We start from the raw sequence: 51,020 nt of genomic DNA, 5'->3' as shown, positions 1-51,020 counted from the left end.
GACGAGGTCCGCGTCGCGGTGCCGCGGTCCGGGCCGGTCGGCACGGGCGAGGGCGCTCGCCCGCTCCAGCAGGGGACCCACCCGGGCGCGCCACCCGGCCACGTCCACCTCCCGCAGCGCCGACTGGTCGGCGTCGGCCACCACCGACAGTGCGTCGCGCACGCTGGCCAGGTCCTCGTAGACCGGCGCCGCCGCGGGCAGGGCCAGCGCCTCGGTGAGGTACCAGAGCAGCTCGTGGAGGTGGCGCATCACGGGGAAGGCGGCGAACATCTGGCGCGCGAGGGTCCGGTCCTCCCGCCAGCTGCGTCCGGCGAACGTGCCCTGCGTGATGTGCTGCCCGGCACCGAAGCACTCGTACGCGGTGCAGCCGGGCATGCCGTTCTCCCGCAGGGTCGCGTGGATGCCGCACCGGAAGTCGTCGGCCAGGTGGCGGCACGGGTCGGCGGCCGGCTTGTCGAACGCGAAGTCCGAGGACCGTGCGAACGGCAGCGCCACGCAGCACAGGCCCACGCAGCGGGCGCAGTCGGCGCGCAGCTCCAGCCGGGTTCCGGGCACCCGTCGAGGCTAGCCGTCACTCCACCGCGTCGATCAGCCGCCGCACCGCCGCGACATGGTCGCGCAGCGCCTGCCTGCCGACATCGGTCAGCCCCACCCACGTCGTCCGGCGCCCGGCGTGCGAGCTCTTGCGGCTGCGCAGGTACCCCGCGTCCACCAGCGCCGAGACGTGCTTCGACAGCACCGAGTCGCTGACGTCGAGCGCGGCGCGCAGCGTCGCGAACTCCGCCTCGGACACCGCGGACAACGTGGTGACGAGCTGCAACCGCGTCGGGGCGTGGATCAGCGGGTCGAGCCCGACCATCAGCCGACCGCCAGGAGCACCGCGAAGCCGACGCACGCGATCACGGCGAGCGTGGCGAGCACCCGGGGGGAGGCTCCCCGCGCATGGGCGGCAGGGTCGTGCCGGTAGGTCCGCCACCAGTGGCGGGTGCCGAGCGCACAGCCGATCCCTCCGACCGCGGCCGCGAGCGCGACGAGCCACCACTGCGACTCGAACGCGGCCCAGGTCCCGCCGGCGAACGCACCGAGGTAGACGAGCGACGCGCCTGCCCCGGACGCGAGGACGACCTGGCTGGCCAGACCGTCGACGCGAACCCCGTTGACCCGGCTGAACCGGTGCAGCAGGAGCGCCGCAGCACCTAGGAAGACCGCCAGCCCGGCCAGCACGACGGCGAGCCCGGACACGGTCTGCGCGGCGATGCCGTAGGCGGCGGTGCCCAGCTGGACCGCGACCGCGGCCGCGAGCACCGGGAGGAAGCCGGTGGGCAGCCGCAGACCGGCGGTCAGTCGTCGGCGCGCGTCGTCGGCCACCCCCAGCGCCGCGCGCGGGTCGTCGGGTCCGGCCGGGGGCGGGTTGCTTTCCATGTCGGAAAGTATGGATCCAACTTTCCAAGTTGGCAAGTAGCCGATGTCTGCCGTCGGCAGATCCGCCCACGGCAGACCGGGGGCCCGCCGGCGTCGGCGCCGTGCCACGGTCGAAGAACCAGCCACACCCCACGGAGGCACCCATGGCCACGGCACCACCGCTCGCCCGCCCGTTCGACGACGACCTGTCTACGCGGCTGCTGCACCAGCGCATCGTGGTGCTCGGCCAGGAGGTCGACGACACGATCGCCAACCGCGTCTGCGCCCAGCTGCTCCTGCTCTCCGCGGAGGACCCGCGCCGCGACATCGCCCTCTACATCAACTCCCCAGGTGGCTCCGTGAGCGCGGCGCTGGCCATGTACGACACCATGCGGCTCATCCCCAACGACGTCGCCACGCTCGCGATGGGGCTGGCGGCGAGCGCGGCCCAGTTCCTGCTCAGCGCGGGCACACCGGGAAAGCGGTACGCGCTGCGGCACTCGCGCGTCCTCATGCACCAGCCGTCCGGTGGCATCGGCGGGACCGCGATCGACATCGCGATCCAGGCGCAGAACATGGCGCACGTGAAGCGCACCATGCAGGCGTTGACCGCGGAGCACACGGGACAGTCGGTCGAGACGATCGAGCGGGACGCCGACCGCGACGCGTGGTTCACCGCCGAGGAGGCGCTGGCGTACGGGTTCATCGACCGCGTGGTCGAGCACCTGGACGACGTGCGGCCGGACGCGAACCTGCGACGGGCGGGCCTGTGATGACCGGCCAGTACACGATCCCCGTGGTGATCGAGCAGCGGCCGACCGGGGAGCGCGCGTCCGACGTCTACTCGCGGCTGCTCACCGACCGGATCATCTTCCTGGGCACCGAGATCGACGACGGCGTGGCCAACGTGGTGATCGCGCAGCTGCTGCACCTGCAGTCGGAGAGCCAGGACTCGCCCATCCACCTGTACATCAACTCGCCGGGCGGCTCGATCACCGCGCTGCTGGCCGTCTACGACACGATCCAGTACATCAAGCCGACCGTGGCCACCTTCTGCCTCGGTCAGGCGGCGTCGGCGGCGGCCGTCCTGCTCGCCGCCGGGACGCCCGGCAACCGGCACGTCCTCGAGCACGCCCGCGTCCTGCTGCACCAGCCGTCCGGCGGGGGAGAGGGGACCGCGGCGGACCTGGAGATCCAGGCCCGGGAGATCGCCCGGCTGCGCGAGCAGGTGGACGAGATCCTGCACCGGCACACGGGCCAGCCGCTGGCCAAGCTGCGCACGGACACCGAACGCGACCTGATCCTCACCGCGCAGCAGGCGGTCGACTACGGGCTGGCGGACCGGGTGGTGACGACGCTGAAGGCGATCGGCTGACGCGTCAGGCCGCGAGGAGGAGCACCGCGCCGACCTGACCGGTCGGCGTCGGTGCGGCCGCGCGAGCGGTGAGCGTGGTGACGCTCGCGAGCTCGTGCCGCTCGGACGCGGCGAGGGCGCGGTCCGCGGGTGCCGTCAGGTCCACGACGACGCGCCCCTCGGTGAGCGCAAGCCGGGCGTGCGCGGTGCCCACCAGGTCGACGAGGCGCAGCCCGAGCGCGCGGCAGACGGCGGCGAGCACCTCGGACGACGCCTCCTTGCGACCGCGCTCCACCTCGGACAGGTAGGCGACCGAGACGCGGGCGTCGCCTGCCACGTCCCGCAGCGTCCGGTGCTGGCGCTCCCGCTGCTCACGCAGCACGGCGCCGACGAGCCGGCGGAGCAGCGGCTCGGGCCGGTGCTCGAGGTGGGTCGTCATCGCGTCCTCCGGTGTGTGTCGGGTGCTCCCGCCACGCTAGCCCGCGAACCTCCTCGGTCGGCGTCGGGCCGCTTCTGCCCTGAGCGGACGAGGGTCAGCCGAGCTCGACCTGCTCGCCGCTGGCAGCGTCCCGACCGATCAGCGTCCGGCCGAGCGCGCCGACCTCGATCACCCCGTCCGGGTACGGCGCCCGGAGCACCTCGGTGCCGCTCGCCGGGTCGTAGGCGACGACGGCCGGGACGGCGTCGGCGTTGGTGCGCTCCAGCGCGACGAGGACGTGCTCACCGTCGGTGAGCAGGGTCGAGGGGGTGAGCCCGGGCGCCCCCGCACTGCGCCAGAGCACCCGTCCGGACCGCCCGTCGAGCGCGACCAGCTCACGGGCCGTCGTGACGAACACCCGTCCGCGCAGCACGAGCGCCGTGGTCGTCGACCACACGTCGGTCGTCCACCGCGCGGCACCCGTGCCGGCGTCCCACGCGTGCACGGCGACGTCGCCGGTGAGCAAGAGACCGGGCGCGCTCCCGTCGTCCACGACAGGACGCAGGAGGTCCCCGTCGAACGTCACGTCGGCGTCGGGGTCGCCGTCGCGTGCCACGAGGGTCGTCCGCCAGGTGCTCTCGGGCGGTTGGCCGCGCAGGATGAGGGCTCCGTCGCGGGGGTCCGACTCCCAGCCCCATCCCGAGATGCCGTCCCGGACGACGACGCCGTCGGGGGACAGGAGCGTCAGCTCCCCGGTCGGCCCCGCCATCCCGACGAGGTCGCCCGCGCGGAACAGGTCCAGGTCGCCGATCCCGTCCGCCCACGGCTCCTCATACGTCCAGAGCTCGTGCCCGGTGAGCGCGTCGTAGGCGGTGACGACGAGCGACGTGAAGCGGACGGCGAGCCCGACGACCGCGACGTCTCCGGGGAGGGTGGTGAGCTCGGTCCCGCGCTCCAGCGGCCACCGGGCCAGGACCGACCCGTCGGCGGTGTCGAGGACGACCACCTCGGTGGTGATCGTGCGCAGCTCGTCGGAGCCCGTCCACCCGCCGTCCCTGACCAGGCATACGACGCGGCGTGGCTTGCCCCGCAGCGCGTCCGGCACGCAGCGCGTACCGGCCAGCGGATCCACCGGGTCCACTGCCCGGGCGGGGTCACCGACCAGGGGTGCTGTCCAGCCGGGACCCTCGTCGGCGGGCTCGTACCAGCGGTAGCTCTGCGCACCGTCCTCGCCGCGGAGCAGCACCCCGTACGCCTCGCCGGTGAGCGTGGCCGTGTCCTGCGGCGTCAGGGTGCCGACGACCTCGAGCACGTCGTCGACCGGCGCGAGGACTCCGGGTACCTGGGCGAGGCGAGCCACCGCGGCGTTCTCACGGGCGTCCACCACCCACTGCGTGACGACGAGCGCCGACGCGACCGCCGTGACGCCGACGACCAGCCACCACCGCCGTCGATGCTGTCGCGGGGTGGGCCGGTCGGGATCGGACGGGTCCTCCAGCTCGACCTCGAGCAGGTCACCCGGTCGTCCCATGGCCGGACACTACGTCAGCTCGACACGTCCGCGGTGGTGAACCGGCTCCACGCCAGCGCCCCGAAGATCACCACCCACGCGCCCTGCAGGGCGAGGCCCTGACCGAGCACCCCCCAGTCGGGCTCGAGCCGCAGGAACTCCGCGAAGTCCAGCCAGTGGTGGGTGAGCAGCGCGGGGGCGATCGTCGCGAGCTGCGGCAGCTGGTCGAGGACGCCGCAGACGATCGCGGTGACCACGGTGGCGGCCATCGCGCCGACGGGTACCTCGGTGAGCGTCGAGAAGAACAGCCCGACGGCCACCAGGCCGGTCATCGAGAGCCCGACGTAGACGACGACCGCGGCGATGCGCAGGACGCCGTCGCCCAGGGGCACGGTGGTGCCGGACAGGAGCGTGATCTCCCGCAGCCCGAAGAACGCCGCCCCGGCGACGATCCCGACCACCGCGATGGCCGTCACCGCCGACGCGGCGAACGCGAGCGCGCCGACGGCCTTGACCGCGAGCAGCCGGCCGCGTGCGACCGGGACGGTGAGCAGGTAGCGCAGGGTGCCGGCCGACGCCTCGCCGGCGATGGCGTCCCCGGACGCGATCCCGATGGTCAGCGGCAGCAGGAACGGCAGGCACAGGAACAGCGACGCGACGACGAGGAACAGCCCGTTGCCGGTGACCCGGCCGACGAACCCGGGCCCCTGCCCGTCGAGTGCGGTGTCCTGGGAGAGGAAGAGCACGGTGCCCAGCAGCAGCGGGACGAGCGCGAGGCCGGTCAGCAGGACCAGGTTGCGGCGGCGGCCCAGCACGAGGCGCAGCTCGCTGCGGACGAGCCGGAGCAGCGAGCCTCGTCGTGGCACGGGCGGGGCCAGCTCAGCGAGCGACATCGAAGCCCTCCCCGGTCAGCTCGACGAAGATCTGTTCGAGGTTCGGCCGGCGGACCTCGAGGCCCAGCAGGTCGATGCCGGCGTGCACCAGCGCCGCGGACACCTTCTCCGGCGGGACCCCGCCCAGCAGCGCGGAGACCGTGACGCCCTCCGCCCGGACGTCGGTCAGTCCCAGACCGGTCAGCACCTCCGCAGCGGCTCCGACGTGGTCCACGGACGTCTGCACGGACAACCGGGGCAGGCCGCGCGCGGTCAGCTCTGCGCGGTCGCCCTGCAGCAGCAGGTGGCCGCCGCTCATGATCCCGACGTGCGAGCAGACCTGCTCAATCTCCGCCAGCAGGTGCGACGAGACCAGCACGGTGGCGCCCTGGTCGGCCAGCTCGCGCACCAGGTGGCGCACCTCGCGGGTGCCCTGCGGGTCGAGCCCGTTGGTCGGCTCGTCGAGCACCAGCAGCTCGCGGGGTCGCAGCAGCGCCGCGGCCAGTCCGAGGCGCTGCTTCATGCCGAGCGAGTACTGCCGGTACGGCTTGCCCGCTGCCGCGCCGAGTCCCACGCGTTCGAGCGCCTCGTCGGCGCGCTGCCGGGCCGTGCGCGGGTCCGCGGTGGCATCGCTGGCGTCGAGCCGGCCGAGGTTCGCGCGACCGGTGAGGTACGGGTGGAACGCGGGGCCCTCCACGAGGGCGCCCACGCGCGGGAGCACGTCCGCGCCGGCCTCCGGCATCGCGCCGCCCAGCAGGTGCGCGCGACCGCTGGTCGGCCGCACCAGCCCCAGCAGCATCCGGATGGTCGTCGTCTTGCCGGAGCCGTTGGGCCCGATGAACCCGTACACCGCTCCGCGCGGGACGCGCAGGTCGATGCCGGCGACGGCCACCTGCCCGGACCGGAACCGCTTGGTCAGCTGCTCGGTCCGGATCGCCAGGTCGTCGGACGCGGCCGAAGCCGCACCTGAGGGCGCGGCTCCGGTCGTCCGGTCCGCCACGGTCACTGAGCGGCCAGGGCCTGCAGCGTGGCGCCGGGCACCGCGCCGGCCAGCACGCGGCCGTCGTCGGTGATCAGCACGGACAGCAGCGCGGAGGACAGCAGCCGCCCCTCGGGCACCGGCGTGGTCAGCGTGTCGTACAGCGCGGTGGTGTCGAGGTCGCCCATCGGGGAGCCCGAGCCCTCCTCGGGGACGAACTCGGAGTACAGGTCCGCCGCACCCTGCGAGCCGAACGTCTTGTCGACGCCGGGCAGGTTGGCGGCCGCCGTGGGGTCGCCTGCCACGAGCGCCGCGACGTCCAGGCCCGACGCCTGCACGACGGTGTCCCAGCCGGTGCCGGTGACGGTCACGCCCTCGGGCAGCTCGGTGCCGTCCGCGGTCGCGGGAGCCTGGGTCGGCGCCTCGGGCAGCGGCACCACGACGTCACGCGTCGACGAGCCGGCCGGGGCCGAGAACGCGAGCACGGAGTCGGCGGGCGTCGCGAACGTCACGTCGGTGAACCCGAGCTCGAGCGCGGGGGTCTGGGTGTCGGCCTTGCTCCACACCTGCACGCGCAGCGGGGTGGAGGTCTCGGCGTCCACGGCCACCACGATCCTGCCGACCAGGGTGGTGGTGCTCGTCGGCGTCACCACCAGCTGGTACGCCGCGCGCCCGGCCACCTCGGTCTGCGAGTCGAGCGTCACGGTCGAGGAAGTCCGGGCCAGTCCCACCGCCTGACGGCCGGCCTCCTCGGGCGTCGGCAGGTCGCTCTGCACGGGCAGCTCGCCCGCCTCGGCCTGCTCCTGCAGCTGCGCGAACCGGGCCTCGTCCGCCTCGCTCAGGCGGTAGTGCACGACCGCGTCGTCGCTGCTCGAGTACGTCCACGCCTCGGGCCCGTCCTGCACCACCGAGTACTCCGAGGTCGGACCGAGCAGGGCCACGCGGGAGCGCTCGTCGCCGTCCGACCACACGCGCAGCGTCGAGCTGCCGCCCAGCAGGTTGATCGGGTCCGCGCCGCCGACCGCCCCGAACGGGATCTCCGGCAGGCCCAGCCGCGCCGTGTAGACCACCGTGCCGGACAGCGGGGCCGGCTCGGCGGCGACCACCTGGGCGGCCAGCTCCTCGGGGGTGATGGTCGGCAGGCCGGCGTCGTCGGCCGAGGCGAACAGCGGCGGCGCGACGAAGGCCAGGCCGACGGCCACGGCGGCGACGACCGGCACGGCCCAGCGGGTACGGGGAGACATGGCACGGGACTCGTTCATGGCTCCACTGTGCATCGTCCCTGCTGAGGGCACGCTGAGAGCACGGGAGGCCGACCGTCGCCGGCGGGTGCGATGCTCAGGACATGCGGGTCCTGGTGGTCGACGACGAGCGCGGGCTGGTGCGCGCCCTGCACCGCGGGCTGACCGCGGAGGGCTTCGCGGTCGACGTCGCCTACGACGGCGAGAGCGGCCTGCAGATGGCCGCCGAGGACGGGTACGACGCGATCGTGCTCGACGTCATGCTCCCGCGGCGCAACGGCTACGACGTCGTCACCGAGCTGCGCGCGCGGGACGTGTGGACGCCGGTGCTCATGCTCAGCGCCAAGGACGGCGAGTACGACGTGGCCGACGGCCTGGACGTGGGGGCCGACGACTACCTGACCAAGCCCTTCGCGTTCGTCGTGCTGGTGTCCCGGCTGCGTGCCCTGCTCCGGCGCCAGGGGCAGGTGCGCCCGCCGGTCCTCACGGTCGGCGACCTCGCGCTCGACCCCGCCACCCGCCGGGTCACCCGGGCGGGGGAGACGGTCGCCCTGACCACCCGCGAGCTCGCGCTGCTCGAGTACCTCATGCACCACGCCGACCGGGTGGTGGCCAAGGTCGAGCTGCGCGACCACGTGTGGGACGGCACGGGCGAGGACGTCAACGTCGTCGAGGTGTATGTGGGCTACCTGCGCCGCAAGCTGGGCCGGGACGTGGTCGAGACGGTCCGGGGCGCCGGGTACCGCGTGGCCGGCTGACGGTGGCGGAGCGGGTGCGGGGTGGCTCGCTGCGGCTGCGGCTGACGCTGCTGGCCTCCGGGGCGGTCTGCGTGGCGCTGGTCGTGGGGGCGATCCTGCTCACGGTCGTGCTGCGGGACACCCGGGTCGACGCCCTCGACCAGGTGGTGCGCGACCGCGTCGCCACCGTGGCCGCCCTCGCGGCCGACGACCGCCTCCCGGAGACCCTGCCCGTGGCCGAGCCGGGCGAGATCGTGCAGCTCCTCGACGCCGACGGCGCCGTGCTCGCCACCTCACCGACCGCCAGCCGGACCCTGCCGGTCCTGCCGGCCGACGTCGTGCGGGAGCTGGTCGGTGCCACCAGGACCCAGGAGACGGCGTACGACGACGTGGCCCGGGTCGCGGTGCGGACGACGACGTTCCGCGACGAGCCGGCGACTGTCGTCGCGAGCGTGCCGCTCACCGAGGTGCAGGGCGTGCTGGACGCGCTCCGGGTCGCGCTCGTGGTCGTCGTCCCGCTCCTCACGCTCGCGCTGGGTCTGGGGGTCTGGCTGATCCTCGGCCGCGCGCTGCGGCCGGTCGAGGAGCTGCGCCGGGGAGCCGCACGGGTGGCGTCGTCGGGCGGACCCGGCTCGTTGCCCGTCCCCCCGCGCGACGACGAGCTCGGGGCGCTGGCCCGCACCCTCAACTCGATGCTGGACCGGCTCGAGGCGGGCGCCGCGCGGCAGAGGACGTTCGTGGCCGACGCCGCCCACGAGCTGCGCTCGCCGCTCGCCGCCCTGCGGACCAGCATCGAGGTGGCACGCGCGCACCCGACCACCTACCGGCAGGACGAGCTGGCGGCGGACCTCGAGGGTGAGGTGCTGCGCATGCAGGCGCTGGTGGACGACCTGCTGCTGCTGGCACGCGTCGGGTCGACGCCGTCGGTCGTCGACGATCTCGACCTCGCAGTGATCGCCCGGGACGTCGTGCGGCCGGGAGGTCCGGTACCCGTCGTCGTCACCGGTGCCGGGCACGCCCGGGGCGACCGGGCGGGGGTCGGCCGGGTGGTGCGCAACCTCGTCGACAACGCCGTGCGGCACGCAGCCGACCGGGTGGAGGTCGTCGTGTCGGACGGGCGGGTCCGGGTGGACGACGACGGTGCCGGCCTGGCCGCAGCCGACCGCGAGCGCGTGTTCGAGCGCTTCGTGCGGCTGGACGACGCACGGGAGAGGGACGCGGGCGGCAGCGGGCTGGGGCTGGCGATCGCCCGGGAGATCGCGCGCGAGCAGGGCGGCGACGTGGTGCTCGGCGAGGCCGACCTCGGCGGGCTGCGGGCCGAGCTCCGGCTGCCCCGCTGACGACGCGCGCGGCACGTCGTACCGTGGTGACGACGACCCCCCGGAGGTGACGATGCCCGAGCACGACCCGGTGCGCGACGCCGCCCGGTACCGCGTGGAGCGGGACCGCCGGCCTGACGAGGCGGAGCCGGACCGCCCGCCCGGGCGGATGGAGAACCGGCATCTGTGGGTCGACGTGGTCGTCGACCAGGCGATCGCCCGCGGGGAGTTCGACGACCTGCCGCTGGCCGGCAAGCCGATCCCCGGCATCGGAGCCGGGCACGACCCGGACTGGTGGCTCAAGGCGCTGATCGAGCGGGAGCAGATCACGGGAGTCCTGCCCGAGGCGATCCAGCTGCGCAAGGACGACCCCGTGCTGCAGGAGCGGCTGGACCGGCTGCACCACGAGGCCGACGTGCGAGCGGCGCTCGACGAGTTCAACGCGCGGATCGTCTCGGCGCGTCGTCAGCTGCTCGGCGGACCGCCCGTGGTCACGCCCCTGCGGGACGTCGAGTCGGAGGTGCGGCAGTGGCACGCGCGGCGCCGGCCGCCGCAGAGCACGCCCCCGGCACCCGTCCGGGAGCGCCGCAGGTGGTGGCGTCGGTCGGAGGGCTGATCCTCAGGCGCGGTCCTCGAGGGCCGGCAGGATGGTGGTGGGGATGGCGAAGGCCAGCGTGATCGCGAGGATCGCGCCGCCGAACGCCCAGGCACCCCACTCGCCGACGTTGAACGCCACCGCGAACAGGGCCATGCCCAGCACGAACAGGAGCGCGGGGAAGACGACGCTGAGCATGCGCGCGGGGGTCGCCTTGCCGTCGTCCTCGCGAGGCTCGATCACCGGGTAGCTCATGGACGGCCTCCTGAGGGGCTGCGGGTGGCCCCCGGCGTGGTCCGGCCGGGGGCCTCCAGCGTACTCAGTGGGCGAGGACCTCCGCCGCGTCGTCGGTCCCGGCCCCGTGCCCGGACGGGGCGGCCCGCACGAAGAACGCGGCCGGGATCGCCGCGAGGGAGATCCCTGCTCCGACCAGGAACGCGGCGTGGATCCCGCCCGCCGTGGCGCTCACCGTGCCGGCGCCGCCGGCCAGCAGGGTGGCGCTCTGCGCGGTGAGCACGGTGACGAACAGCGCGGTGCCGGCCGCACCCGCCACCTGCTGCACCGTGCCGACCATGGCGCTGCCGTGCGAGTACAGGTGCGGCGGCAGCGAGCCCAGCGCCGAGGTGAACAGCGGCGTGAACATCAGGGCCAGGCCCGCGCTGAGAGTGACGTGGCACGCGAGCATGAGCCAGGGCGAGCTGGCGGCGGTGAGCAGGGTGAACCCCCACGCGCTCGCGCTCACCACGACCGCGCCGGGGACCAGGAGGGGACGCGGGCCGAACCGGTCGTAGGCGCGTCCCACGCTCGGCGCCAGCAGGCCCATGAGCAGACCGCCGGGCAGGAGCAGCAGGCCGGTCTGCAGCGCCTCGAGCCCGAGCACCGTCTGCGCGTACAGGGGCACCAGGATCAGGGTCCCGAACAGCGACATCATGCTGATCGCCATCACGCCCACCGAGATGGTGAACGTGGACGAGGAGAACGTGCGCAGGTCCAGCAGGGCGTCGTCGATCCTCTGCAGGCGCAGCTGGCGCAGGACGAAGACCACCAGCGCGACCGCACCCGCCCCGAGCGAGAGCCAGGTCGTCGTCGAGATGCCGGTGGTCGCCGCCGCGCCGAGCCCGCTGAGGCCGTAGACGATCCCGCCGAACGCGACGGCCGACAGGATGACCGAGGCGATGTCCACCCGCGCGCTGCGGGTCTCGGTCAGGTTGGGCAGCCGGACCGCGCCGAGCGCCAGCGAGCCGAGCGCGATCGGCAGGACGAGGGCGAACAGCCACCGCCAGTCCAGCACGCTCAGGACCAGGCCCGACAGGGTCGGACCGAGCGCCGGGGCGACGGAGATGACGATGGAGATGTTGCCCATCGTGCGCCCGCGGCTCTCCGGCGGCGTCACTGTCATGACCGTCGTCATGAGCAGCGGCAGCATGATGGCCGTCCCGGTGGCCTGCACGACGCGACCGACGATCAGGGCGTCGAAGCCGGGCGCCAGCGCGCAGATCGCGGTGCCCAGGCTGAACAGGGTCATCGCGGCGAGGAACGTGGTCCGGGTGGTGAACCGCTGGATCACGAAGCCGGTCACCGGGATGACGATCGCCATGGTGAGCATGAACGCCGTGGTCACCCACTGCGCGGTGCTGGCGGGGATCGCCAGGTCCGACATCAGACGCGGCAGGGCGACGCCCATCACCGTCTCGTTGAGGATGACGACGAACGTCGAGATCAGCAGGAGCCGGACGGCCAGGCGGTCCCGCGCACGGGTCGCGTCCGCCTCGTCCGAGGGAGGGCGGGTGGTGGTCAGGGTCTCGTCGGTCACAGCGGTGCACCTCGGGATGGGAGGGAAGGGTGTGTGGCGCGGCCGACGAGGTCGGCGCGGACGGTCTGCACAGTGTGTGCGGTGCGACCCGGCGGGGTCGACACCTTTCGCTGCCAGGAGACGGCGCCCTCAGAGCTCGAGGGGCCAGAACGGGCGGACCTCGATGCGGCCGAAGCGGGCCATCGGGTGCGCCGCCGCCCGCTCGAGCGCCTCGTCCAGGTCGGCGCACTCGAGCACGTCGAACCCGGCGATGGTCTCCTGCGTCTCCGCGAACGGGCCGTCCGTCACCAGCAGCTGCCCGGAGCGCACCCGCACCGTGCGGGCATCCTCCACCGGTCGCAGCCTGTCGCCGATCACGCCGAGCCCGCGGCGGTCGTTCTCCGCCACCCAGTCGGCGATGTTGTCGTCCGCGGGACGGTAGGTCTCGGCCGTCGGGTCGTCGCAGACGAGCAGCAGGAAACGCATGGGTCCTCCAGGTGGGTGGTCGAACGGTCCGTCATCTGGTGGACGATCCTGCGAGGCGCAGATCGACACGATCCGCCGAGCAGTCTGTCAGCGCAGGGGTCGGGCGCGTGGCATGCGCGGTCCGAAGCGGGGTGCGCGGGCCGCCTGGGTGAGCTCGATGAGGCGGATCACCCGCTGCCGGTGCCCGGCCCACGGCTCGAGCAGCCGCAGCATGCCGTCGTCGTCGGTACGCCGGCCCGTCAGGGCCCAGCCGACCAGGTGCGCCAGGTGGTAGTCGCCGACGGAGACCGCGTCGGCGTCGCCGAGCGCCCGGGACGCGATCTCGGCGATCGTCCACGGGCCGATGCCCCGGACGGTGAGCAGGCGTCGACGCGCCTCGTCGAGCGGCAGGTCGGCGCCCTCCTGCAACCGGTGGGCCACCACGGCAGCCCGCTGGACCGTGCTCGCCCGCGTCTCCTCCACGCCGGCGTGTCGCCAGTCCCACACCGGCACGGCGCGCCAGCCCGCGGCCGTCGGCGGTACCCGCATGCCCGCGGGGGCCGGTCCCGGAGCAGGCGCGCCGTGCTGCAGGACGAGCCGACGCCAGGCGGCCTTCGCGTCCAGCCCGACCACCTTCTGCTCGAGCACAGCCGGGACCAGCGCCTCCAGCACGTTGCCCGACCGCGGGATGCGCAGGGCCGTCCGTGCGCGGTGCGCCTCACGGACGACCGGGTGCCGCGAGGCGTCGAAACCGGTGGGGTCGTCGCGGGCGCCGAGGAGGTCCGGCACACCCGCCAGCGCACGGTCCGCGCCCGGTCCCCAGGCGGTCGCGTGGATGCCGTCGTTGCGGAGCACCAGGTGCAGGGTGGCGGGACCGTCCGGGGTCGACGTCGCCTGCCAGACCGAGCCGTCGGCCGCGAAGACCCAGGCCGGGTCGCCGCCGCCCCGCCGCAGCGGTGCGAGCGTGAGCCGGACATCGACCCGCTCGCGCGGACGGTAGACGGACGTCAGCCGTCCCTCGTCGCCGGTGCTCACCTCACCACTATGCGTCGTCGCCGACAGACTGGGTGCATGACCATCCGCACCGGCATCTCCGGCTGGCGCTACACGCCGTGGCGCTCGGTGTTCTACCCCAAGGGGCTCGCGCAGCGCCGGGAGCTGGAGTACGCCTCACGCCGGCTGACGTCGATCGAGGTCAACGGCTCGTTCTACTCGCTGCAGCGACCGGAGAGCTACGTGAGCTGGGCGGCGCAGACTCCGGACGACTTCCTCTTCTCGGTCAAGGGCCCGCGGTTCGTCACGCACATGAAGAAGCTGGCCGACGTGCGGGTGCCGGTCGCCAACTTCTTCGCCAGCGGCGTGCTTGCCCTCGGCCCCAAGCTGGGCCCGATCCTGTGGCAGCTGCCCCCGAACCTCGGGTTCCACGCGGACCGGCTCGCCGAGTTCTTCGACCTCCTGCCCCGCACCACCGCCGCCGCCGCGCAGCTGGCCACCGAGCACGACGAGCGCCTGGACGACCGCGCCTGGACCACGACCGACGCCGACCGCCCGCTGCGGCACGTGCTCGAAGTCCGGCACGCCAGCTTCGAGGTGCCCGAGTTCCCCGCGCTGCTGCGGGCGCACGGCATCGGGTCGGTCGTCGCCGACGCCGCCGGCAGGTGGCCGGTGATCGAGGACGTCACGGCCGACGTGGTCTACCTGCGGCTGCACGGGGAGACCGAGCTGTACGCCAGCGGCTACGACGACGACGCCCTCGACCGCTGGGCCGTCAAGGTGCGCGCCTGGGCCGCCGGGGGAGAGCCCGCCGGTGCGCGGCGGCTGGCCGGTCCCGCCGAGCCGGCCGAGGCGCGCGACGTGTTCGTGTACTTCGACAACGACATCAAGGTGCGCGCGCCCTTCGACGCCATGGCGCTCGCGGCGAAGCTGGGGATCAGCCCCCCGCCGCCCGCCCCCTGACACCCCGGCCCTCCGACCCCGGCGACGTCAACCACCGACGCACCCACCCCTCAAACCGCCGACCGACCCGCGAGCCACACCGCCCGCCTCGAGATCGTGACTTCGCGCCGAGATCGTGACTTCGAACGCACGATCTCGGCGCGAAGTGACGATCTCGCGGTGGGCCGTCAGCCGTGGGCGGGGGCGGTGGGCCGTGGGCTGTCGGTGGCGAGCAGCCGGGCAGCAGGGCTCGGCGCCGAGCGGACGCCGCCGGCCGTACCCCGCCGGCCGTACCCCGCCGGGCTGAAGCGTCAGCGGCCCTTGAGGCGCTGGATGAGGCGGCGGTCGCGCTTGGTCGGGCGGCCTGCGCCGCGGTCGCGCTCGCCGGGCACCACGTGCTCCTTGGGCAGCGGCGCGGGGGAGCGGTCCAGGTAGCACGCCACGGCCACCGGGGCGCCGACGCGCTTGATCACCGTGCGCTGCACGACGACGATCCGCTCGCGCTCTCCGCCACGGACGTGCACCTCGTCGCCGGGGACCACCATGGTCGCGGGCTTGGCACGGTCGCCGTTGACGCGCACGTGACCGGCACGGCACGCGGCCGCGGCGGCCGACCGCGTCGGGTACAGCCGCACCGCCCAGGTCCACGCGTCCACGCGCGCCCGCGTCACCTCACCCACCGCCCGAGCCTCTCACGGGCGATCGGCCCGGCGGCGCGCGTCGGACGACGACGCCCGTGGACCCGTCGACGGCCCGTCGACCCGGCGACGGTCCGCCGGACGGCGGCGCCCGCCGACCCGGCGACGCCGGCGGACCCGGCGACGGTCCGCCGACGCGGAGACGGCCCGCTGATCCGGCACTGCCCGGCCGGGCTACAGCCTGCCGGCCCGCGGTTGGACGACGCGGCGAGTACGCAGACTCTGGTGCGGGGTCCGCCGACGTGTCGAAGCGGTTCCGCGGCGAAACGATTCGCCGCGCTCCGCGGGAGACCGCCGACCAGCACCCTGCGAGATGGCGGGCGCGTGCCCGTCCCGGACCGGCTCATCCGCGGTGCGGTTGCGGACGGAGGACCCCGATGACGACCACGCTCGCACGCCGACTGGCCGGCGCCGTCGCCGCGCTGGCCCTGCTGCTGACGGGTGCGCTGGCCCTCGCCGGCCCGACCGTCGCGGCGGATCCCGTACGGATCATGGCGCTCGGCGACTCGATCACCGGGTCACCCGGCTGCTGGCGCGCGCTCCTGTGGCAGAAGCTGCAGCAGAACGGCTACACCGACATCGACATGGTCGGCACCCTGCCGGCGCAGGGCTGCGGGGTGACGCACGACGGCGACAACGAGGGGCACGGCGGCCTCCTGGTGACGAACGTCGCGGCGCAGAACCAGCTGGTCGGATGGTTGGCGTCGACGCACCCCGACGTCGTCGTCATGCACTTCGGCACCAACGACGTGTGGAGCAACCGCAGCACGCAGGACATCCTCGCGGCGTACACGACGCTCGTGCAGCAGATGCGCGCCAGCAAGCCGACCATGAAGATCCTGGTCGCGCAGATCATCCCGGTGGCGCCGCCCACCTGCGCCGAGTGCCCGCAGCGCACCGCCGCACTGAACGCGGCGATCCCCGCGTGGGCGGCCGGTCTGACCACGGCGGCGTCGCCCATCACGGTCGTCGACCAGTGGACGGGATGGAACGCCGCGACCGACACGAGTGACGGCGTGCACCCGAACGACGCAGGCATCGCCAAGCTGGCCGACCGCTGGTACCCGCCGCTCGCGGCCGCACTCTCGGGCACGACGCCGACGAGCACCCCGACGCCGACGAGCACTCCGACGAGCACCCCGACCGTCTCCCCGTCGCCGAGCCCGACCTTCACGATGCCCCCGGCGGGCGGCTGCACGGCGACGTACACCGTCGCGAGCCAGTGGCCCGGCGGTTTCGTCGCCAACGTCCGGGTCAGCGCCCGCCTGCTGCCGATCACCGGCTGGCACGTCACACTGCAGCTGCCGAACGGCACCGTGGCGAACGCGTGGAGCTCGCAGCCGACGACCACCGGCACCAGCACGACGTTCGCCGCGGCGCCCTGGAACGGCTCGATCCCAGCCGGTGGCTACACGGAGTTCGGCTTCCAGGGCACGGGCAACGCGACCCCCGCGGTGATCAGCTGCTGGTAGGCCACCTTCACCGGCTGTCGACGGTGCTCGCGTGAAGACTTCGTCCTGCCTGGTGCGACGAAGTCTTCACGCAAGCCGTTCGGGCTGCGGGCGGGGCGTGTCAGGCGCGGAGCTCCAGGTAGCGGCTGATCAGCGCGCGGGTGGAGGGGTCCTGGGCGTCGAGCGCGGCGGTGTCGCCCTGGACGGCCGGGGCGATCTCGAGCGCCAGCTTCTTGCCCAGCTCGACGCCCCACTGGTCGAACGAGTCGATGCCCCACACGACGCCCTGCACGAAGGTGATGTGCTCGTACAGCGCGATGAGCTGGCCCAGGACGCCCGGGGTGAGGGCCGGTGCGAGGATCGAGGTGGTGGGGCGGTTCCCGGAGAACACCCGGGCGGCCACGATGTCCTCGGCCGTGCCCTCGGCGCGGACCTCGTCGGCGGTCTTGCCGAACGCGAGCGCCTTGGTCTGCGCGAAGAAGTTGGCCAGGAACAGCCCGTGCACGTCGACGCCGCCGTCGGTCAGGGGGTGCGCCGGGTTGGCGACCGCGATGAAGTCGGCCGGGATGAGCCGCGTGCCCTGGTGGATGAGCTGGTAGAACGCGTGCTGGCCGTTGGTGCCGGGCTCGCCCCAGAACACCTCACCGGTCTGCGTGGTGACGGGGGTGCCGTCCCAGCGGACCGACTTGCCGTTGGACTCCATGGTCAGCTGCTGCAGGTACGCGGCGAACCGGTGCAGGTGCTGGGCGTACGGGAGCACCGCGTGGGTGTGCGCGCCGAGGAAGTTGACGTACCAGACGTTGAGCAGGCCCATGAGGACGGGCACGTTCTGCGCGAACGGCGTCGTCGCCACGTGCACGTCCACGGCGTGGAAGCCGGCGAGGAGCTCCCGGAACGCGTTGGGCCCGACGGCGATGGCCAGCGAGGTGCCGATGGTCGAGTCGACCGAGTAGCGGCCGCCCACCCAGTCCCAGAAACCGAACGCGTTGGTGGGGTCGATGCCGAACGCGGCGACCTTGTCCAGGGCGGTGGAGACCGCGACGAAGTGCCGGGCGACGGCGGCGTTGCGGGACTCGTCGTCGTCGGCGGTGCCCAGCTGCTCCCAGAGCCACGCCCGGGCCAGCCGCGCGTTGGTGAGCGTCTCCAGCGTGCCGAACGTCTTGGACGCGACGATGAACAGCGTGGTGGTCGGGTCCAGGCCCGTGACGGTCTCGGCCAGGTCGCTGGGGTCGATGTTCGAGACGAACCGCACCTCGAGCCCGTCCTGCACGTACGGCTTGAGTGCCTCGTAGGCCATGACCGGTCCGAGGTCGGAGCCGCCGATGCCGATGTTGACCACGGTGCGCACCCGCTCGCCGGTGACGCCCGTCCACTCGCCGGAGCGGACCTTGTCCGCGAACGCGAACATCTTGGTGAGCTCGGCCTGCACGTCGGTGTCGATGTCCTGCCCGTCGACCACCAGCGGAGGCTGCGTGCCGGCGGGGCGACGCAGGGCGGTGTGCAGGACGGCGCGGTCCTCGGTGACGTTGATGTGGTCCCCGCGCAGCTGCGCCTGCAGGCGGCCGGCCAGCCCGACCTCGTCGGCGAGCCGGGTGAGCAGTGTGAGCGTCTCGTCGGTGACCAGGTTCTTGGAGAGGTCGACCGTGAGGTCCGCCAGCGGGAGCGTGAGGCGCGCGGCGCGCTCGGGGTCGGCGGCGAACCAGCCGCGCAGGTCAGGCGTCAGGGTGGACTCGTGGACGCTGAGCTCCTGCCAGGCGGCGGTGGTCGTGGCGTCGATCGGCGAGGTGGGCATGACTCCACCGTATTGCCCGGGTGCGACCCCTCGCACAGGGCGTCCGTCCTAGGGTGGCCGACATGTCGCGCACGCCCACGGCCGTCCTCGCCGCGCTCACCCTGGTGCTGGCCTTCGCGGTCGCGCAGCTGACCGACGTCCGAGCGCTGGGGGGTGTCGTCCTCGTCGCGGGCGTCGTGTGGTGCGCGGTCCGCGCCCGTGCGGCCGGCTGGTGGCGGGTGGCGGCGGTGGTCGTGGTGGGTGCCGCGTGCTTCGTCGCGTCCCACCTGCTCGCGGACCTGCTGGGCGCGTGGCCGGCGGTCGCGGTCGCGGCCCTCGTGCTCGGTGCGGCGACGTTCGCGCTGGTCGACCGCCCGGCCGCACGGCTCGCGCCCGTCGCGTGAGCCCGCTCCTGGTCTGCTGCGGCCTCGCGACGCTCGACGTCGTGCAGGTGGTCGACCGCGTGCCGGGGGCCGACGAGAAGGTCGTCGCCCGCAGCGTCGACGTCACCTTCGGGGGACCGGCGGCCAACGCCGCGGCGACGGCGGTCGCGCTCGGCGTCCGCACGGTGCTGGTCACCGCGCTCGGGGTGGGCAGCGTCGCCGACATCGTCCGGGCGGGGCTCGTCGCCGCGGGCGTCGAGGTGGTCGACCTGGCGCCCGGCCCGGGATCACCAGCGGTGTCGACCGTGCTGGTCACGCGGGCCACAGGGGAGCGGGCGGTGGTGTCGGTCAATGCGACCGGCACCGCGGACCTGCGCGAGCCGCCGGCAGACCTGCTCGAGGACGCGACGACGCTGCTCGTCGACGGACACCACCTCCGTGCTGCTCATGTACTGGCACGGGCCGCCCGCGCGCGCGGCATCCCGGTCCTGCTGGACGGCGGCAGCTGGAAGCCGGGGCTGGACCGCCTGTTGGCCCACGTCGACCACGCGGTGCTCTCGGCGGACTTCGCCCTGCCGGGCGGGGGAGGGCTCGAGGACGTGCTGACCCTCGGCCCGAGCCTGGTCGCGCAGTCCGCCGGTAGTGGACCGGTGCGGGTGCTGCGGGTGGGACGCCCTGCGGAGGTCCTGCAGCCGCCGACGGTGGCCGCCGCGGACGTCGTCGACACGCTCGGTGCCGGCGACGTCCTGCACGGGGCGACGGCGGCCGCGCTCGCCACGGGCCAGGACGTCCTCACGGCGCTGCGGGAGGGGGTCGTCCGGGCCAGCGAGTCGGTGCGCCACCGCGGGGCGCTGGGGTGGGTCTACGAGGTGTGACCGAGCGCTTCCCTGACCAGGGGCGCGACCTTCGTCCCCAGCAGCTCGATCGAGCGCAGCGACTCCCTCTGCGGCACCCCGGACAGGTCCATCTGGAACGCCTGCCGGTCGTGGTGCAGCACCTCGTGCAGGGCGACGATCCGCTCCGCGACCTGCTCGGGCTCCCCGATGAAGTACGCGCCGCCAGGTGATGCCTGCGACTCGTACGAGATGCGGTTGGGCATCGGGAACCCGCGCTCCGCGGAGATCCGCCGCATCGACTCCAGCCAGTACGGGTAGAAGTAGTCGCGCGCCGCCTTCCCGTCCTCGGCCACGAACCCCATGCCGGCCACGGACACGAACCGCGACGACGCGTCGTGCCCGGACTGCTCGTGCGCCCGCCGGTAGAGGTCCACCAGGGGAGCGAACTGCGCCGGCTGGCCGCCGATGATCGCGTAGCTGATGGGCAGCCCGAGCACCCCGGCGCGGACCGACGACTGCGGGTTACCGCCCGTCGCGACGGCGATGCGCAGGTGCTCACGGGACGGCCGGGGAAGGACCAGGGCGTCGTCCAGCGCCGGCCGGAACCGCCCCTGCCACGTGATCCGCTCGGCCTCGTCGAGCTGCAGGAGCAGCTGGATCTTCTCGTCGTACAGCGCGTCGTAGTCGTCCAGCGACGCCCCGAACAGGGGGTAGGACTCGATGAACGAACCGCGGCCGGCCAGCAGCTCGACGCGTCCCTCGGAGAGCAGGTCCATCGTCGTGAACTGCTGGTACACCCGCACGGGGTCCTCGGTGGACAGCACGGTCACCGCGCTGCCGACCGTGATCCGGGACGTCTGCGCGAGCGCCGCCGCGATCACCGTCGACGGTGAGGAGATGGCGTAGTCGGGGCGGTGGTGCTCGCCGATCCCCACGTAGTCCAGGCCCACCTCCTCGGCCAGGCGGATGCGTTCGAGCACCTCGCGCAGCCGCTGCCCGGGGGAGACCGTCGCACCGCTGACCGGATCCGGGTGGACGTCGCCGAACGTGTAGAAGCCGAGTTCCATGATCATGCGAACGCATCGACCCGGCGGGCTGTTCCCCGCGTCCGCGCCCGTCGACGGGCCTCGGACGTCCCATGAGTCAACCAGGTGAACGTCGGATCACGATGTGGTCACGGTCACACCGAAGCGTTGACACGGATTTGTAAGGAAGGTCTACTAACAAACGTGACAGCGACCACGCAGCCCCTCGCGGCAGCACACGGAGTCGGTCGGGCCCTGCGTCCGACGGGCAAGGTGCTGCCGGAGCACGCTCGTGCGCACAACAGGTCGCTGGTGCTCGCGCACCTGTTCCACATCGGCCCCGCGTCCCGCGCGGACATCGCCCGCAGCACGGGGCTGACCCGGGTGACCGTCTCCGGGATGGTCGCCGCGCTGATGGCGGAGGGCCTGGTCGAGGAGCTCGGGGTCCGCAGCGAGGGGAAGGTCGGCAAGCCGGCGACGCTCGTCGGGATGCGGACCGAGGCGTTCCAGATCGTCGCCGTGGACCTGACCGACGACACGCACCTGCTGGGCGCCGTGATGACCCTCGTCGGGGCGGTGGTCGTCCGGCGGTCCGTCGCCCTGGAGGGCCGCACGGGCCAGGCCGCGGCCGACCTGCTGGACAGCCTCTGCCGCGAGCTGCTCGACGTGGCCACCCGGCCCGTGATCGGCGTCGGCATCGCCTCCCCGGGCGTCATCGACCTCGACGGCACGGTCGTCCAGGCGCCCAACCGGGGCTGGTACGACCTGCCGCTCGCCGCGCGCCTCACGGAGAGCCTCGGCGTCCCGGTGCACGTCGCCAACGACGCCAACACGCGGGCGCTGGGCGAGTTCACCTACGGCTCCGCGGCCGGCTCCGGCTGCATGGTCCTCACCATCGGCGAGGGCGTCGGTGCCGGCATCGTCGTGGACGGTGCGCTCGTGCTCGGCCGTCACCACGCGGCCGGGGAGATCGGCCACGTCACCGTCGTGGACGGTGACGTGCGCGACGAGCCCCCGCTGGAGTGCGCCTGCGGCCGCACCGGCTGCCTGGAGACCGTGCTGAGCGTCCCGGCCCTGCGCCGCCGGACCGCCGGTCTGACCCCCCAAGAGTCCGACGCCGCCCTGGCGTCGGTCGGACGGCTGCTGGGCATCGCCCTGGCACCCGTCGTGAGTGCGCTCGACCTCGCCGAGGTCCTGCTCTCCGGCCCCCCGGAGCTGCTGGACGGACCTCTGCGCGAGACGGCGCTGGCCACCGTCCGCGCACGCACGATGCCCGTCATCGGGCACGGACTGGCACTGCGGATGGGATCCCTCGACGAGGACGGGGCTCTCGCTGGCGCGGCAGTCCTGGTCCTGTCAGGCCAGCTGGGGGTCTCGTGACGACCCCCAGCCGGCCCACTGCAGGTCGGAAGAACCACCCGGCGGCGCCGATCGGCGCTCGCCTCGCTCACGGGAGGAACCCCAACGTGAAGATCCTACGTTTCGCGGCCGTCGGCGTGGCGGCCGCGCTCACGCTCACCGCTTGTGGCAACGGCGACGACGCCGCTGACACGCCGAGCGAGAGCGCCGGCACGCCCGAGGCCGCCACGATCAAGCTGTGGCTCAACGGCACGGACACCCCCGACGCCCTGCGCGAGTACCTCACGACGACCTTCGAGTCGGAGAACCCCGGCTCGAAGCTCGTCATCGAGGAGCAGGACTGGAGCGGCCTCGTGCCGCGTCTCCAGACCGCGCTGGGCTCGGCCGACCAGACGCCCGACGTCGTGGAGATCGGCAACACGCAGTCGCCGACGTTCACCTACGCCGGCGCGTTCGCCGACATCTCCGACATGTACGAGGAGCTCGGCGGCGAGAAGCTGCTCACCGGCTTCGTCGACGCCGGCAGCGCGGACGGCAAGTTCTACGCCGCCCCGTACTACTCCGGTGCACGTGCGGTCTTCTACAACAAGGACGCGTTCGCCGCCGCCGGCGTCGAGGTGCCCACCACGCTCGCCGAGTTCACCGAGGTCGCCAAGAAGCTGCAGTCGGACACCCAGTCCGGCTTCTGGTTCCCCGGCCAGGACTGGTACAACGGCGCCGCCTGGATCTACACCAACGGCGGTGACCTCGCGGTCAAGGACGGCGACGCCTGGAAGGGCGCCCTGTCCAGCCCGGAGTCGATCAAGGGCCTCGAGGAGGTCCAGGACCTGTTCGCCACCGCGACCAACGCGCCGGCCGACAGCGACTCGAACGAGCCGTGGGTGCCGTTCAACGCCGGCCAGTCGGCCATGTTCTCGGCGCCCACCTGGGCACGCTGGAGCATCGACCTGCCCGCCTGCAACAAGGCCGTCGACCCGGACGACACGTCCGACGAGGCCAAGGCGCTGCGGGGCGAGCAGCAGGCCTGCAACGAGGAGCACACCGGCGTCTTCCCGCTGCCGGGCCTCGAGGAGGGCTCCTACGCCAACGGCTTCGCGGGCGGCTCGAACATCGCCGTCGCCGCGAAGTCCAAGCACCCGGAGCTCGCCAAGAGCCTCGTGCGGATCATCTTCACGGAGGAGTTCCAGAACATGCTCGGCGCCAACGGCCTGATCCCGGGCAACAGCGCCTACACGGCCTCGATGGGTGACGACGTGTACGCCCAGGCGGCCGTCGCCGCTGCGCTCAACGCCAAGCTCACCCCGGCGGCCGAGAAGTGGGCCGACGTCGAGGGCGACCGCATCCTGGAGGACTTCTTCCAGAAGCTCGCCACCGGTGCGGACGTCACGGAGGCTGCCGCTGCGACGGACCAGCTCCTCGAGGACGCGCTGAACTGATCACGGCTCCGGCCGGCCGCTGTCCGCAGCGGCCGGCCGGGTCCCGCACTGCACACCGCTCGACGGTCACGGTTCGCCCGATCCTCGATCGGCGGACCAGCTGATCCGGGCACGACCGGGCCTGCTCACGCGGGCCGGTCCGGTCGTGCCACCAGACAGGAGCACCCCCATGGCAGCCACTGCCCCCCCGCTGCAGCAGGACGACGTCAGCGTCGTCTTCCCGCGCCGACGCCGCCGCCAGCTCGGCGTGTACGGCCTGCTCGTCCCCGCCGCCGTCCTCATGGCGGTCGCGCTGGGCTACCCCCTGGTCCGCCAGTTCGTCATCTCCTTCCAGGAGTACGGCCTGCGCCAGCAGTTCGGCCAGCCCGCCGAGTGGGTGGGCCTGCAGAACTACACCGAGCTGCTCACCGACACCTACGTGTGGACCGTCATCGGTCGCTCGATCGCGTTCTGCCTGGTCAACGCCGCGGTGACCATGCTGGTCGGGGTGGCGTTCGCGGTCCTGATGTCCCGGATCGGCCGGGGCGCGCGCCTCACGCTCCAGGTGGCGCTGCTCCTGGCGTGGGGCACCCCGGTGCTCGCGTCGATGACGGTGTGGCAGTGGCTGTTCGACTCGCAGTACGGCGTCATCAACTGGGTGCTGGCCAACGTGTTCGGCATCGACGACATGGCCGGGCACTCCTGGATCATCCAGCCGCTGTCGTTCTACCTGGTGGCGACGGTCATCGTCGTGTGGATGTCCGTGCCGTTCGTGGCGTTCTCCATCTACGCGGGCCTGCTCCAGGTGCCCGAGGAGACGATGGAGGCCGCCCAGCTGGACGGTGCCTCGCCCCGCCAGCGGTTCTGGAACATCACGATCCCCATGATCCGGCCCGTCCTGTCGATCGTCCTGCTGCTGCAGGTGATCTGGGACTTCAAGGTGTTCACACAGATCTACGTGCTCCAGCGCGCGGGCGCCCCGACCCGCGAGACGAACCTGCTGGGCACCCTCATCTACTCCTACGCCAGCGAGTTCTCCAAGGCCGGTGCGCTCGCCACGATCATGCTGGTCATCACGCTCGCCCTTACCGGTTTCTACATCCGGCAGATGCTGAAGGAGGACGAGCTGTGAGCGCGCTCGCCACACCCGCCCCTCCCACGGTCGCCGCGACACCGGGCAGGCCCACGAGGTCCTCCGAGGCGGGCCGTGCGCAGTCCCGCGGTGGTCGCCGCGCCCTCGGCGTGCTGGCCGTCGCGCTGTCGGTCCTGTGGGTGTTCCCCATCTACTGGATGATCAACAGCGCGTTCCTGCCGCTGAACCGGCTGCAGACGCCGACGCCGACGTTCTTCCCGGTCGAGGGGACGCTGTCCAACTTCCGGCGCGTGATCGACGACCCGAGCTTCTGGACGTCGATGCGCGTGTCACTGGCGGTCGTGGCGATCGTGCTGGTGGCGGCCCTGGTCTTCGCGTTCCTGGCGGCCCTCGCGGTGAGCCGGTTCCGGTTCCGCGGACGCAAGGGCTTCATCCTGACCATCCTGATCGTGCAGATGATCCCGGCCGAGGGTCTGTTCATCTCGCAGTACCAGATGCTCGACGGCTGGAACCTGGTGAACAAGGTGGCCGGTCTGGCGCTGGTCTACACCGCGGCGATCCTGCCCTTCACCATCTGGATGCTGCGCGGCTTCGTGGCCGGCGTGCCCATCGAGCTGGAGGAGGCCGGGATGGTCGACGGACTGTCGCGCACCGGCGCCTTCTTCCGCATCACGTTCCCGCTGCTGGCTCCCGGACTGGTCGCCGCCGGAGTGTTCGGGTTCCTGCAGGCCTGGAACGAGTACACCCTTGCCCTGGTGGTGATGACCGACCCCGGCCAGCGCACCCTCCCGCTGTGGCTGCAGGGCCTGGTCGAGTCCAACCGGGCCACCGACTGGGGAGTCGTCATGGCGGGCTCCGCGGTCATCGCGATCCCCGTGATCGTGTTCTTCCTGTTCGTGCAGAACAAGATGACGTCCGGGCTCGTCGCGGGTGCGGTGAAGGGCTGACGTGGACGCGCAGGGGATACCGACGCCGCACGAGCGGTCGTCGGACGGGGGCACGCGGCAGTGGTCGGTCGGGCTGGACGTCGGCGGCACCAAGGTGCTGGGCGTGCTTCTCGACGCCGACGGCGTGGTGCGCCACCAGCTGAGGTCCGCCACGGTCGGTGGGGCCGACGGCGTGGTCGAGACCGCCGTCGCGGTCGTCGAGGAGCTGGCTGCCGGCGCTGGGATCCCGGTGGTCGCGCTGGCCGGGGTGGGCATCGGCCTGCCCGGCGTGGTCGATCCCACCGACGGCACCGTCGAGCACGCGGTCAACCTCGGCATCGAGGAGCGGCTGCCCCTGGCGGCGCGCGTCGCCGAGCGGCTCGGCGTGCGCGTCCGCGTGGAGAACGACCTCACGGTGGCCGTGGTGGGCGCCGCCCACACAGTCGACGGCGAGCACGCCGCGACCGACGAGGACGTGGTGCACGACCTCGCGTTCCTCGCGCTGGGCACGGGCCTTGCTGCCGGGCTGCTGCTCGAGGGTCGGCTGCGGCGCGGCTCGACCGGGGGAGCGGGGGAGATCGGTCACCTGACGCTCGTGCCCGACGGGCTGCCGTGCAAGTGCGGGCAGCTGGGGTGCCTCGAGCAGTACGCGTCCGGGTCCGCCCTGGACGCCGCGTGGCCCAGCCGGTACGGCCGTCCCGCACCCGAGGAGCTGTTCGCGGCGGCGGAGGCGGGCGACCCGCGCGCGATCGAGATCCGCGACCAGTTCGCCTGGGCCGTCGCCGCGGCGGTCCGCATCCTGGTGCTGACCTGCGACGTCGAGCTCGTCGTCATCGGCGGAGGGGTGAGCGCGCTCGGGCAGCCGCTCCTGCGGGCGGTCACCGCGCAGCTCGAGCGCGAGGCGCAGGCGTCGCCGTTCCTCGCGTCGATGGGTCTGGCCCGCCGCGTGAGCCTCGCGCCGGCGGACGTTCCGGTGGGCGCCGTCGGCGCCGCACTGCTGGGCAGAGGGGAGTACGTCTGATGGAGGTCGTCATCGCGCCAGGGCGCGAGTTGGGCCGGTTGGCTGCCGACGCGATCGAGCAGCTGGTGCGCGCGCAGCCGGACGCGGTCCTGGGGCTCGCCACCGGGTCCAGCCCGCTCGCGGTCTACGACGAGCTGGCCCGCCGGCACGCCGAGGGGGGCCTCTCGTTCGCCCGCACCCGCGCGTTCATGCTCGACGAGTACGTCGGCCTCCCCGCGGAGCACCCGGAGCGGTACCGCAACGTCATCGAGAAGGACCTCGTGTCGCGGGTGGACTTCGCGCCCGGGGCGGTGCGGGGGCCCGACGGTCTGGCCGAGGACCTCGTCGCGGCGTGCGCGGACTACGAGGACGCGATCGCGTCCGTGGGCGGCGTCGACCTGCAGGTCCTCGGCATCGGGACCGACGGGCACGTCGCCTTCAACGAGCCGGGCTCCTCGCTGGCGTCGCGGACCCGGATCAAGACGCTCACCCGGCAGACGCGCGAGGACAACGCCCGGTTCTTCGGCGGCGACGTCGACCAGGTCCCGCAGCACGTCCTGACGCAGGGCCTGGCGACGATCATGTCCGCCCGCCACCTGGTCCTGGTGGCCACCGGCAAGGGCAAGGCCGAGGCGGTGCACCAGCTGGTCGAGGGCCCGGTGAGCGCGATGTGGCCGGGGACGGTTCTGCAGCACCACCCGCACGTCACGGTGCTCGTCGACGAGGCGGCGGCCAGCCGGCTGCAGCTGGCCGCCTACTACCGGGAGACGTTCGCGTCCAAGCCGGCCTGGCAAGGCCTCTGAGCGACGCCGGTGGTCCATGCCCGGCGCGGACACCGGGTGAAACCCGCAGCACGCGCTGGATGTGCGGTATGTCCGGTGCCACCCTCGAGGTGACGCCGACCGAGGACGGCCGACGCGTGCAGGTGGGGGCCCGCATGAACGGCGCAGGCACGTTGTCGATAGGTCGCGTCGGGCGGGTCGTCGCCCTGGTCGCTGCCGGTGCGCTGGTGCTCGCAGCCGCGCCCGCTGCGTCGTCGGCGGCGGCCCCGGACACCGCTCCCGAGGGCTCGGCCGAGCAGCTCGGGTCGACGTCGAGGGGGCTGACGTACCCTCGGCCGACCGAGCTGGGCGGGCCCGGCATGGGGACCGACTACACGCCGGTGGCCGTCACGGACTCCGGCGTGGTCGTGGGTGGTGCAATCCACGAGGGGAGCATGTCCGCGTTCCGGTGGCGTGACGGCCTCACCGAGGTGCTGACCGGGTACAGCTGGAGCCAACCGTGGGCCGTGAACGAGGCCGGCCAGGTCCTCCTCAATGTCAGTGTGGACAACGCCTCGCGCCCGTTCGTGTGGGAGGTGGACGGTGAGGCCGTCGACATCCTCGGGCCGGGACGCAGCGGCGGAGCCGGCGGGATCAACGACCACGGTGTGGCCGCGGTGACCATCGTGCCGTCGGGCGTCGGCGAGGTGGAGTCGGTCGCGACCTGGGACGACGGCGTGCTTCGCACGCTCAGCTCGCCAGGTGTCCCGTCGAGCAGCGCCACGGGCGACGCGATCAACAACCGGGGCGAGGTCGCCGGGTCCACGTGGGTCGACGGGCTGCCCCGGGCGGTCGTCTGGCGGGATGGTGCCGTGACCGCGTTGGAGCTCCCCGGCGGCTCGGGGAGTATCGGGCTCAGCATCAACGAGCGAGGTCAGGTGCTCGTCGCGCTGCTCGACGACCGCTTCGGGGTGTGGGAGGCGGACGGCCGGTTCCGGGAGCTCAGCGCGGGGTTCACGCCCATCGAGCTCGACGACCGTGGCGTCGTCACCGGGTTCCTCAGGTCGCCGCCGATGACGGGCAATCCGGTCCCTGCGGTGGCCCACGACCGCGGTGTCGTGCGTCTGCCCGCCTTCAGCGGGGGCATCGGTGAGCCGCTTGGGACGAGTGATCGGGGCATCCACGTCGGCTGGACCGGGCGGACGGGCGACCCTGTCATCCGCCCGACTGCCTGGCTGTGGGGGCTGCCCGTGCGGCTGGGGACGAGCCTCTCCTCGGCGGAGGGCCCGTTCAGCGGCGGCAGGGCGATCGACGTCAACCGCCACGGCCTGGTCGTCGGCTACCTCATCTACGACGACGGGGGATACACAGGACAGCAGCATGCGGTCCTGTGGGATCTTCGTCCGAAGCACTGAGCAACCCGTTCACGCCGGGCGTGGCAGGGTCTCTGAGCCGTCAGGGGAGCAGGGCGTCCGCCGCGAGCAGGAACGCGACGCCGACCACCGTGAAGCCGGGGAGCACCCACGCGGCCAGCACGTCCGCGCGCATGTTGCGGCGGCGGACCTGTGCCGGGTCCTCGCCCGGCGCGCTCACCACGTCCGCGGTCGGCCGCCGGCGCGCGCGCACGGTTCCCGCGACCGCGTCGCCGACGAGCAGGAGCCCGCCGAGGGGGAGGGCGACGACGTCCGGAACGGTGGCGACAGGCACCGTGAGCAGCAGCCCGAGCGCGACGACGAGCGCGAGGGTCGTCGCGACGACGGCGGCCGGTGCGACGAGACGCCGCCACCCGGCGGAGGTCGAGCGTCCGACGGCCCGGACCACCACGACGCTCGCGCCGAGCATGAGCGGCAGCCCGAGCAGCCAGCCGGCCGTGAGGGGGAGGTCGGGGCCGTCCTCGACCAGGCAGGCCAGGACGAGCACCAGCCCGAGGAAGCCGGGGAGGGCGCGGCCGACGCTGCCGAGGTCCTCGCGCAGCCCAGGTCGGTCCTCACCCGTGCTCGTCGTGAGGCTCTCGGCGTAGGCGGCGGGGTCTCCGAACGCGGCGCGCGCGTCAAGACCGCTGTCGGCGCAGAACTCCTCGACCTCGGCGAGGACCTCGCCGATCCGGGCGCCCGGCACGTCGCGCACCCGCAGGGCGAGCACGAGCTCGTCCCGCCAGGCGGGGGGGATCGTCGGGCTCGTGCGCTGCGTGTCGCTCATGGTGCGGTCCTCGTGGTGGTGGGCGGGCGCTCGGACGAGGTCGTGGCTGTGTCTGTGGGCGTCGGGTCGACGATCGCGACCGTGCGGTGGGCGAAGTCCCGCCACGCGGTGCCGCGGTGTGCGAGCTCGGAGCGGCCGGTGGGGGTGAGCGTGAAGTACTTGCGGCCCGGGCCACCGACCCCGGGCTGCCACTGCGTGGTCACCAGCCCGGCCTGCTCGAGCCGGACCAGCAGGGGGTAGAGGGTGCCACCCTTGACGGCGCCGAGCCCGAGCTCGTCGAGGCGGGCGGTGATGGCGTAGCCGTAGGTGGTGCCCTCCGCCAGGACCGCCAGGACGCACAGGTCGAGGACGCCGCGCAGCCACTCGCCGGGCCAGGGATCGGTGGTCACGGACTAGATGGTAGGACCGACTAGTGTGCCTGTCTATGTAGCCGTCGGGGCCTTGGACGCGCTCCGCCCGTGTCGCACCCCGCACGTACACTCGTCGCCATGAGCGAGCCCCAGCCGCAGCCGCAGCGCACGTCACCGGACGACCCGTACTCCTCGGACCCGGGCACGTCGACCAGCGTGCTCGAGCGCGAGGAGACCACCGAGCAGGTGGAGCCGGGGGACCACGAGCGGTTCGCCCACTACGTGCGCAAGGAGAAGATCCTCAACTCCGCGATCAGCGGCAAGCCCGTGATCGCGCTGTGCGGCAAGGTCTGGGTGCCCGGCCGGGACCCGAACAAGTTCCCCGTCTGCCCGGTGTGCAAGGAGATCTACGAGGGCCTGCGCGACCCGCAGGACGGCGACAAGAACGAGGGTGGCAAGGACTCCGGCGGCGGCCGGAAGTGGGGCTTCGGCCGCAACCCCGGCAGCGGCGGCGCGTGACGGCCGCCCCGCGCCCGTCCTCCCTCCCCTCGACCCACGCGTCCTCGTCGGCGGCCTCGCAGCTGCCGCCGGCGTTCCCCGCGCGTGCGCCGTGGGGGACGGCCGGCAAGCTGCGCGCCTGGCAGGCCGCGGCGATCGAGCAGTACCGGACGGCCAACCCGCGCGACTTCCTGGCGGTTGCGACGCCCGGCGCCGGCAAGACGACGTTCGCCCTGCGGATCGCCACGGAGCTGCTCGAGGCCAGGCTGGTCCGTCGTGTGACGGTCGTCGCGCCCACCGAGCACCTCAAGCGCCAGTGGGCCGACGCGGCCGCCCGGGTGGGCATCACGCTCGACCCCAACTTCAGCAACGCGCAGGGCCGGCACGGCCACGGGTTCGACGGGGTCGCGGTCACCTACGCCCAGGTGGCCAGCAAGCCGGCGCTGCACGCCGCCCGGACCGCGGCGGCGCCCACGCTGGTGATCCTCGACGAGGTGCACCACGGCGGCGACGCGCTCTCCTGGGGGGACGCGGTGCGCGAGGCGTTCGAGGGCGCCACCCGTCGGCTCGCCCTCACCGGCACGCCGTTCCGCTCGGACACCGCGGCCATCCCGTTCGTGCCGTACCACCGCGGCGCTGACGGCATCCGGCGCAGCGTCGCCGACTACACGTACGGCTACGGGGACGCGCTGCGCGACCACGTCGTGCGCCCGGTGATCTTCCTGTCCTACAGCGGTTCCATGCGCTGGCGCACCAAGTCGGGCGACGAGATGAGCGCCCAGCTGGGGGAGCCCCTCACCAGGGACATCACCGCGCAGGCGTGGCGCACGGCGCTCGACCCGAACGGCGAGTGGATCCCGAGCGTGCTCGCGGCCGCCGACCGCCGGCTCACGGAGGTCCGGCGGGCCATCCCCGACGCCGGCGCGATGGTCATCGCGACGGACCAGAGCGACGCGCGGGCGTACGCGGGGCACCTGGCCCGGATCACGGGGAAGTCACCCACGATCGTCCTGTCCGACGACGACGGCGCGAGCGACCGGATCGACGAGTTCTCCGCGGGCGACTCGCGCTGGCTCGTCGCCGTGCGCATGGTCTCGGAGGGGGTCGACGTGCCACGGCTGGCGGTCGGCGTCTACGCGACGAGCACCGCGACGCCCCTGTTCTTCGCGCAGGCGGTCGGCCGGTTCGTGCGGGCGCGCCGGCGCGGCGAGACCGCCTCCGTGTTCCTGCCGAGCGTGCCGCAGCTGCTCGCGCTCGCCCACACCCTCGAGCTCGAGCGGGACCACGCCCTCGACCGCCCCAAGACGCTCGAGGAGCAGGGCGTCGACGTGGGGCTGGACGACGGGCTGCTCGACGAGGCGAACCGCGAGCGCAACGGGCCGGACGAGGTCGGGCCGGACGGCAAGCAGGGCGCTTTCGAGGCACTGGAGGCGCAGGCCTCGTTCGACCGCGTGCTCTTCGACGGCGGCGAGTTCGGGACGGGGGCGGAGATGGGCTCCGACGAGGAGCTCGACTTCCTGGGTCTGCCCGGGCTGCTGGACGTCGACCAGGTGTCGGCCCTCCTGCGCCAGCGCCAGGCCGACCAGATCAGCGGGCGCAAGAAGGTGGCCGAGCCTGTGGCGGAGATGGACCACCGCAAGCAGGCGGAGCTGCGCAAGGAGCTGTCGCAGCTGGTCGGGGCGTGGGCGCGCAAGAGCGGTCAGCCCCACGGGTCGGTGCACAACGAGCTGCGGCGGCGGTGCGGGGGTCCGGAGGTCGCCCTGGCCGATCCCGACCAGCTGACGGCCCGGGTCGCGATGGTCCGCGGGTGGTTCGTCGGCAAGCGCTGAGATGAGCATCGCGCGATTACCTCGTGACCGGGCGAAATCACAAGGGCCATCTCACCATGCGGACGTGGCAATTACCCCTTAAAGCCGCAGGTCACGGCCCTGGACGCGCGACCACATAGCAGTCGGTCCTTCGCGCGCAACTTTTCCCTCGACGTGCCGAGTGCCCGGTGGGCTGCCACGGTTGTTCCGTGACACAACGGCGCCGGGTACCCCCGGATGCCGGATCGGTGACCACAGATCGAAAGGGTCAACCATGCCTACCTGGCTCATCCTCATTCTCGTCGGCGTCGTCCTCGTCATCCTGGGCGTCGCGACGGAGATCGGCTCGTTCCTCATCTGGATCGGCGTCATCGTGCTCGTCGTCAGCCTGATCCTCGGGCTCGTCGGCCGGGGCCGCGCACGCGTCTAGCCGAGACCACATCGCAGTACCGACGCTGCGGCCGGGCCCCTCAGTCCCCGAGCCGCAGCGTCACGGTCGGCACCGCTGCCTCGTCGGCAGACAGCCGCCGCGCACCGCGCGGCAGCTCGTCACGCGAGGCGCGGTGCCGATCTGCTGCCCGACGCACCCCGTCCGCGCCGGTCCAGCCCGACGAGACCACCCCGTCGGTGACGAGCGGGGCGTGCAGCGGCCGCAGCGTCGGGTCGGTGGACGTCCAGGACCGCACGTCGTCGTCGCCACCCGCCACCAGCACCTCCTCGACGGCGCGCCCGTCGGGACCCAGCCGACGGGCGGCGGCCTTGCGGCCTCCCACGCTGGTCTTGCCCCGCGCAGCCTTCGACACCGGGGCGAGCACCCCGTCCGCGCCCTCGCGGGCCACGAGCTTGTAGACCATGCCGCACGTCGGCGCCCCCGAGCCGGTGACCACCGACGTGCCCACCCCGTAGGAGTCCACCGGGGCGACCGCGAGCGCGGCGATCGCGTACTCGTCGAGGTCGGACGTCACGGTGATCCTCGTGCGTGTCGCCCCCGCGTCGTCGAGCTGCGCGCGGACCTCGTGCGCGAGGACGCCGAGGTCGCCGGAGTCGAGCCGTACCGCGCCGAGCTCCGGACCCGCCGCGGCGAGGGCGTTCTCCACCCCGCGACGCACGTCGAAGGTGTCCACCAGCAAGGTGGTTGCCGGGCCGAGCGAGGCGACCTGGGACCGGAACGCGGCCAGCTCGTCGTCGTGCAGGAGGGTGAACGCGTGCGCCGCCGTGCCGATCGTGTCCAGCCCGTAGCGCCGGCCGGCCTCCAGGTTGGACGTCCCGGCGAACCCGGCGACGACCGCCGCGCGGGCAGCCGCGACGGCCGCCTCCTCGTGCGCCCGCCGCGCGCCCATCTCGAGGCACGGTCGGTCCACCGCCGCGCTGGTCATCCGGGAGGCGGCGGACGCGACGGCCGAGTCGTAGTTGAGGATCGACAGGACGAGCGTCTCCAGCAGGACGGCCTCCGCGAAGGTGCCCTCCACCACGAGGACGGGGGAGGAGGGGAAGAAGACCTCGCCCTCGGCGTACCCGACCATGGACCCGGTGAACCGGTAGTCGGACAGGAACGCGAGCGTCGCGTCGTCCACCACGCGCTGGTCGGCGAGCCAGTCCAGCTCCGCGGCGTCGAACCGGAACCGTTCGAGCGACTCGAGCACGCGACCGGTGCCCGCGAGCACCCCGTAGCGGCGACCCGGCGGGAGACGCCGGGTGAACACCTCGAACACCGACCGGCGGCCCGCGGTCCCGCCGGCCAGCGCCGCCTGCAGCATGGTGAGCTCGTACCGGTCCGTGAGCAGCGCGGTACCGGGGGTGTGCGGGTGGGTCATGCGCCCAACGTAGGGCGCGTGCGCCCACCGGGCGCGTCGCCCGCGTCCGTGCCGCGCTGAGCGTGCGTTCCGCTCGGTGCGGGTGCGCCTACAGTGGACGGCGTGCCCGTGCAGACCCTCCCCGACGCCCGCGTCGAGGAGGAGGAGAAGACCGCGGTAGAAGACCCGTGGGTGACGATCGTCTGGAACGACCCGGTCAACCTCATGAGCTACGTCACGTACGTGTTCGAGTCGTACTTCGGCCACCCCCGGGAGAAGGCCGAGAGACTCATGCGACAGGTGCACGAGCAGGGACGCGCGGTCGTGTCCACGGGCTCCCTCGAGGCGATGGAGGTCGACGTGCAGGCGATGCACGAGTTCGGCCTCTGGGCGACGCTCCAGCGCAGCGGTCAGTAGTGCGCGGCTTCCGGCGTCGCCGCGGGATGTACGCGGCGCGCCTCGACGAGGACGAGCGTGAGGTGGTCTCGGCCCTCGTCGCCGACGTCGCCGAGCTGCTGGGCGGTGGCCGCCTGGAGGCGCAGGACGCCGCGCCGGCCGGTGACGGCAGCCCGCGCATGAGCATCGAGCCGCTGCCCCCGCCGACCGACCCCGCCGTGCGGCGGCTGCTCCCGGACGCCTCCCGCGACGACCCGCGGGTCGCCGCCGAGTTCCGGCGGCTCACGGAGGACGACCTGCGGGCGGGCAAGATCGCGCGGCTGCGCCGCCTGTGGGACGCGCTGACGACGCCCTCGGACGGCTGGCGGGCCGACGCGTTCGTCGTCGCACCCGACGATGCGCGCGAGGTCGCGGCCGCGCTCACCGACCTCCGGCTCGTGCTCGCGGAGCGGTTGGGCGTCCGGACCGACGAGCAGGCCGAGCGCCTGTACGACGCGCTCCTCGACACGCCGCAGGCCGACGTCGGCGACGAGCTGCCGGACACCCTGGACCCCGCCGCCCGCCGGTACCTCGTCGCCGTGTACGGCGCGCTGAGCTGGTTGCAGGAGTCGCTGGTCGACGTGCTGCTGCACGACCTGCGCGCCGGCGGGACGGCGTCCGAGCACCGACCGCCGAGCGGTTAGGCTCGGCCGCGTGAACGACGCCCCGATCGGCATCTTCGACTCCGGCGTCGGCGGGCTCACCGTGGCCCGGTCGATCCTCGACCAGCTGCCCCAGGAGTCCACCCTCTACATCGGGGACACGCTCAACACCCCGTACGGCTCCAAGCCCCTGGCCGCCGTGCGCGCGCACGCGCTCGAGGTCATGGACGACCTGGTGGACGCCGGCGTGAAGCTGCTGGTCATCGCGTGCAACACCGCGTCGTCGGCCATGCTCCGCGACGCTCGTGAGCGGTACACGCTGCGGCGCGGCATCCCGGTCGTCGAGGTGATCCTGCCCGCGGCCCGTCGTGCGGTGGCGGCCACCCGGTCGGGGCGCATCGGGGTCATCGCGACCAAGTCCACGGTGGAGTCGCGGTCCTACGACGACGCGTTCGCGGTGGCGCCCGGCGTCGAGCTGACCACGCAGGCGTGCCCGGAGTTCGTGCGCCTGGTCGAGGCCGGCATCACGTCCGGCCCCGAGGTGCTCGCGTTCGCGCACGAGTACCTGGACCCGGTCCGCGCACAGGGCGTCGACACCCTGGTGCTCGGCTGCACGCACTACCCCCTGCTCACCGGGGCGATCTCGTACGTCATGGGGGAGGAGGTCACCCTGGTGTCGAGCGCCGAGGAGACCGCCAAGGACGTGTACCGGACCCTCGTCGCCCACGACCTGGAGCGGGACCCGGCTGCCGGTCCGCCGGTGCACCGCTTCCTGGCCACCGGGGACCCGGACCAGTTCCGCGCGCTCGCGCGGCGGTTCCTCGGGCCCGAGGTCGAGACCGTCGAGCCGAGCGGGGTCCTGCGATGAGGCTCACCGTCCTGGGCTGCGCGGGCTCGTTCCCGAGCGCCGACTCCGCGGCCTCCGGCTACCTCGTGCAGGCCGACGACGCGGCCGGGCGCACCTGGACCGTGCTGCTCGACCTCGGCAACGGTGCCCTCGGTGCGTTGCAGCGGTACGGCGACCCCACCGCGCTCGACGCCATCGCCCTGTCCCACCTGCACTCCGACCACGTGGCCGACCTGGTGGTGCTCAACGTCCTGCGCCGGTACCGGCCGGGCGGCGCGTGCCCGTCGGTGGCCGTGCACGGTCCCGTCGGCACGGCGGAGCGGCTCGCGCAGATGGCCGGCAAGGATCCCGCGACCAGCACCGACGACCAGTTCGACGTGGTCGAGTGGGTGGAGGGGGAGACGGTCACCGTCGGTCCGCTCCAGCTGCTGCCGGTGCGCGTCGAGCACCCGATCCCCGCGTTCGGCATCCGGGTGTCCGGTCCCAGCGAGGCGGACCCGGCGCGGACGGTGACGCTCGCGTACACGGGCGACACCGACAGCTGCCCGGGGCTGGACACGCTGGCCGCAGGCGTGGACCTGCTGCTGTCCGAGGCCGCCTACCTCGAGGGGCGCGACGACGCCTCCCGCGGCGTGCACCTGACCGGCCGACGAGCGGGCCAGGCCGCGGCGCGTGCGGGCGTGGGCCGCCTGGTGCTCACGCACATCCCCGCCTGGAACGACACCGCGATCACGGTCGCCGAGGCGTCGGCCGAGTTCGACGGCCCGATCGACCTGGCCCGTCCCGGTGGCGTGCACGTCCTGTAGCCCGCACGTGCCGGCCCGCCTGTACCCTGCCGTCGATCCCCGGAGGACCCGCCGGGAACCTGCGACCCGGTGGACGTGACATGCCTGCCCTGCCCCCCCGCGCGCTGAGCGCGGCCCTCGCCCTCGCCCTCGGTCTGCTCGTCACGACGCCGGCCGTCGCTGCAGGCGCCGAGAGCCCCCGCGCCGGCTCGTCGGCCGCGACCGAGCTCGCACGCGCGGGCGTCAACGAGCGGGCGGCGCGGGTCATGCCTCCGACCCGGGTGACGCCCGGCAGGCCGCACTGCATGCAGTGGGAGGCCTGGCCGGGCGTGGTGGTCGACCCGACCGGGTACTCCACCGAGGTCGTCCTCAACGTGACCACCGTCAGCCCCACCGCGCCCGGGTACGTCGTCGCCTACTCCGACCTCGGCTACGGCGTGCCGCCGACCTCGACGGTGAACTTCCTGCCCGGCTCGGACGTCGCCAACGTCACCGTGGTCTCGCTCCACCGGGACGTCCCGTTCTGCGTCGCCGCAGGAGGGTCGGCGGCCGACGTCATCCTGGATCTCCAGGCGGTCCTGCCGCTCGGCCGGCACGTCAACCCGTTCCGTTCCGAGCGCCTGATCGACACGCGCGCAGGCTCAGGCATCGGCGATCTGCACGGTGCGCTGCCCGACCGGAGGGTCGCCACCAGCACGCTCGGCTCCCTCTACTGGCAGACGCAGTTCGTCCTCGCCAACGTCACGGTGCCGGCGGCAGCGGCGCCGGGCAACGTGCGCATCTTCGCGCACGGTGACACGCTCCCGCCGTCGTCCACGGCGAACTACCTGCCCGGCCGCGACCGGGCGACCGCGGCGATCCTGCCCGTCGACCCGGAGCTGCGCGTCGACCTGTACTCCGACACCACGTCCGGCGGGCGGGGCACCGACGTCATCGTCGACGTGTACGGCGACCTTTACGGCGCGACCTTCACGTCGGCGCAGAAGCGCGTCCTGGACACCCGGACCGGGGTGGGCGCGGCCAGGGCGCGCGTGGCCGCCGCACCGGGAGGGGCGACGCTGCGCATCCCGGTGGGCTCTCTGGGTGCGCCGCCGACGGCGACGGTCGCCATCCTGAGCGTCGTGTCGGTCGCCCCCTCGGCGCTCGGTCACGTCCGCGTGTTCCCCGAGCGGACCCCGGGATCCGGCACCATGCCCGCGACGTCGAGCCTCAACCACCTGCCCGGCGTCGACAGCTCGAACCTCGTGTGGGTCGACCTGTGGGCCGACGGCGACATCGCCCTGAGCAGCTGGCAGAACACCGGCAGCACCGACCTCGTCGTCGACGTCGTCGGCTACCTGCAGCTGCCGTAGCGCCGGCGGACGCGTGCCGGTGGTGTCGGGGCGCGCGGTTAGGCTCGTCCGCATGACCTCTGCTGCCACCACCTCCCCGCTGGCGCGCGTCCGCGCCGACGGCCGCGCCCCCGACCAGCTGCGCCCCGTGACCCTGACCCGGGGCTTCCTCGAGGCCGGCGAGGGCAGCGTGCTCGTCGAGTTCGGCGGCACCAAGGTGCTGTGCGTCGCGTCGTTCACGCCGGGTGTCCCGCGCTGGAAGAAGGGGTCCGGCGAGGGCTGGGTCACCGCCGAGTACTCGATGCTCCCGCGGGCCACCTCCAGCCGCTCCGACCGCGAGTCGGTCAAGGGCCGGGTCGGGGGCCGCACGCACGAGATCTCCCGCCTGATCGGCCGCTCGCTGCGCGCGATCATCGACGTCTCCGCACTGGGCGAGAACACGATCGTCCTCGACTGCGACGTGCTGCAGGCGGACGGCGGGACGCGGACGGCCTCGATCACCGGCGCCTACGTGGCCCTGGCCGACGCGGTGGCCTGGGCCGTGGAGAACAAGCACATCCCCAAGAACACGGTGGTGCTGCGCGACTCGGTCGCCGCGGTCAGCGTCGGCATCCTGGACGGGCTGCCGGTCCTCGACCTGCCGTACGTGGAGGACGTGCGCGCCGAGACGGACATGAACGTGGTGGTGACCGGGTCCGGCACGTTCGTCGAGGTGCAGGGCACCGCCGAGCACGCGCCGTTCGACCGGGCGGAGCTCGACGCGCTGCTCGACCTGGCGGTCGCCGGCACGGCGGAGCTGACGGTGCTGCAGGCCGCAGCCCTCGCCGCGGCGCCGGGGGACGGTTCGGCCACGCGGCTGACGCCGTGAGCGCACGGCTCGACCTGAGACTCGTGCTGGCTACCCACAACGCCCACAAGGTGGGCGAGCTGCGCGCGATCCTCGCACCGGTCCTGCCGGGCCTGGACCCGTCGTCGGTGGTCGGCGCCGGGGACGTGGGCGCGCCCGAGCCGGTCGAGGACGGCCTGACCTTCGCTGAGAACGCCCTCATCAAGGCGCGCGCGCTGGCGGCCTTCACCGGGTTGCCGGCGGTCGCCGACGACTCCGGGCTCAGCGTGGACGTGCTCGGCGGCGCGCCGGGCATCTTCTCCGCCCGCTGGGCGGGACGGCACGGAGACGACGCCGCCAACCTGGCGCTCCTGCTGGCGCAGCTGGCCGACATCGCCGAGCCGCACCGCGGCGCTCGCTTCGTGTGCGCTGCCGCGCTGGTGACCCCGGACGGGTTCGAGCACGTGGAGCTCGGCACGCTCGAGGGCGCGCTCGCTACCGAGCCGCGCGGGGCCGGCGGGTTCGGCTACGACCCGGTCCTCGTGCCGTCCGGCGACTCGCGGACGTGCGCCGAGCTGACGCCCGAGCAGAAGAACGCGATCAGCCACCGGGGCAACGCGTTCCGCGCCCTCGTCCCGACGCTCGCGCGGGTGCTGGAGCGCTGACCGTGGTCGACGGCCCCGCAGTCGACGTGCAGCTCGTGGCCGACGCCGTGACCTACGGCTACCCGGGGCACCCCGTGCTGCACCGCGTCGACCTGACGGTGAGCGCGGGGGACCGCGTGGGCGTCGTCGGGGAGAACGGCGCCGGCAAGACGACCCTCCTGCGCGTGCTGGCGGGCGAGCTCGCGCCGCAGAGCGGGACCGTCCGCCGCCGCGGCACGCTGGCGTCCGTGGAGCAGGAGCTCGACGCCCCCGGTGGCGCGACCGTCGGGACGTTCGTGGCCGAGGCGCTCGCCGGGGTCCGGGCCGCCGCCGCGGAGCTGGAGGCGGCCATCGCGGGGTTCGACCACGAGTCCGGCGACCTCGCCCGGCTCACCGCCGCCGTGGCCCGGTACGAGCACCTCGCCGCGTGGGACGCCGACCGGCGGGTCGACGAGGCGCTGACCCGGTTCGGTGCTCCCCGGGACCCCGACCGTCGGCTCGACCGGCTCAGCGTGGGCGAGCGGTACCGGGTGCGCCTGGCGTGCCGGATCGGCGAGCGCGCGGACGTGCTGCTGCTCGACGAGCCGACCAACCACCTCGACGCCGCGGGCATCGACTACCTGACCGGGCGCCTGCGGGAGTGGCCCGGAGCGGTCGTCATCGTCACGCACGACCGCCGGCTGCTCGACGACGTCATGACCGCGATCCTCGACCTGGACCCGGCCATGGACGGACGTCCCGCGCTGTACGGGGCGACGCGCTACTCCGACTACCGGTTCCTCAAGAGCCAGATGGTCCGGCGGTGGCAGGCGCGGTACCGCGCGGAGCGCAAGCGGGCCGTGGCGCTGGCCGAGCGGCTCGACTCCACCTACGAGAACCTGTCCGACGAGTGGCGGCCGCCCAAGGGCTCACAGACGCACCGCCGGGCCACGCGGGCTCGCGGGCACGTGAAGGCCGCGGACCGGCTGATCCAGAAGCTCGATGCCGAGGCCGTCGAGGTGCCCGCCCCACCGCTCGTGCTCACGTTCCCCGACCTGCCGTCGCTGCCGCGTGAGCCGCGGCCCGGTCCGCTGCTCGACCTGCGTGCCCCGCTGGTGCAGGGTCGGCTCGACCTGCCGGGTGTCCGCGTCGAGGTCCCGCCGTGCGGGCGCCTCCTGGTCACCGGCCCTAACGGCTCCGGCAAGTCCACGCTGCTCGCCGCGCTGGCCGGGTCGGTCGCGCTCGACCGCGGGGTGCGCAGCATCGCGCCGGGCGTGCGGCTCGGCGTCCTCGCGCAGGAGGGACCGACGGAGCACGCAGCGGCCCTCGTCGCCCACCCGCGCGCGGCCGGGGCCGCCGAGCAGCTCTCGGGGTTCGACGCCTACGCCCGGCACGCGCTGACGCTCCTCGAGGCGCAGCTGCTCGATCCGAGTCAGCTGGTCCCGATCGCCGCGCTCGGCCTGCTCACTGAGGAGGATCTCGACCGGGCGCTGCGCGAGCTGTCCGTGGGCCAGCGCCGCCGGTTCGACCTGGCGTGCGCGCTGCTGGCCGCGCCGCACGTGCTCATCCTCGACGAGCCGACCAACCACCTGTCCGTCGGCCTGGTCGACGAGCTCACGGCCGCGCTGCGGGCGACGTCCGCCGCCGTGGTCGTCGCCACCCACGACCGCCGGATGCGTGCGGACCTGGCCGACTGGCCCGAGCTCACGCTCTGACGCCTTACGGCAGCCGGCCGACGTACCCCATCGCCTGCCGCAGCAGCAGGCCCTGGCCGCCGTTCATCTCGAACTGGATCTGCTGCGCGCACGCCTCCTCGGGCGTCATCCACGCCAGGTCGATCGCGTCCTGCTGCGGGCGGCAGTCCCCGAGCACCGGCACCACGTACGCCAGCGACACGGCGTGCTGGCGCGGGTCGTGGTACGGCGTGACGCCGGGGGTGGGGAAGTACTCCGCGACGGTGAACGGCTGCGGCGACGCGGGCACCTGGGGGAGTGCCACCGGGCCGAGGTCCTTCTCGATGTGCCGCAGCAGGGCGTCGCGCACCCGCTCGTGGTACATCACCCGTCCGCTGATCAGGGCGCGGGACATGACGCCCTCCTGGGTGACCCGCAGCAGCAGGCCGACCTGCACGACGTCCCCCGAGTCGTCCACACGTACCGGGATGGCGTCGACGTAGAGGATGGGCAGCTGGGTCCGGGCGCGACCGATCTCGTCGGCACTGAGCCAGCCGGCGGGACGTTCGGGGCCGCGGGGGAACTCGGCGGAAGCGGTCACTGACCATGTCTACCCCGCCGCGGGGGCCGATGACGGCCACGCCGCGCGGACCGCCCCACGGTCGGGAATAGTCGTGAGGGGTTGCGTGCTCTACCTGGCGGTAACCGAGGACTGGAGGAATGTCATGGCGACGCTCGAGCTGACCGGCAACACGATCGGCCAGACCATCAAGGACAACGGGATCGTCCTGGTCGACTTCTGGGCAGAGTGGTGCGGTCCGTGCAAGCGGTTCGGCCCCGTCTTCGAGGACTCCTCGGAGAACCACCCGGACGTCGTGCACGCGAAGGTCGACACGGAGGCTGAGCAGGAGCTCGCCGCCGAGCTGCAGATCTTCTCGATCCCGACCCTGATGGCCTTCCGCGACGGGATCCTGGTGTTCAACCAGGCCGGCGCGCTGCCCGCTCCCGCGCTGGAGCAGGTGGTCGAGGCCGTCAAGGCGCTGGACATGGACGAGGTGCGCGAGAAGATCGCGGCCGCCGCGACGCAGGCCTGACCCGAACCACCGAAGGACCGGTCCCCACTGCGGGGGCCGGTCCTCCTGCGTGTGCGGGAGACGGGAGTCGAACCCGCACGCCCTCTCGGGCACCAGGACCTAAACCTGGCGTGGCTGCCGTTTCACCACTCCCGCGCAGCGGAAGTTTCCCACAGGGTCACGCGACCTTGAGGTCCCGGCGCAGCTTGGCGACGTGGCCCGTGGCCTTGACGTTGTACTGCGCCAGCTCGACGCGGCCCTCGGCGTCGACGACCACGGTCGAGCGGATGACGCCCGTGACGGTCTTGCCGTAGTTGAGCTTCTCGCCCCAGGCGCCCCACGCCTCGAGGACCGCGTGCTCCGGGTCCGAGCCGAGCGGGAACGTCAGGTGCTCCTGCTCCACGAACGCGGCGAGCTTGTCGACGGTGTCCGGTGAGACCCCGACGACCGCGAAGCCGGCGCCCTGCAGCGAGGCCAGCGAGTCGCGGAAGTCGCACGCCTGGGTGGTGCAGCCGGGGGTCATCGCGGCGGGGTAGAAGTACACGATCACCCGGCGACCGCGCAGGTCGGAGAGCGTGACGGTGCCTCCGTCGGCGGTCGGCAGCGTGAAGTCGGGGGCGAGGTCACCGACGGCGAGGCGGGGCACGGGGTCTCCTGGGACGAGGTGGTCGGGGATGCGGCCAGCCTATGTCGCACGGGTACCGTCGGACGCGTGAGCGACCTTCCCATCCGCATGCTCAACGACCGTCTGCTCGTCTCGCTCGACGGCGAGGCGGGGGAGCGGCGCTCGTCCGCGGGGATCGTCATCCCGGCCACGGCCGTCGTCGGCAAGCGGCTCTCCTGGGGTGCCGTCGTCGCCGCCGGGCAGCACGTCCGGCAGGTCGAGGTGGGCGACCGCGTCCTGTTCGACCCCGAGGACCGTGCCGAGGTGGAGCTCGGCGGTGCCACGTACGTGCTGCTGCGGGAGAAGGACGTGCACGCGGTGGCCGAACCCCGCGGCGCCGGCGAGGGAACTGGGCTGTACCTCTGAGCGTTCCTTCCCCGTAGCGCCTTGCACCGCGCGGACCGTGGTGGTGCCATGAAGACCGGGACATCGTCCCCGAGGAGGTCGACCACCATGACCGAGCACGAGCCCAGCACCATCCCCACGGACGGCGGCGAGGCCACCCAGCCTGTGCGCGACCTGCTCGCCGAGCACGTCCCGCTCGCCCTGATCGTCGACCTGGCCACCCCGGAGGCCACGTCGGCGGAGATCCTCGAGGCCGAGGGCCTGCCCGACGAGGAGTGGTGGGACGACGCCCCGTCGCCCGGTGGCGGCCCTGCGTGACGGTCGTCACGAGGGCGGATCTCGATTGGCAGATCGGGCGGTCCGCCTGCTAGCGTTCTGCACCGCGCGCCATTAGCTCAATTGGCAGAGCAGCTGACTCTTAATCAGCGGGTTCGGGGTTCGAGTCCCTGATGGCGCACCGAAGAACGGCCCCTGACCAGCGGAGACGTTGGCCCGGGGCCTTTCTTGTGCCTCACTCGCCCACGGCGCCGTCGATCGCCTCCCGGATCAGGTCCGCGTGCCCGTTGTGGCGCGCGTACTCCTGCACCACCTTGGCCACGTACCAGCGGACGGTCCGGCTCCCGGCGGGGTCGCCCAGGTCCTCGTGCGCCGCCAGCAGGACGTCGGCCTCGGCGCGGACCTCGTGCCAGCGCGCCTTCGAGTCGTCGGCCATCGTGGGGTCGAGGTCGACGATGTCGCCGTCGGGGTCGTCGTCCGTGCAGTACAGGAGCCCTGTGTCGACACCGCTCAGCGCCCCGACCAGGTAGTGGTCCTCCATCTCCGTCAGGTGCCGGACGAGCCCGAGCAGGGTGAGGTCGGACGGTGACGCCGAGGCGATCACCAGCTGCTCGTCGGACAGGTCCGCGCACTTCGCGGCGAGGGCGTCCCGATGGAAGGCCAGCCAGCCGAGCAGCACGCCCCGCTCGTCGGTGGCCTCGGGCTCCGGTGCGCGGTGCATCCCCACATCGTCCCGCCCGCCGCGCGGTCGTGGCTATGGGCTACTCGTTCTCGCGGACCAGCGCCTCGCGTGCCGCTGCCTGTCGGGTGCGCTCCTCGGGAGTGATGCCGACCTCTCCGCGTCCGATCGGGGGACGGCACCCGGCCGCGCGGTCGGCGTGCTGGACCAGCCGGTACACACCGACGCTGAGCAGCGCGACCCCGGCGAGGCCGGCGAGGTACGGGAGCATCGACGGGGTGGGGAGCCAGACGGTCGCGCGCTCGACCAGGACGAGGAGCAGTCCGACGGCGAACCATGGGGCGGCGGGCTTGATCATGGGGTGATCGTGGCACTGCGACATCCGGTGCGTGGGCAGTTCGGTGCCTCGCTCTGCACAGGAGGCCCGCATCGGGCCACGATGGGCCGAGGTCCCGGCCGTCCGTGCCGGGACGAGTCGATGGACGGAGCCGGTGATGGCGGAGCAGGCGCGCGAGTTCGACGTCGTGGTGGTCGGCGGCGGCGCGGTGGGGGAGAACGTGGCGGACCGGGCCGGTCGGACGGGGCTGAGCGTCGCGCTCGTCGAGCATGACCTGGTCGGCGGAGAGTGCTCCTACTGGGCCTGCATGCCGTCGAAGGCGCTCCTGCGGCCCGGGGCGGCACTCGCGGCCGCGCGGGGGGTCCCGGGGGCGGCGGCAGCGGTCTCCGGCGGCGTCGACGTCGCGGCGGCGTTCGCCCGGCGCGACGAGGTCACCCACCACTGGGACGACAGCTCCCAGGTGGACTGGGTGGAGGGCACCGGCATCGCCCTGCTGCGCGGGCACGCGCGCTTCGTCGGGCCGAGATCGCTGACGATCGAGGGGACCGACGGACCGGTGCAGGTGACCGCGCGGCACGCCGTGGTGGTCGCGACCGGGTCCGCGCCCGTGATCCCGGCGGTCGACGGGCTCGCGGGCCTGCCGCCGTGGACCAGCCGGGAGGCGACGTCCGCACAGCAGGTGCCGGCGCGGCTGGCGGTGCTGGGCGGTGGTGTGGTCGGCGTGGAGATGGCGACCGCGTTCGCGGTCTTCGGCAGCGCGGTGACGCTCGTCGTGCGCGGCGACCGGCTCCTGGCGGGGGCCGAGCCGTTCGCCGGCGAGGCGGTGGCGGCGTCGCTGGCGGCGCTCGGCGTGACCGTCCGGTTCGGCACCGAGACCCGGTCGGCGCGGCGCGAGGCCGACGGGGTCCACCTAGACCTGGGTGCCGGCTCCGACCTGGTGGTCGACGAGGTGCTGGTGGCCACCGGGCGGCGGCCGCGGACCGGGGAGCTAGGGCTCGAGACGCTCGGGCTCGAGCCGGGCAGGGCCGTCGAGGTCGACGACGCCCTGCAGGTCACCGGGGTCGACGGCGGCTGGCTGTTCGCCGTCGGGGACGTGTCCGGACGCACGGCGACCACGCACCAGGGCAAGTACGACGCGCGCGTGGTCGGTGACGTGATCGCCGCGCGCTTCGACCCGCGGGCGTCGGCCGCGGACTCCCCGGAGGGCGCCACGGAGGGGGACCGCGCGCTCGCGGCGGGTGCGGAGCGGGACGCCGGCCCCTGGAGCAGGTACCGCGCGACCGCCGATGTCGGTGCCGTCCCGCAGGTGGTGTTCACCCGGCCCGAGGTCGCCTGGGTGGGCCTCACCGAGGCGGCCGCGCGGGAGCAGGGCCTGGACGTGCGCGTGCTCGGTTACGACCTGGAGAACGTCGCCGGGGCGAGCGTGTTCGCCGAGGACTACGCCGGGCACGCGCAGCTGGTCGTCGACCAGGCTCGCGGCGTGGTCGTCGGGGCCACCTTCGTCGGCCCCGAGGTGGCCGAGATGCTGCACGCGGCGACCATCGCCGTCGTCGGCGAGGTGCCGTTGGACCGGCTGTGGCACGCGGTGCCGTCGTATCCGACGGTGAGCGAGATCTGGCTGCGCCTGCTGGAGGCCGCCGGTCTGTGAGGACGCACGAGGGGGCGGACCCGACCGGGTCCGCCCCCTCGTGACCCCGGTCAGCTGTCGGCGGCGAGCGACCCGTCGCTGGAGAGCACGAGGCCGATCGCGGCCTCGCCCTGGCGCACGGCCTGGCCGATCAGGCCGAAGTCGTAGGACGTGAAGTCTGCGAACTCCAGCCCGTACGTCTCCTCGAGGCCCGGCTGGCAGAACGGGCGCTCGGGGCACTCGGCAGGACCGGCCAGCACCAGGCCACCGCACGCGGCGGCGAGGTCGCTGAGCGTGGTCAGGTCGTGCTCGGTGGCGAACTCACTGGTCACGGCGAACGCGTTCTGGTCCTGCGCCTCGGAGGGGGCGCCGACCGCCAGGCCGGCCGCGTCCGCGAGGGGCGTCAGGGCGGTCACGGTCTCGTCGACGTCGGCGGAGGCCACCGACGCGGCGTCGGCACCGTTCTGCTGGGCGTTGAGGAAGTCCGCGAGCGTCGCCGCGTACTCCGGGACCGCGGTGAGGGTGCCGTCCGTGAGAGCCGGCAGGTAGGTCTCGCGGTTGCCGATCGTGCGCACCTCGACGGTGTAGCCGGCCGTGCGCAGGGTCGCCGCGTAGATCTCCGCCAGCGTGGCGCTCTCGGAGAAGTTCGCGGCACCGATGACGAGCGAGGCCCCGGCCCCCGACGCCTCGGTCGCGGCCAGGCCCTCGGTGTCGACGAACTCCTCGGCCACCTCGCTCGACGTGCGGCGGTCGATGTCCACCGCCTTGTTGAGCCCGATGAGCTTGTCGGTGTCCAGCGCGCCGGACACGGAGTCCAGCAGCTCGATCACGGCCGGGTTCGCCGTGGCGGCGGCCTTGTTCACGGCCGGGATGATGTTGTCCGCGTTCTGCAGGCCCTTGTCGTCCTCGAGGACGACCAGCGTCTCGCCGGCGACGGGGTCGCAGGTGGCCAGCCCGGACGAGCCGGACGAGGTCGGGTCCGCCTCGCCTCCGCCCGATCCGGGGCTGCCGCAGGCGCTCAGCGCCAGTGCGGTGACGGCGATCAGGGTCAGGGTGGTGGAGCGTCTCGCTCGCATCGTGCTCTCCTCGGGGAGTCAGCATGGGGGCGGGAAGGGATCCCGATGGACACGGTCAGGACGATTCGCCCGACCTATTCGAACCGCTCGCCGCAGGCTCGGCAAGGGGTGGGGGTGTGGCGTGCGCCCGGCGCGCCCGCCGGGACGGCGTGTCGGACGTGTCCCGGGCGAGCGCGCGCAGGCCCGGCGGGGTGAGCAGGTGCTGCACGATCGCGAGCAGTCCCTCCGCCAGCAGGCAGAGCCCGGCCACCAGGATGCCGCCCGCCAGCACCTGGCCGTAGTCCTGCGTGCCGAAGCCGGAGACGACGATGCTGCCCAGGCTGCGGCCCCCGACCAGCGCCGCGAGCGGCACCGTGGCCAGCACCTGGACCGCCGCGGTGCGCACACCGGCTGCGATCAGCGGCACGGCGAGCGGGAGCTCCACCGCCCACAGGCTGCGCGCCCCGGACATCCCCACCCCACGGGCCGCGTCCCGCACGTCGGCGTCCACCTCGCCCAGACCGGTCACCGTGTTGGTCAGCAGCGGGGGCACCGCGAAGACGGCGCACGCCAGCACGGTCGCGGTGTTGCCGAACAGCCCGCTCGCCGCGAGGAGGGTCAGCAGGGCGAGCGTCGGCAGGGCTCGCGTGGTGTTGGCGACCACCACCCCGACGGTCGCCCCCCGGCCCCGGTGACCCAGCCACAGGCCCACGGGGAGCGCCACGACGGCCGCGAGCAGGACCGCGAGGACGGAGACGGTCAGGTGGTCGAGGGCGAGCGCCAGCACCCCGTTGCGGCCCGTCCAGTTGAGCGGGTCGTTGAGCCAGGTGAACGCGTCGGTCAGGACGTCCATGTCACACCGGCCTCTCGACGCGCGCCCACGGGGTCAGCCGCCGGCCGACGCCCGCGAGCACCAGGTCGCACACCAGGGCGAGCAGGAGGCAGAGCACCGTCGCGGTCATGATCTCGGCGTGGTAGTTGCTGCGGAAGCCGCGGAACATGAGCTGCCCGAGGCCGCCGTACCCGACGACGACGCCGACGGTGACGAGCGCGACGGTGGTCACGGTGGCCAGACGAAGGCCGGCGACGATGCTCGGCACCGCCTGGGGCAGCTCGACCCGGAACAGCATCCGCGCCCGGCTGTACCCCATGCCGCGGGCCGCGTCGCGGACGGCCGGGTCCACGCCCTGCAGCCCGACCAGCACGTTCCGGGTGAGCACGAGCAGCGCGTAGGAGACCAGGCCGATGAGCACGGTGGTCCGGCCGATGCCCGTGTACGGCGCGAGGATGGCGAACAGGGCGAGGGACGGCACCGTGTACAGGACTCCGGCGACGCCGAGCACAGGCCCCGCCAGGCGGGGGCGCAGGTGGGCCAGGGCGCCCAGCGGGACGGCGAGGACGAAGGCGATGACGACCGCCTGCAGGGTGAGCGTGGCGTGCTGCTCGAGCGCACGACCGATGTCCTGGGCGTTGCGCTCGACGTACTCCCACGAGAACCACGGGTTGGGTGGAGCCTGGGCCAGCCGCATGCCGTGAAACGTACCGGCGGGCTCCGACATGCGCAGTCTGGCCCTGCGGCTGTCGGACGGGGCGACTAGCGTCCTGGGGGTGACGGACGACGCGGCGATCGCCTTCGAGCACGTGAGCAAGTCGTACGCGTCCGACCGCGGTCGGGGGGAGTCCGGCGCGGCCGTGACGGACCTGTCCCTCGCGGTCCGGCCGCACGAGGTGCTGGTCCTGGTCGGCCCCTCGGGCTGCGGGAAGTCGACCACCCTGCGCATGGCGAACCGCCTGGTCGAGCCGAGCTCGGGCCGGATCATGCTCGAGGGCGAGGACGTCACCACCGTCGACCCCGTGGGGCTGCGGCGCCGGATGGGCTACGTGATCCAGAACGTCGGGCTCTTCCCGCACCGCACGGTCGCGCAGAACGTGGCCACCGTGCCGGGCCTGGTCGGCTGGGACCGCAAGCGGACCGCTGCGCGGGTCGACGAGCTGCTCGACCTGGTCGGTCTGGCCCCGGACCGGTACGCCCGCCGGTTCCCGCACGAGCTCTCCGGCGGTGAGCGTCAGCGCGTCGGGGTGGCCCGCGCCCTGGCCACCGACCCGCCCGTGCTGCTCATGGACGAGCCGTTCGGCGCGGTGGACCCGGTGGGCCGGCGGCGCCTGCAGAACGAGTTCGCGCGGATCCAGCGCACGCTGGGCACCACGGTCATGCTGGTCACGCACGACATCGACGAGGCGGTGCGGATGGCCGACCGCGTGGCCGTGCTGAGCACCGGGGCCCACATCGAGCAGCTGGCCTCGCCGCTGGAGATCGTCGCCCGGCCCGCCACCGCCGCCGTGGCGGACCTCGTCGGGCGCGGCCGGACCGCTCGCCTGCTCGCCCTGGGCCGCCTGGAGCTCGCCGACCTCGACCCGTCGCCCGCGCAGGCAGCGAGCGGCACGCCCGTGGACGTCGGCGCGGAGCTGGGCGACGTGCTCGACGCGCTCGTCGGTGCGGACGGTCCGGTCCCCGTGCGGGACGCGGGCGGTCACGTCGTCGGCAGCGCCAGCCCGGCCACGGTCGTGCGGGCGCTGGACCGCCTCGCGGGACCGGCCGACGAGACGCAGGACACAACGGACGAGGGCGCCCCCGTCGGTACGCTGCGCAGGTGACCACGCCGACCGCACGCCTCGCCCTCGCGACCTGCGCCGAGCTCCCCGAGCTCGACGCCGACGACCACGCACTGCGCGACGCGCTCCTCGAGCGGGGGGTCGCCACGGACGTCGTCGTCTGGGACGACCCGACCGTCGACTGGGGCACGTACCCGCACGTGGTCATCCGCTCGACGTGGGACTACACCGACCGGCCCGCCCAGTTCGCCGACTGGACGCGCAAGGTGGAGCACACCAGCACCCTGCTCAACCCCGCGGCCGTGGTCGGCTGGAACATCGACAAGACGTACCTGCGGGACCTGGAGAAGGCCGGCCTGCCGATCGTGCCGACCATCTGGCTGGACCCGGAGCGGAACCTCGACTCGCGCGCCATCCACACCCGGTTCCCGGCGTTCGGCGACTTCGTGATCAAGCCGACGGTCAGCGCCGGCTCGCGGGACACCGGCCGCTACGACGCCGGCGTGACGCAGCAGCGCTCGCTCGCCATCACGCACGCCAAGAACCTGCTCAGCGTGGGACGCCGCGTGATGATCCAGCGCTACCTGCGCCACGTCGACACCGCAGGGGAGACCGCGCTGGTCTTCATGGACGGGAAGTTCAGCCACTCGGTCCGCAAGGGCGCGCTGCTCGAGGGGCCGTTCCGGACGGAGCAGGTGCTGTACCGCGACGAGACGCTGACCGCGCGCGACGCCAGCGACGCGGAGCGGGACCTGGCGGAGCGCGTCGTGGCCGCGCTGCCCGGCATCGCGCCGGGCGTCGACGGACCTCTGCTGTACGCCCGCGTCGACCTCATCCTCGACGACGACGGGAACCCGGTCGTCCTCGAGGTGGAGCTCACCGAGCCCTCGCTGTTCTTCGCGTACGCGGACGGTTCGGCCGGACGGTTCGCCGACGCGATCATCGCCCGGCTCTGATCTCGCCCGGCAGTGGCCGAGGCCACTGTCGGCCGGTTCCAGAAGTGGCCGTCGGCTCAGGTACACTTCTGGACGCCCCGACGTCCGCGTCGGGGGATCGTGGTGGCTATAGCTCAGGTGGTAGAGCACCTGGTTGTGGTCCAGGGGGTCGCGGGTTCAAGTCCCGTTAGCCACCCCATCGCGTCGGGGGGGGGGGCCGGGGGGGGGGGCCGCCCGCGGGGGCCCGGGGCGGGGGGGGGGGCCCCCGGCCCCCCCGCCCCCGCGGCCCCGGGGGCGGGGGGCCCGGGCG

57 protein-coding genes, 3 tRNA genes and 1 pseudogene are annotated in these 51,020 nt (G+C 73.5%); 35 read left to right on the top strand and 26 right to left on the bottom strand.

Annotation, left to right across the window (positions count from 1 at the left end; all coding sequences use genetic code 11):
• The 3 genes and pseudogenes from RYN42_RS07100 to RYN42_RS07090 form a co-directional block, all read right to left on the bottom strand.
• Nucleotides 1-555 (bottom strand): annotated as a pseudogene (locus RYN42_RS07100) (pentapeptide repeat-containing protein); the annotation flags it as partial.
• A 16-nt stretch (nt 556-571) separates the two neighbouring features.
• Nucleotides 572-859: a transcriptional regulator gene (locus tag RYN42_RS07095; RefSeq protein ID WP_315094944.1), complete on the bottom strand. Its 288-nt coding sequence runs from the start codon at nt 857-859 to the stop codon at nt 572-574.
• Complete coding sequence (locus tag RYN42_RS07090; RefSeq protein ID WP_315094941.1) at nt 859-1,422, bottom strand: hypothetical protein; 564 nt, start codon at nt 1,420-1,422, stop codon at nt 859-861. Before RYN42_RS07090 ends, RYN42_RS07095 begins: the two co-directional genes overlap by 1 nt.
• Nucleotides 1,423-1,565: 143 nt before the next feature.
• Between RYN42_RS07090 and RYN42_RS07085 the strand changes: the two genes are divergently transcribed.
• Both RYN42_RS07085 and RYN42_RS07080 read left to right on the top strand, forming a co-directional pair.
• On the top strand, nt 1,566-2,174 hold the full coding sequence (locus tag RYN42_RS07085; RefSeq protein ID WP_315094939.1) for an ATP-dependent Clp protease proteolytic subunit: 609 nt from the start codon (nt 1,566-1,568) through the stop codon (nt 2,172-2,174).
• A complete protein-coding gene (locus tag RYN42_RS07080; protein WP_315094938.1) occupies nt 2,174-2,776 on the top strand; it encodes an ATP-dependent Clp protease proteolytic subunit in 603 nt (200 codons plus the stop codon). Before RYN42_RS07085 ends, RYN42_RS07080 begins: the two co-directional genes overlap by 1 nt.
• Before the next feature lie 4 nt (nt 2,777-2,780).
• Here the strand turns inward: RYN42_RS07080 and RYN42_RS07075 are convergent, their stop codons facing one another.
• The 5 genes from RYN42_RS07075 to RYN42_RS07055 form a co-directional block, all read right to left on the bottom strand.
• Entirely contained in the window at nt 2,781-3,194 is a 414-nt protein-coding gene (locus RYN42_RS07075) for a helix-turn-helix domain-containing protein (RefSeq protein WP_315094937.1), read from the bottom strand.
• A 94-nt stretch (nt 3,195-3,288) separates the two neighbouring features.
• Complete coding sequence (locus RYN42_RS07070) at nt 3,289-4,704, bottom strand: PQQ-binding-like beta-propeller repeat protein (RefSeq protein WP_315094935.1); 1,416 nt, start codon at nt 4,702-4,704, stop codon at nt 3,289-3,291.
• A 14-nt stretch (nt 4,705-4,718) separates the two neighbouring features.
• A complete protein-coding gene (locus tag RYN42_RS07065) occupies nt 4,719-5,576 on the bottom strand; it encodes an ABC transporter permease (RefSeq protein ID WP_315094932.1) in 858 nt (285 codons plus the stop codon).
• Nucleotides 5,563-6,555 carry an ABC transporter ATP-binding protein gene (locus tag RYN42_RS07060; protein ID WP_315094930.1) on the bottom strand — a complete coding sequence of 331 codons (993 nt, stop codon included), beginning with the start codon at nt 6,553-6,555 and terminating at the stop codon, nt 5,563-5,565. Before RYN42_RS07060 ends, RYN42_RS07065 begins: the two co-directional genes overlap by 14 nt.
• 2 nt (nt 6,556-6,557) lie before the next feature.
• Nucleotides 6,558-7,796, bottom strand: a complete 1,239-nt coding sequence (locus tag RYN42_RS07055; protein ID WP_315094929.1) for a hypothetical protein — start codon at nt 7,794-7,796, stop codon at nt 6,558-6,560.
• An 83-nt stretch (nt 7,797-7,879) separates the two neighbouring features.
• On the opposite strand from RYN42_RS07055, the gene RYN42_RS07050 reads away from it, so the two are divergent.
• The 3 genes from RYN42_RS07050 to RYN42_RS07040 are packed head-to-tail and all read left to right on the top strand — an operon-like array spanning nt 7,880 to nt 10,447.
• A complete protein-coding gene (locus RYN42_RS07050; RefSeq protein WP_315094928.1) occupies nt 7,880-8,533 on the top strand; it encodes a response regulator transcription factor in 654 nt (217 codons plus the stop codon).
• A 14-nt stretch (nt 8,534-8,547) separates the two neighbouring features.
• Nucleotides 8,548-9,852 carry an ATP-binding protein gene (locus tag RYN42_RS07045; protein WP_315094926.1) on the top strand — a complete coding sequence of 435 codons (1,305 nt, stop codon included), beginning with the start codon at nt 8,548-8,550 and terminating at the stop codon, nt 9,850-9,852.
• A gap of 52 nt (nt 9,853-9,904) precedes the next feature.
• Nucleotides 9,905-10,447, top strand: coding sequence for a DUF1992 domain-containing protein (locus RYN42_RS07040; RefSeq protein WP_315094924.1), 543 nt, complete (start codon nt 9,905-9,907; stop codon nt 10,445-10,447).
• Nucleotides 10,448-10,450: 3 nt separating this feature from the next.
• Here the strand turns inward: RYN42_RS07040 and RYN42_RS07035 are convergent, their stop codons facing one another.
• From RYN42_RS07035 to RYN42_RS07020, 4 genes are all read right to left on the bottom strand, one after another.
• Nucleotides 10,451-10,681, bottom strand: coding sequence for a hypothetical protein (locus RYN42_RS07035; protein WP_315094923.1), 231 nt, complete (start codon nt 10,679-10,681; stop codon nt 10,451-10,453).
• 64 nt (nt 10,682-10,745) lie between these two features.
• Complete coding sequence (locus RYN42_RS07030; RefSeq protein ID WP_399552419.1) at nt 10,746-12,239, bottom strand: MDR family MFS transporter; 1,494 nt, start codon at nt 12,237-12,239, stop codon at nt 10,746-10,748.
• 129 nt (nt 12,240-12,368) lie between these two features.
• Nucleotides 12,369-12,704 carry a YciI family protein gene (locus RYN42_RS07025; RefSeq protein ID WP_315094922.1) on the bottom strand — a complete coding sequence of 112 codons (336 nt, stop codon included), beginning with the start codon at nt 12,702-12,704 and terminating at the stop codon, nt 12,369-12,371.
• A gap of 87 nt (nt 12,705-12,791) precedes the next feature.
• Nucleotides 12,792-13,718, bottom strand: a complete 927-nt coding sequence (locus RYN42_RS07020; protein ID WP_315094920.1) for a DNA-3-methyladenine glycosylase 2 family protein — start codon at nt 13,716-13,718, stop codon at nt 12,792-12,794.
• A gap of 36 nt (nt 13,719-13,754) precedes the next feature.
• On the opposite strand from RYN42_RS07020, the gene RYN42_RS07015 reads away from it, so the two are divergent.
• On the top strand, nt 13,755-14,639 hold the full coding sequence (locus RYN42_RS07015) for a DUF72 domain-containing protein (protein ID WP_315094917.1): 885 nt from the start codon (nt 13,755-13,757) through the stop codon (nt 14,637-14,639).
• 290 nt (nt 14,640-14,929) lie between these two features.
• Here RYN42_RS07015 and RYN42_RS07010 read toward each other — a convergent pair whose 3' ends face one another.
• Nucleotides 14,930-15,298: a S4 domain-containing protein gene (locus RYN42_RS07010; RefSeq protein ID WP_315094916.1), complete on the bottom strand. Its 369-nt coding sequence runs from the start codon at nt 15,296-15,298 to the stop codon at nt 14,930-14,932.
• Between the two features lie 395 nt (nt 15,299-15,693).
• Between RYN42_RS07010 and RYN42_RS07005 the strand changes: the two genes are divergently transcribed.
• Complete coding sequence (locus tag RYN42_RS07005; protein WP_315094915.1) at nt 15,694-16,788, top strand: GDSL-type esterase/lipase family protein; 1,095 nt, start codon at nt 15,694-15,696, stop codon at nt 16,786-16,788.
• A gap of 100 nt (nt 16,789-16,888) precedes the next feature.
• Here RYN42_RS07005 and pgi read toward each other — a convergent pair whose 3' ends face one another.
• Nucleotides 16,889-18,559, bottom strand: coding sequence for a glucose-6-phosphate isomerase (gene pgi, locus RYN42_RS07000; protein WP_315094914.1), 1,671 nt, complete (start codon nt 18,557-18,559; stop codon nt 16,889-16,891).
• Between the two features lie 62 nt (nt 18,560-18,621).
• On the opposite strand from pgi, the gene RYN42_RS06995 reads away from it, so the two are divergent.
• Together RYN42_RS06995 and RYN42_RS06990 are read left to right on the top strand one after the other, a co-directional pair.
• On the top strand, nt 18,622-18,942 hold the full coding sequence (locus RYN42_RS06995; protein WP_315094913.1) for a hypothetical protein: 321 nt from the start codon (nt 18,622-18,624) through the stop codon (nt 18,940-18,942).
• Nucleotides 18,939-19,796: a PfkB family carbohydrate kinase gene (locus RYN42_RS06990; RefSeq protein WP_315094911.1), complete on the top strand. Its 858-nt coding sequence runs from the start codon at nt 18,939-18,941 to the stop codon at nt 19,794-19,796. Before RYN42_RS06995 ends, RYN42_RS06990 begins: the two co-directional genes overlap by 4 nt.
• Here the strand turns inward: RYN42_RS06990 and RYN42_RS06985 are convergent.
• Nucleotides 19,784-20,830, bottom strand: coding sequence for an LLM class flavin-dependent oxidoreductase (locus tag RYN42_RS06985; RefSeq protein WP_315094910.1), 1,047 nt, complete (start codon nt 20,828-20,830; stop codon nt 19,784-19,786). The genes RYN42_RS06990 and RYN42_RS06985 overlap by 13 nt on opposite strands.
• Before the next feature lie 156 nt (nt 20,831-20,986).
• On the opposite strand from RYN42_RS06985, the gene RYN42_RS06980 reads away from it, so the two are divergent.
• The 7 genes from RYN42_RS06980 to RYN42_RS06950 all read left to right on the top strand — a co-directional run bounded on the left by RYN42_RS06980 (nt 20,987) and on the right by RYN42_RS06950 (nt 28,751).
• Nucleotides 20,987-22,162, top strand: coding sequence for an ROK family transcriptional regulator (locus tag RYN42_RS06980; protein WP_315094908.1), 1,176 nt, complete (start codon nt 20,987-20,989; stop codon nt 22,160-22,162).
• An 86-nt stretch (nt 22,163-22,248) separates the two neighbouring features.
• Nucleotides 22,249-23,577: an extracellular solute-binding protein gene (locus RYN42_RS06975; protein WP_315094906.1), complete on the top strand. Its 1,329-nt coding sequence runs from the start codon at nt 22,249-22,251 to the stop codon at nt 23,575-23,577.
• Between the two features lie 169 nt (nt 23,578-23,746).
• The gene (locus RYN42_RS06970) at nt 23,747-24,688 is read left to right on the top strand and encodes a sugar ABC transporter permease (RefSeq protein ID WP_315094904.1); all 942 of its coding nucleotides are present in this window, start codon (nt 23,747-23,749) and stop codon (nt 24,686-24,688) included.
• Nucleotides 24,685-25,596 (top strand): carbohydrate ABC transporter permease, encoded by a 912-nt coding sequence (locus tag RYN42_RS06965; protein WP_315094902.1) that lies wholly within the window; start codon nt 24,685-24,687, stop codon nt 25,594-25,596. Before RYN42_RS06970 ends, RYN42_RS06965 begins: the two co-directional genes overlap by 4 nt.
• A gap of 1 nt (nt 25,597) precedes the next feature.
• Nucleotides 25,598-26,596: an ROK family protein gene (locus RYN42_RS06960; RefSeq protein WP_315094900.1), complete on the top strand. Its 999-nt coding sequence runs from the start codon at nt 25,598-25,600 to the stop codon at nt 26,594-26,596.
• On the top strand, nt 26,596-27,378 hold the full coding sequence (nagB, locus tag RYN42_RS06955) for a glucosamine-6-phosphate deaminase (protein WP_315094898.1): 783 nt from the start codon (nt 26,596-26,598) through the stop codon (nt 27,376-27,378). The genes RYN42_RS06960 and nagB overlap by 1 nt, the downstream gene beginning before the upstream one ends.
• 68 nt (nt 27,379-27,446) lie before the next feature.
• Complete coding sequence (locus RYN42_RS06950; protein WP_315094896.1) at nt 27,447-28,751, top strand: hypothetical protein; 1,305 nt, start codon at nt 27,447-27,449, stop codon at nt 28,749-28,751.
• 40 nt (nt 28,752-28,791) lie between these two features.
• Here RYN42_RS06950 and RYN42_RS06945 read toward each other — a convergent pair whose 3' ends face one another.
• Nucleotides 28,792-29,535: a hypothetical protein gene (locus tag RYN42_RS06945; protein ID WP_315094895.1), complete on the bottom strand. Its 744-nt coding sequence runs from the start codon at nt 29,533-29,535 to the stop codon at nt 28,792-28,794.
• Complete coding sequence (locus tag RYN42_RS06940; protein WP_315094894.1) at nt 29,532-29,924, bottom strand: PadR family transcriptional regulator; 393 nt, start codon at nt 29,922-29,924, stop codon at nt 29,532-29,534. The genes RYN42_RS06945 and RYN42_RS06940 overlap by 4 nt, the downstream gene beginning before the upstream one ends.
• 99 nt (nt 29,925-30,023) lie before the next feature.
• Here RYN42_RS06940 and RYN42_RS06935 point away from each other — a divergent pair, with 99 nt between their 5' ends.
• The 3 genes from RYN42_RS06935 (at nt 30,024) to RYN42_RS06925 (ending at nt 32,621) form a co-directional block, all read left to right on the top strand.
• Nucleotides 30,024-30,404, top strand: coding sequence for a DUF3039 domain-containing protein (locus tag RYN42_RS06935; RefSeq protein WP_315094892.1), 381 nt, complete (start codon nt 30,024-30,026; stop codon nt 30,402-30,404).
• Nucleotides 30,401-32,212 carry a DEAD/DEAH box helicase gene (locus RYN42_RS06930; RefSeq protein ID WP_315094891.1) on the top strand — a complete coding sequence of 604 codons (1,812 nt, stop codon included), beginning with the start codon at nt 30,401-30,403 and terminating at the stop codon, nt 32,210-32,212. Before RYN42_RS06935 ends, RYN42_RS06930 begins: the two co-directional genes overlap by 4 nt.
• Before the next feature lie 253 nt (nt 32,213-32,465).
• On the top strand, nt 32,466-32,621 hold the full coding sequence (locus RYN42_RS06925; protein WP_315094890.1) for a hypothetical protein: 156 nt from the start codon (nt 32,466-32,468) through the stop codon (nt 32,619-32,621).
• A 40-nt stretch (nt 32,622-32,661) separates the two neighbouring features.
• On the opposite strand, the gene RYN42_RS06920 is transcribed toward RYN42_RS06925, so the two are convergent.
• Nucleotides 32,662-34,005, bottom strand: coding sequence for a nicotinate phosphoribosyltransferase (locus tag RYN42_RS06920; protein WP_315094889.1), 1,344 nt, complete (start codon nt 34,003-34,005; stop codon nt 32,662-32,664).
• Nucleotides 34,006-34,107: 102 nt separating this feature from the next.
• Between RYN42_RS06920 and clpS the strand changes: the two genes are divergently transcribed.
• The 8 genes from clpS (at nt 34,108) to RYN42_RS06880 (ending at nt 41,148) form a co-directional block, all read left to right on the top strand.
• Nucleotides 34,108-34,401, top strand: a complete 294-nt coding sequence (gene clpS / locus RYN42_RS06915) for an ATP-dependent Clp protease adapter ClpS (RefSeq protein WP_399552417.1) — start codon at nt 34,108-34,110, stop codon at nt 34,399-34,401.
• On the top strand, nt 34,401-35,063 hold the full coding sequence (locus tag RYN42_RS06910; RefSeq protein ID WP_315094887.1) for a DUF2017 domain-containing protein: 663 nt from the start codon (nt 34,401-34,403) through the stop codon (nt 35,061-35,063). The genes clpS and RYN42_RS06910 overlap by 1 nt, the downstream gene beginning before the upstream one ends.
• Before the next feature lie 10 nt (nt 35,064-35,073).
• Nucleotides 35,074-35,889, top strand: coding sequence for a glutamate racemase (gene murI / locus RYN42_RS06905; RefSeq protein ID WP_315094885.1), 816 nt, complete (start codon nt 35,074-35,076; stop codon nt 35,887-35,889).
• Nucleotides 35,886-36,674 (top strand): MBL fold metallo-hydrolase, encoded by a 789-nt coding sequence (locus tag RYN42_RS06900; protein WP_315094883.1) that lies wholly within the window; start codon nt 35,886-35,888, stop codon nt 36,672-36,674. Before murI ends, RYN42_RS06900 begins: the two co-directional genes overlap by 4 nt.
• Nucleotides 36,675-36,754: 80 nt before the next feature.
• Nucleotides 36,755-38,005, top strand: a complete 1,251-nt coding sequence (locus RYN42_RS06895) for a hypothetical protein (protein ID WP_315094881.1) — start codon at nt 36,755-36,757, stop codon at nt 38,003-38,005.
• A 52-nt stretch (nt 38,006-38,057) separates the two neighbouring features.
• On the top strand, nt 38,058-38,852 hold the full coding sequence (gene rph, locus RYN42_RS06890) for a ribonuclease PH (protein WP_315094879.1): 795 nt from the start codon (nt 38,058-38,060) through the stop codon (nt 38,850-38,852).
• Nucleotides 38,849-39,475 (top strand): RdgB/HAM1 family non-canonical purine NTP pyrophosphatase, encoded by a 627-nt coding sequence (gene rdgB / locus RYN42_RS06885; RefSeq protein ID WP_315094877.1) that lies wholly within the window; start codon nt 38,849-38,851, stop codon nt 39,473-39,475. Before rph ends, rdgB begins: the two co-directional genes overlap by 4 nt.
• Before the next feature lie 26 nt (nt 39,476-39,501).
• Nucleotides 39,502-41,148, top strand: a complete 1,647-nt coding sequence (locus RYN42_RS06880) for an ABC-F family ATP-binding cassette domain-containing protein (RefSeq protein ID WP_399552420.1) — start codon at nt 39,502-39,504, stop codon at nt 41,146-41,148.
• Nucleotides 41,149-41,152: 4 nt separating this feature from the next.
• Here RYN42_RS06880 and RYN42_RS06875 read toward each other — a convergent pair whose 3' ends face one another.
• Nucleotides 41,153-41,707, bottom strand: a complete 555-nt coding sequence (locus RYN42_RS06875) for an NUDIX hydrolase family protein (RefSeq protein WP_315094873.1) — start codon at nt 41,705-41,707, stop codon at nt 41,153-41,155.
• 124 nt (nt 41,708-41,831) lie between these two features.
• On the opposite strand from RYN42_RS06875, the gene trxA reads away from it, so the two are divergent.
• The gene (trxA, locus tag RYN42_RS06870) at nt 41,832-42,200 is read left to right on the top strand and encodes a thioredoxin (RefSeq protein WP_315094871.1); all 369 of its coding nucleotides are present in this window, start codon (nt 41,832-41,834) and stop codon (nt 42,198-42,200) included.
• A gap of 52 nt (nt 42,201-42,252) precedes the next feature.
• Here trxA and RYN42_RS06865 read toward each other — a convergent pair.
• Together RYN42_RS06865 and bcp are read right to left on the bottom strand one after the other, a co-directional pair.
• Nucleotides 42,253-42,335 (bottom strand) — tRNA-Leu (locus tag RYN42_RS06865).
• 22 nt (nt 42,336-42,357) lie between these two features.
• Nucleotides 42,358-42,825, bottom strand: a complete 468-nt coding sequence (gene bcp / locus RYN42_RS06860; protein WP_056092669.1) for a thioredoxin-dependent thiol peroxidase — start codon at nt 42,823-42,825, stop codon at nt 42,358-42,360.
• An 87-nt stretch (nt 42,826-42,912) separates the two neighbouring features.
• On the opposite strand from bcp, the gene RYN42_RS06855 reads away from it, so the two are divergent.
• From RYN42_RS06855 to RYN42_RS06845, 3 genes are all read left to right on the top strand, one after another.
• On the top strand, nt 42,913-43,209 hold the full coding sequence (locus tag RYN42_RS06855) for a co-chaperone GroES (RefSeq protein ID WP_315094945.1): 297 nt from the start codon (nt 42,913-42,915) through the stop codon (nt 43,207-43,209).
• A gap of 87 nt (nt 43,210-43,296) precedes the next feature.
• A complete protein-coding gene (locus RYN42_RS06850; RefSeq protein ID WP_315094865.1) occupies nt 43,297-43,506 on the top strand; it encodes a hypothetical protein in 210 nt (69 codons plus the stop codon).
• A 66-nt stretch (nt 43,507-43,572) separates the two neighbouring features.
• Nucleotides 43,573-43,645 (top strand) — tRNA-Lys (locus tag RYN42_RS06845).
• A 54-nt stretch (nt 43,646-43,699) separates the two neighbouring features.
• Here RYN42_RS06845 and RYN42_RS06840 read toward each other — a convergent pair.
• Nucleotides 43,700-44,185, bottom strand: coding sequence for a DUF664 domain-containing protein (locus RYN42_RS06840; protein WP_315094864.1), 486 nt, complete (start codon nt 44,183-44,185; stop codon nt 43,700-43,702).
• Nucleotides 44,186-44,225: 40 nt separating this feature from the next.
• Nucleotides 44,226-44,501: a hypothetical protein gene (locus tag RYN42_RS06835; RefSeq protein ID WP_315094863.1), complete on the bottom strand. Its 276-nt coding sequence runs from the start codon at nt 44,499-44,501 to the stop codon at nt 44,226-44,228.
• Nucleotides 44,502-44,637: 136 nt separating this feature from the next.
• On the opposite strand from RYN42_RS06835, the gene RYN42_RS06830 reads away from it, so the two are divergent.
• On the top strand, nt 44,638-46,128 hold the full coding sequence (locus tag RYN42_RS06830; protein ID WP_315094861.1) for an NAD(P)/FAD-dependent oxidoreductase: 1,491 nt from the start codon (nt 44,638-44,640) through the stop codon (nt 46,126-46,128).
• Nucleotides 46,129-46,178: 50 nt separating this feature from the next.
• On the opposite strand, the gene RYN42_RS06825 is transcribed toward RYN42_RS06830, so the two are convergent.
• From RYN42_RS06825 to RYN42_RS06815, 3 genes are read right to left on the bottom strand one after another with little or no spacing between them, the layout of a single operon-like run.
• Nucleotides 46,179-47,183 carry a glycine betaine ABC transporter substrate-binding protein gene (locus tag RYN42_RS06825; RefSeq protein ID WP_315094859.1) on the bottom strand — a complete coding sequence of 335 codons (1,005 nt, stop codon included), beginning with the start codon at nt 47,181-47,183 and terminating at the stop codon, nt 46,179-46,181.
• Nucleotides 47,184-47,238: 55 nt separating this feature from the next.
• A complete protein-coding gene (locus tag RYN42_RS06820; protein WP_315094858.1) occupies nt 47,239-48,015 on the bottom strand; it encodes an ABC transporter permease subunit in 777 nt (258 codons plus the stop codon).
• 1 nt (nt 48,016) lies between these two features.
• Entirely contained in the window at nt 48,017-48,691 is a 675-nt protein-coding gene (locus RYN42_RS06815) for an ABC transporter permease (RefSeq protein ID WP_315094856.1), read from the bottom strand.
• A gap of 28 nt (nt 48,692-48,719) precedes the next feature.
• Here RYN42_RS06815 and RYN42_RS06810 point away from each other — a divergent pair, with 28 nt between their 5' ends.
• The 3 genes from RYN42_RS06810 (at nt 48,720) to RYN42_RS06800 (ending at nt 50,909) form a co-directional block, all read left to right on the top strand.
• Nucleotides 48,720-49,817 carry an ABC transporter ATP-binding protein gene (locus RYN42_RS06810; RefSeq protein WP_399552415.1) on the top strand — a complete coding sequence of 366 codons (1,098 nt, stop codon included), beginning with the start codon at nt 48,720-48,722 and terminating at the stop codon, nt 49,815-49,817.
• Nucleotides 49,814-50,731: a hypothetical protein gene (locus RYN42_RS06805; protein ID WP_315094853.1), complete on the top strand. Its 918-nt coding sequence runs from the start codon at nt 49,814-49,816 to the stop codon at nt 50,729-50,731. The genes RYN42_RS06810 and RYN42_RS06805 overlap by 4 nt, the downstream gene beginning before the upstream one ends.
• Nucleotides 50,732-50,833: 102 nt before the next feature.
• Nucleotides 50,834-50,909 (top strand) — tRNA-His (locus RYN42_RS06800).
• Nucleotides 50,910-51,020 lie beyond the last annotated feature (111 nt).

This window comes from uncultured Cellulomonas sp. (assembly GCF_963527515.1).
Taxonomy (GTDB): Bacteria; Actinomycetota; Actinomycetes; order Actinomycetales; family Cellulomonadaceae; genus Cellulomonas.
Note: the sequence above shows the minus strand (reverse complement) of the source record. Positions and strands in the feature narration are given on the sequence as shown.

Excerpts from the sequence above, each read along its gene's own strand:
- RYN42_RS06895 (WP_315094881.1), top strand. The coding sequence starts at position 36,755 with ATGCCTGCCCTGCCCCCCCGCGCGCTGAGCGCGGCCCTCGCCCTCGCC.
- RYN42_RS06945 (WP_315094895.1), bottom strand. The coding sequence starts at position 29,535 with ATGAGCGACACGCAGCGCACGAGCCCGACGATCCCCCCCGCCTGGCGG.
- RYN42_RS06825 (WP_315094859.1), bottom strand. The coding sequence starts at position 47,183 with ATGCGAGCGAGACGCTCCACCACCCTGACCCTGATCGCCGTCACCGCA.
- RYN42_RS07090 (WP_315094941.1), bottom strand. The coding sequence starts at position 1,422 with ATGGAAAGCAACCCGCCCCCGGCCGGACCCGACGACCCGCGCGCGGCG.
- RYN42_RS06830 (WP_315094861.1), top strand. The coding sequence starts at position 44,638 with ATGGCGGAGCAGGCGCGCGAGTTCGACGTCGTGGTGGTCGGCGGCGGC.
- RYN42_RS06920 (WP_315094889.1), bottom strand. The coding sequence starts at position 34,005 with ATGACCCACCCGCACACCCCCGGTACCGCGCTGCTCACGGACCGGTAC.
- RYN42_RS07075 (WP_315094937.1), bottom strand. The coding sequence starts at position 3,194 with ATGACGACCCACCTCGAGCACCGGCCCGAGCCGCTGCTCCGCCGGCTC.
- RYN42_RS07050 (WP_315094928.1), top strand. The coding sequence starts at position 7,880 with ATGCGGGTCCTGGTGGTCGACGACGAGCGCGGGCTGGTGCGCGCCCTG.
- RYN42_RS07085 (WP_315094939.1), top strand. The coding sequence starts at position 1,566 with ATGGCCACGGCACCACCGCTCGCCCGCCCGTTCGACGACGACCTGTCT.
- RYN42_RS07005 (WP_315094915.1), top strand. The coding sequence starts at position 15,694 with ATGACGACCACGCTCGCACGCCGACTGGCCGGCGCCGTCGCCGCGCTG.
- RYN42_RS07095 (WP_315094944.1), bottom strand. The coding sequence starts at position 859 with ATGGTCGGGCTCGACCCGCTGATCCACGCCCCGACGCGGTTGCAGCTC.
- trxA (WP_315094871.1), top strand. The coding sequence starts at position 41,832 with ATGGCGACGCTCGAGCTGACCGGCAACACGATCGGCCAGACCATCAAG.
- RYN42_RS06855 (WP_315094945.1), top strand. The coding sequence starts at position 42,913 with ATGCTCAACGACCGTCTGCTCGTCTCGCTCGACGGCGAGGCGGGGGAG.
- RYN42_RS07040 (WP_315094924.1), top strand. The coding sequence starts at position 9,905 with ATGCCCGAGCACGACCCGGTGCGCGACGCCGCCCGGTACCGCGTGGAG.
- RYN42_RS06935 (WP_315094892.1), top strand. The coding sequence starts at position 30,024 with ATGAGCGAGCCCCAGCCGCAGCCGCAGCGCACGTCACCGGACGACCCG.
- RYN42_RS06925 (WP_315094890.1), top strand. The coding sequence starts at position 32,466 with ATGCCTACCTGGCTCATCCTCATTCTCGTCGGCGTCGTCCTCGTCATC.
- RYN42_RS07065 (WP_315094932.1), bottom strand. The coding sequence starts at position 5,576 with ATGTCGCTCGCTGAGCTGGCCCCGCCCGTGCCACGACGAGGCTCGCTG.
- pgi (WP_315094914.1), bottom strand. The coding sequence starts at position 18,559 with ATGCCCACCTCGCCGATCGACGCCACGACCACCGCCGCCTGGCAGGAG.
- RYN42_RS07080 (WP_315094938.1), top strand. The coding sequence starts at position 2,174 with ATGACCGGCCAGTACACGATCCCCGTGGTGATCGAGCAGCGGCCGACC.
- rph (WP_315094879.1), top strand. The coding sequence starts at position 38,058 with ATGACCTCTGCTGCCACCACCTCCCCGCTGGCGCGCGTCCGCGCCGAC.
- RYN42_RS06840 (WP_315094864.1), bottom strand. The coding sequence starts at position 44,185 with ATGCACCGCGCACCGGAGCCCGAGGCCACCGACGAGCGGGGCGTGCTG.
- RYN42_RS06900 (WP_315094883.1), top strand. The coding sequence starts at position 35,886 with ATGAGGCTCACCGTCCTGGGCTGCGCGGGCTCGTTCCCGAGCGCCGAC.
- RYN42_RS06985 (WP_315094910.1), bottom strand. The coding sequence starts at position 20,830 with ATGATCATGGAACTCGGCTTCTACACGTTCGGCGACGTCCACCCGGAT.
- RYN42_RS06820 (WP_315094858.1), bottom strand. The coding sequence starts at position 48,015 with ATGGACGTCCTGACCGACGCGTTCACCTGGCTCAACGACCCGCTCAAC.
- RYN42_RS07070 (WP_315094935.1), bottom strand. The coding sequence starts at position 4,704 with ATGGGACGACCGGGTGACCTGCTCGAGGTCGAGCTGGAGGACCCGTCC.
- RYN42_RS07025 (WP_315094922.1), bottom strand. The coding sequence starts at position 12,704 with ATGCGTTTCCTGCTGCTCGTCTGCGACGACCCGACGGCCGAGACCTAC.
- RYN42_RS06995 (WP_315094913.1), top strand. The coding sequence starts at position 18,622 with ATGTCGCGCACGCCCACGGCCGTCCTCGCCGCGCTCACCCTGGTGCTG.
- RYN42_RS06950 (WP_315094896.1), top strand. The coding sequence starts at position 27,447 with ATGTCCGGTGCCACCCTCGAGGTGACGCCGACCGAGGACGGCCGACGC.
- RYN42_RS07055 (WP_315094929.1), bottom strand. The coding sequence starts at position 7,796 with ATGAACGAGTCCCGTGCCATGTCTCCCCGTACCCGCTGGGCCGTGCCG.
- RYN42_RS06970 (WP_315094904.1), top strand. The coding sequence starts at position 23,747 with ATGGCAGCCACTGCCCCCCCGCTGCAGCAGGACGACGTCAGCGTCGTC.
- RYN42_RS07015 (WP_315094917.1), top strand. The coding sequence starts at position 13,755 with ATGACCATCCGCACCGGCATCTCCGGCTGGCGCTACACGCCGTGGCGC.
- RYN42_RS06850 (WP_315094865.1), top strand. The coding sequence starts at position 43,297 with ATGACCGAGCACGAGCCCAGCACCATCCCCACGGACGGCGGCGAGGCC.
- RYN42_RS06815 (WP_315094856.1), bottom strand. The coding sequence starts at position 48,691 with ATGCGGCTGGCCCAGGCTCCACCCAACCCGTGGTTCTCGTGGGAGTAC.
- RYN42_RS06810 (WP_399552415.1), top strand. The coding sequence starts at position 48,720 with ATGCGCAGTCTGGCCCTGCGGCTGTCGGACGGGGCGACTAGCGTCCTG.
- nagB (WP_315094898.1), top strand. The coding sequence starts at position 26,596 with ATGGAGGTCGTCATCGCGCCAGGGCGCGAGTTGGGCCGGTTGGCTGCC.
- RYN42_RS06835 (WP_315094863.1), bottom strand. The coding sequence starts at position 44,501 with ATGATCAAGCCCGCCGCCCCATGGTTCGCCGTCGGACTGCTCCTCGTC.
- RYN42_RS07035 (WP_315094923.1), bottom strand. The coding sequence starts at position 10,681 with ATGAGCTACCCGGTGATCGAGCCTCGCGAGGACGACGGCAAGGCGACC.